This window comes from Rhodanobacter lindaniclasticus, assembly GCF_004799035.1.
Taxonomy (GTDB): domain Bacteria; phylum Pseudomonadota; class Gammaproteobacteria; order Xanthomonadales; family Rhodanobacteraceae; genus Rhodanobacter; species Rhodanobacter lindaniclasticus.
Genome location: NZ_MWIO01000004.1, coordinates 57672 through 114572 on the forward strand (window position 1 = coordinate 57672; position 56901 = coordinate 114572).

52 protein-coding genes (2 of these 52 running past the window's edge) are annotated in these 56901 nt (G+C 68.1%); 28 read left to right on the forward strand and 24 right to left on the reverse strand.

Translation table 11 applies throughout. From position 1 onward, the window contains the following. From B1991_RS01390 to gshB, 7 genes are all read right to left on the reverse strand, one after another. Positions 1–46, reverse strand: partial view of a BON domain-containing protein gene (locus B1991_RS01390; protein WP_136256918.1) — the 5' portion only. It extends 338 nt beyond the left edge of the window; 46 of the gene's 384 nt are visible here — the first part of the coding sequence; its start codon is at positions 44–46; its stop codon lies beyond the left edge, outside the window. A gap of 241 nt (positions 47–287) precedes the next feature. Beyond that, positions 288–2072 carry a hypothetical protein gene (locus B1991_RS01395; protein WP_136256919.1) on the reverse strand — a complete coding sequence of 595 codons (1785 nt, stop codon included), beginning with the start codon at positions 2070–2072 and terminating at the stop codon, positions 288–290. Between the two features lie 250 nt (positions 2073–2322). Continuing rightward, positions 2323–3249 (reverse strand): aspartate carbamoyltransferase catalytic subunit, encoded by a 927-nt coding sequence (locus B1991_RS01400; RefSeq protein ID WP_136256920.1) that lies wholly within the window; start codon positions 3247–3249, stop codon positions 2323–2325. A gap of 32 nt (positions 3250–3281) precedes the next feature. Then, the gene (gene ruvX / locus B1991_RS01405; RefSeq protein ID WP_136256921.1) at positions 3282–3731 is read right to left on the reverse strand and encodes a Holliday junction resolvase RuvX; all 450 of its coding nucleotides are present in this window, start codon (positions 3729–3731) and stop codon (positions 3282–3284) included. Continuing rightward, positions 3728–4297, reverse strand: coding sequence for a YqgE/AlgH family protein (locus B1991_RS01410; protein WP_136256922.1), 570 nt, complete (start codon positions 4295–4297; stop codon positions 3728–3730). The genes ruvX and B1991_RS01410 overlap by 4 nt, the downstream gene beginning before the upstream one ends. A gap of 97 nt (positions 4298–4394) precedes the next feature. Beyond that, positions 4395–5264 (reverse strand): energy transducer TonB, encoded by an 870-nt coding sequence (locus B1991_RS01415; RefSeq protein ID WP_136256923.1) that lies wholly within the window; start codon positions 5262–5264, stop codon positions 4395–4397. Beyond that, a complete protein-coding gene (gene gshB, locus B1991_RS01420; protein ID WP_136256924.1) occupies positions 5261–6238 on the reverse strand; it encodes a glutathione synthase in 978 nt (325 codons plus the stop codon). Before gshB ends, B1991_RS01415 begins: the two co-directional genes overlap by 4 nt. A 387-nt stretch (positions 6239–6625) precedes the next feature. On the opposite strand from gshB, the gene pilG reads away from it, so the two are divergent. The 8 genes from pilG to B1991_RS01460 all read left to right on the forward strand — a co-directional run bounded on the left by pilG (position 6626) and on the right by B1991_RS01460 (position 21596). Further along, on the forward strand, positions 6626–6991 hold the full coding sequence (pilG, locus tag B1991_RS01425) for a twitching motility response regulator PilG (protein ID WP_210772073.1): 366 nt from the start codon (positions 6626–6628) through the stop codon (positions 6989–6991). Between the two features lie 22 nt (positions 6992–7013). Next, on the forward strand, positions 7014–7385 hold the full coding sequence (locus B1991_RS01430) for a response regulator (RefSeq protein ID WP_136256925.1): 372 nt from the start codon (positions 7014–7016) through the stop codon (positions 7383–7385). Continuing rightward, positions 7382–7921 carry a chemotaxis protein CheW gene (locus B1991_RS01435; RefSeq protein WP_136256926.1) on the forward strand — a complete coding sequence of 180 codons (540 nt, stop codon included), beginning with the start codon at positions 7382–7384 and terminating at the stop codon, positions 7919–7921. Before B1991_RS01430 ends, B1991_RS01435 begins: the two co-directional genes overlap by 4 nt. Positions 7922–8060: 139 nt before the next feature. Beyond that, positions 8061–10091 carry a methyl-accepting chemotaxis protein gene (locus B1991_RS01440; RefSeq protein ID WP_136256927.1) on the forward strand — a complete coding sequence of 677 codons (2031 nt, stop codon included), beginning with the start codon at positions 8061–8063 and terminating at the stop codon, positions 10089–10091. Between the two features lie 103 nt (positions 10092–10194). Then, positions 10195–16104, forward strand: coding sequence for an Hpt domain-containing protein (locus B1991_RS01445; RefSeq protein WP_136256928.1), 5910 nt, complete (start codon positions 10195–10197; stop codon positions 16102–16104). Next, a complete protein-coding gene (locus B1991_RS01450; RefSeq protein WP_136256929.1) occupies positions 16097–17986 on the forward strand; it encodes a chemotaxis protein CheB in 1890 nt (629 codons plus the stop codon). The genes B1991_RS01445 and B1991_RS01450 overlap by 8 nt, the downstream gene beginning before the upstream one ends. Then, a complete protein-coding gene (locus B1991_RS01455; protein WP_136256930.1) occupies positions 17983–18516 on the forward strand; it encodes a chemotaxis protein CheW in 534 nt (177 codons plus the stop codon). Before B1991_RS01450 ends, B1991_RS01455 begins: the two co-directional genes overlap by 4 nt. Before the next feature lie 182 nt (positions 18517–18698). Then, a complete protein-coding gene (locus B1991_RS01460) occupies positions 18699–21596 on the forward strand; it encodes a TonB-dependent receptor (protein WP_136256931.1) in 2898 nt (965 codons plus the stop codon). 6 nt (positions 21597–21602) lie between these two features. Here B1991_RS01460 and B1991_RS01465 read toward each other — a convergent pair whose 3' ends face one another. Together B1991_RS01465 and B1991_RS01470 are read right to left on the reverse strand one after the other, a co-directional pair. Further along, positions 21603–22352 carry a 16S rRNA (uracil(1498)-N(3))-methyltransferase gene (locus tag B1991_RS01465; RefSeq protein ID WP_136256932.1) on the reverse strand — a complete coding sequence of 250 codons (750 nt, stop codon included), beginning with the start codon at positions 22350–22352 and terminating at the stop codon, positions 21603–21605. A gap of 52 nt (positions 22353–22404) precedes the next feature. After that, positions 22405–23775, reverse strand: coding sequence for an adenosylmethionine--8-amino-7-oxononanoate transaminase (locus tag B1991_RS01470; RefSeq protein WP_136256933.1), 1371 nt, complete (start codon positions 23773–23775; stop codon positions 22405–22407). A gap of 95 nt (positions 23776–23870) precedes the next feature. Between B1991_RS01470 and B1991_RS01475 the strand changes: the two genes are divergently transcribed. The 5 genes from B1991_RS01475 (at position 23871) to mazG (ending at position 27890) form a co-directional block, all read left to right on the forward strand. Further along, positions 23871–24638, forward strand: coding sequence for a type II secretion system protein N (locus B1991_RS01475; RefSeq protein ID WP_246031021.1), 768 nt, complete (start codon positions 23871–23873; stop codon positions 24636–24638). Next, a complete protein-coding gene (locus tag B1991_RS01480; RefSeq protein WP_136256935.1) occupies positions 24635–25411 on the forward strand; it encodes an inositol monophosphatase family protein in 777 nt (258 codons plus the stop codon). Before B1991_RS01475 ends, B1991_RS01480 begins: the two co-directional genes overlap by 4 nt. 204 nt (positions 25412–25615) lie before the next feature. Continuing rightward, positions 25616–26173, forward strand: a complete 558-nt coding sequence (gene nudE, locus B1991_RS01485) for an ADP compounds hydrolase NudE (protein ID WP_136256936.1) — start codon at positions 25616–25618, stop codon at positions 26171–26173. A gap of 2 nt (positions 26174–26175) precedes the next feature. Beyond that, complete coding sequence (gene cysQ, locus B1991_RS01490; protein WP_136256937.1) at positions 26176–26979, forward strand: 3'(2'),5'-bisphosphate nucleotidase CysQ; 804 nt, start codon at positions 26176–26178, stop codon at positions 26977–26979. Positions 26980–27086: 107 nt separating this feature from the next. Beyond that, positions 27087–27890 carry a nucleoside triphosphate pyrophosphohydrolase gene (mazG, locus tag B1991_RS01495; protein WP_136256938.1) on the forward strand — a complete coding sequence of 268 codons (804 nt, stop codon included), beginning with the start codon at positions 27087–27089 and terminating at the stop codon, positions 27888–27890. Between the two features lie 49 nt (positions 27891–27939). Here the strand turns inward: mazG and B1991_RS01500 are convergent, their stop codons facing one another. Next, positions 27940–28431, reverse strand: a complete 492-nt coding sequence (locus B1991_RS01500; protein WP_136256939.1) for a YfgM family protein — start codon at positions 28429–28431, stop codon at positions 27940–27942. 138 nt (positions 28432–28569) lie between these two features. Here B1991_RS01500 and B1991_RS01505 point away from each other — a divergent pair, with 138 nt between their 5' ends. Beyond that, positions 28570–29349 carry a DUF4097 family beta strand repeat-containing protein gene (locus B1991_RS01505; protein WP_136256940.1) on the forward strand — a complete coding sequence of 260 codons (780 nt, stop codon included), beginning with the start codon at positions 28570–28572 and terminating at the stop codon, positions 29347–29349. A gap of 36 nt (positions 29350–29385) precedes the next feature. Here the strand turns inward: B1991_RS01505 and B1991_RS01510 are convergent, their stop codons facing one another. The 3 genes from B1991_RS01510 to B1991_RS01520 are packed head-to-tail and all read right to left on the reverse strand — an operon-like array spanning position 29386 to position 33710. Further along, a complete protein-coding gene (locus tag B1991_RS01510; RefSeq protein WP_246031022.1) occupies positions 29386–30510 on the reverse strand; it encodes an SLC13 family permease in 1125 nt (374 codons plus the stop codon). An 18-nt stretch (positions 30511–30528) separates the two neighbouring features. Further along, complete coding sequence (locus tag B1991_RS01515) at positions 30529–33012, reverse strand: ABC transporter permease (RefSeq protein WP_136256941.1); 2484 nt, start codon at positions 33010–33012, stop codon at positions 30529–30531. Continuing rightward, positions 33009–33710, reverse strand: a complete 702-nt coding sequence (locus B1991_RS01520; RefSeq protein WP_136256942.1) for an ABC transporter ATP-binding protein — start codon at positions 33708–33710, stop codon at positions 33009–33011. Before B1991_RS01520 ends, B1991_RS01515 begins: the two co-directional genes overlap by 4 nt. Here B1991_RS01520 and B1991_RS01525 point away from each other — a divergent pair. The 3 genes from B1991_RS01525 (at position 33709) to B1991_RS01535 (ending at position 36187) form a co-directional block, all read left to right on the forward strand. Beyond that, positions 33709–34332 carry an arylesterase gene (locus B1991_RS01525; RefSeq protein WP_136256943.1) on the forward strand — a complete coding sequence of 208 codons (624 nt, stop codon included), beginning with the start codon at positions 33709–33711 and terminating at the stop codon, positions 34330–34332. The two genes, B1991_RS01520 and B1991_RS01525, sit on opposite strands and share 2 nt — an antisense overlap. An 87-nt stretch (positions 34333–34419) precedes the next feature. After that, positions 34420–35151 (forward strand): response regulator transcription factor, encoded by a 732-nt coding sequence (locus tag B1991_RS01530; RefSeq protein WP_136256944.1) that lies wholly within the window; start codon positions 34420–34422, stop codon positions 35149–35151. Positions 35152–35170: 19 nt separating this feature from the next. Continuing rightward, entirely contained in the window at positions 35171–36187 is a 1017-nt protein-coding gene (locus tag B1991_RS01535) for a sensor histidine kinase (protein WP_136256945.1), read from the forward strand. Positions 36188–36252: 65 nt separating this feature from the next. Here the strand turns inward: B1991_RS01535 and B1991_RS19160 are convergent, their stop codons facing one another. Then, positions 36253–37614, reverse strand: coding sequence for a 3-oxoacid CoA-transferase subunit B (locus tag B1991_RS19160; RefSeq protein ID WP_136256946.1), 1362 nt, complete (start codon positions 37612–37614; stop codon positions 36253–36255). 154 nt (positions 37615–37768) lie between these two features. Between B1991_RS19160 and B1991_RS01545 the strand changes: the two genes are divergently transcribed. The 3 genes from B1991_RS01545 to B1991_RS01555 all read left to right on the forward strand — a co-directional run bounded on the left by B1991_RS01545 (position 37769) and on the right by B1991_RS01555 (position 40556). Further along, on the forward strand, positions 37769–38140 hold the full coding sequence (locus B1991_RS01545) for a BlaI/MecI/CopY family transcriptional regulator (RefSeq protein ID WP_136256947.1): 372 nt from the start codon (positions 37769–37771) through the stop codon (positions 38138–38140). Next, positions 38127–39443 carry a M56 family metallopeptidase gene (locus B1991_RS01550; RefSeq protein WP_136256948.1) on the forward strand — a complete coding sequence of 439 codons (1317 nt, stop codon included), beginning with the start codon at positions 38127–38129 and terminating at the stop codon, positions 39441–39443. The genes B1991_RS01545 and B1991_RS01550 overlap by 14 nt, the downstream gene beginning before the upstream one ends. Positions 39444–39554: 111 nt before the next feature. Further along, the gene (locus tag B1991_RS01555) at positions 39555–40556 is read left to right on the forward strand and encodes an isoaspartyl peptidase/L-asparaginase family protein (RefSeq protein ID WP_136256949.1); all 1002 of its coding nucleotides are present in this window, start codon (positions 39555–39557) and stop codon (positions 40554–40556) included. Positions 40557–40702: 146 nt separating this feature from the next. On the opposite strand, the gene B1991_RS01560 is transcribed toward B1991_RS01555, so the two are convergent. The 6 genes from B1991_RS01560 to B1991_RS01585 form a co-directional block, all read right to left on the reverse strand. Next, on the reverse strand, positions 40703–41161 hold the full coding sequence (locus B1991_RS01560; protein WP_136256950.1) for a thioredoxin domain-containing protein: 459 nt from the start codon (positions 41159–41161) through the stop codon (positions 40703–40705). Continuing rightward, positions 41158–42324, reverse strand: a complete 1167-nt coding sequence (locus tag B1991_RS01565; RefSeq protein WP_136256951.1) for a sialidase family protein — start codon at positions 42322–42324, stop codon at positions 41158–41160. The genes B1991_RS01560 and B1991_RS01565 overlap by 4 nt, the downstream gene beginning before the upstream one ends. After that, the gene (locus tag B1991_RS01570; protein WP_136256952.1) at positions 42324–44576 is read right to left on the reverse strand and encodes a TonB-dependent receptor; all 2253 of its coding nucleotides are present in this window, start codon (positions 44574–44576) and stop codon (positions 42324–42326) included. Before B1991_RS01570 ends, B1991_RS01565 begins: the two co-directional genes overlap by 1 nt. Before the next feature lie 128 nt (positions 44577–44704). Next, on the reverse strand, positions 44705–45289 hold the full coding sequence (locus tag B1991_RS01575; protein ID WP_136256953.1) for a response regulator transcription factor: 585 nt from the start codon (positions 45287–45289) through the stop codon (positions 44705–44707). 76 nt (positions 45290–45365) lie between these two features. Then, positions 45366–46658, reverse strand: coding sequence for an ATP-binding protein (locus tag B1991_RS01580; protein WP_136256954.1), 1293 nt, complete (start codon positions 46656–46658; stop codon positions 45366–45368). A 64-nt stretch (positions 46659–46722) separates the two neighbouring features. Continuing rightward, positions 46723–48258 carry a peptide MFS transporter gene (locus B1991_RS01585; protein WP_136256955.1) on the reverse strand — a complete coding sequence of 512 codons (1536 nt, stop codon included), beginning with the start codon at positions 48256–48258 and terminating at the stop codon, positions 46723–46725. Positions 48259–48600: 342 nt separating this feature from the next. Here B1991_RS01585 and B1991_RS01590 point away from each other — a divergent pair, with 342 nt between their 5' ends. The 5 genes from B1991_RS01590 (at position 48601) to lgt (ending at position 52119) form a co-directional block, all read left to right on the forward strand. Continuing rightward, entirely contained in the window at positions 48601–48972 is a 372-nt protein-coding gene (locus tag B1991_RS01590) for a diacylglycerol kinase (RefSeq protein WP_136256956.1), read from the forward strand. A gap of 74 nt (positions 48973–49046) precedes the next feature. Beyond that, entirely contained in the window at positions 49047–49667 is a 621-nt protein-coding gene (locus B1991_RS01595) for a LemA family protein (protein ID WP_136256957.1), read from the forward strand. Between the two features lie 4 nt (positions 49668–49671). After that, positions 49672–50538, forward strand: coding sequence for a TPM domain-containing protein (locus B1991_RS01600; RefSeq protein ID WP_246031026.1), 867 nt, complete (start codon positions 49672–49674; stop codon positions 50536–50538). Position 50539: 1 nt separating this feature from the next. After that, complete coding sequence (locus tag B1991_RS01605) at positions 50540–51043, forward strand: TPM domain-containing protein (protein ID WP_136256958.1); 504 nt, start codon at positions 50540–50542, stop codon at positions 51041–51043. 191 nt (positions 51044–51234) lie between these two features. Continuing rightward, positions 51235–52119: a prolipoprotein diacylglyceryl transferase gene (lgt, locus tag B1991_RS01610; protein ID WP_136256959.1), complete on the forward strand. Its 885-nt coding sequence runs from the start codon at positions 51235–51237 to the stop codon at positions 52117–52119. 68 nt (positions 52120–52187) lie between these two features. Here lgt and B1991_RS01615 read toward each other — a convergent pair whose 3' ends face one another. Then, a complete protein-coding gene (locus B1991_RS01615; protein ID WP_136256960.1) occupies positions 52188–53198 on the reverse strand; it encodes a TIGR00266 family protein in 1011 nt (336 codons plus the stop codon). 112 nt (positions 53199–53310) lie between these two features. Between B1991_RS01615 and B1991_RS01620 the strand changes: the two genes are divergently transcribed. The 3 genes from B1991_RS01620 to B1991_RS01630 all read left to right on the forward strand — a co-directional run bounded on the left by B1991_RS01620 (position 53311) and on the right by B1991_RS01630 (position 55088). Beyond that, entirely contained in the window at positions 53311–54105 is a 795-nt protein-coding gene (locus tag B1991_RS01620; RefSeq protein WP_136256961.1) for a thymidylate synthase, read from the forward strand. Positions 54106–54198: 93 nt separating this feature from the next. Then, the gene (locus tag B1991_RS01625) at positions 54199–54687 is read left to right on the forward strand and encodes a dihydrofolate reductase (RefSeq protein ID WP_136256962.1); all 489 of its coding nucleotides are present in this window, start codon (positions 54199–54201) and stop codon (positions 54685–54687) included. Continuing rightward, positions 54687–55088, forward strand: a complete 402-nt coding sequence (locus B1991_RS01630; protein WP_246031023.1) for a (deoxy)nucleoside triphosphate pyrophosphohydrolase — start codon at positions 54687–54689, stop codon at positions 55086–55088. Before B1991_RS01625 ends, B1991_RS01630 begins: the two co-directional genes overlap by 1 nt. Before the next feature lie 53 nt (positions 55089–55141). On the opposite strand, the gene B1991_RS01635 is transcribed toward B1991_RS01630, so the two are convergent. The 3 genes from B1991_RS01635 to B1991_RS01645 all read right to left on the reverse strand — a co-directional run. After that, on the reverse strand, positions 55142–55669 hold the full coding sequence (locus B1991_RS01635) for an REP-associated tyrosine transposase (RefSeq protein ID WP_136256963.1): 528 nt from the start codon (positions 55667–55669) through the stop codon (positions 55142–55144). A 93-nt stretch (positions 55670–55762) separates the two neighbouring features. After that, complete coding sequence (gene coaE / locus B1991_RS01640) at positions 55763–56374, reverse strand: dephospho-CoA kinase (protein WP_136256964.1); 612 nt, start codon at positions 56372–56374, stop codon at positions 55763–55765. After that, on the reverse strand, positions 56371–56901 hold the 3' portion of the coding sequence (locus B1991_RS01645; protein WP_136256965.1) for a prepilin peptidase. It continues 327 nt past the right edge of the window; only the last 531 of its 858 coding nucleotides appear in the window; its start codon lies beyond the right edge, outside the window; its stop codon occupies positions 56371–56373. Before B1991_RS01645 ends, coaE begins: the two co-directional genes overlap by 4 nt.

Sequence of the window (56901 nt, forward strand, 5' to 3'; positions counted from 1 at the left end):
GGGCGGCGGCGGTCATGCTGCGGCGAATCAGGGAATGGTTTTGCATGGCGATCTCCTGGGGGACGAGGGGCTGTCGGGGAGACAACGGGGAATCGCAGGATGGGATTCCGTGACGACATGACAGCAGCGCCGGAGTGAATGGCGTGTGGGAATGGGCCGTCCCGATTCAGGTGCCGCCAGGCTTTGCGAAGACGAGGTCACCAGCATGTTTGCCGCGCGTTGCGCGCACAAAAAAACCGGGGCGCGCAACGCACCCCGGTTTGGCTGGAAAGCAGTCTGAGCGCCGTCTACTTCAGCGTGGTCTGGCTGGTGATCACCATGCCGCTGGTGTCGACGTGCATCTCCGCGCGAATGCTCTCCACGCGCTGCGCCTGCTGTTTCATCGCCTCGAACTGCGCCTTGGCGCGCGCCGCCGCTTCCGCGGCCTGGGCCGCACTGTCGTCGGCCTTGTTCGTCGATGCATTGCCGTTGGCGTCCATCGCGCTGGCCGCGGCGGTGAGTGCGTCGACCTTGTCCTGCATCAGTTGCACCCAGGACAGGTACATCGCGCCGCTCAGGTTCATCCGCGCCATCTGGCCCGCGCTGCCACCGGCTTCCTTGAGGGTGTCGGCCAGCTTGGCGTCCTCGCCGGTACCCACGCCCAGCGCCAGTGCCTTGTCGCCCATCGCCACCCAGCCTGGCTGGCCGAGCATGCCGGCCATCTGCTGCGGCAGCGCCACCGGCTTGCCGTCATTGCTCACCTTCAACTGTGCCAGTGCAGGGACCATCATCTGGCCCATCGCCAGCAGACCGGTCGGATTGCTGGTGGCCAGCACCAGCCGGCCACTGAAGGTGGGCAGGCTGGAGGTGGGGTTGTCAGTAAGCGTATCCAGCGCCAGGCGCACGCCGAGCAGGTCGCCGAACGGCGGGATCGCGGCTTTCTGCGTGGCCGGACCGAGCTTGGCGAAGCCCTCGTTGAGGTCGCTCAGCGCCGGGCAGGTGAACGGCTTGGCAGCCACCGCTTCGGCCTGCGCCATCCAGAATGTGCGCAGGTCGGCGATCGGCAGGGCGAGGCTCACGTCGAACGGCGCCGTGCCGTCCTGGCCCAGCCCGGGCAGCTCGACCTTGAGACCGGAGAAGGCCTTGCTGATGTCGTCGGCCAGCGCGATGTCGAGGCGGCCATCCTGGTGGTTGGCGTCGAGCCGGGTGTAGCCGAAGCTGACCGTCGGCACCCGCGCGGCGATGCGTGCCGCATCGGTGCTGCATTCCGGCGGGATCTGCAGCTGGTTCGCCACCGGCTCGCCGGTCTTGGCCGATTCGGCCACCGCACGGGCCTTGCGCATCGCATTGGCCAGTGCGTCCTTGCCGCCGAGCGCCAGCGGCAGCGCGCGGGTCAGGTCGAATTCGCCGACCACCCACTTCTTGTAGCCCTTGGCCTTGGCCAGGTCGGCCAGGCGGCCATCGTCCTGCAGGCTCTTCTGCGGGCGGTCCAGCCCCAGCGCCTCACGCAACATGGTCTTCGGTGCGTCGAGCGGCAGCAGTGCGGCCACCGCCTGCTTGTCGACCGTGGCCAGGATCACCTCGGTACCCGATTCGGCGGAAACGTAGCGGCGGTAGCTCTGCTTACCCTCGCTGACCACCTCGAACTTCTTGCCGTAGGCGGTCTCCAGGCGACCAACGAAGGCATCGAAGGCGGCCGGGTCGGCGAGCTGGAAGCGCAGCACCGGGGCCAGGCCCAGGCCGTAGAAGGCGGAATAGCCCTTCATGTCCAGGCCGGCGGATTGGGCAAAGCCTTCCACCGTCTTGCCGTTGAATTCGGCACGCAGCGCGCGCAACAGGCGTGCGCCGTCGGGATCCTTTTCGGCGAGCCGGTCCGCTGCGGCATCCATCTGCGCCAGCTGGGACGGCAGTTGCGCGTCGGCCTGGGCCATCAGCACCTTGCGGGTGGCGTCGTCGAGCACGTCCAGATTGGCCACGACGTACGGCGTATCGGCCGGCACGAAGGCCAGCGGTGCATCCTTGTCCTTGTGCGAACAGGCAGCCAGCAGGACGCTGGCCAGTCCCATCGCGAGATAGCGGGTTGTCGCGCGCATGTTGATCCCCGTGGTGAGCAGCAGCGACCATTATGCCCGCAAGGAGCGTGGGCGACAGAAATCTTCCGGGCTGCAAAAGCGGCTGCGCGGTCCGCATTTCCGCCGTTTCTTGACCCATGGAACCACCATGGGTCGGCGAACCGTCGAAAATCCGTCCTCGCGCAGCCACTTTTTCGCCTCGGAAGTTTCTGTCGCCCACGCTCCTGGGTTGCGTCCGTGGCGGGCGCGGCGCCGGCGCTGCAGCGGGCATTCAGCGCGCGAGCACCTCGTTCAGCACTGCCATGCGCACGAACACGCCGTTGCCGACCTGTTCCAGGATGCGCGACTGGGCGCCGTCCGCCACGTCCGAGGCGATCTCGATGCCGCGGTTGATCGGCCCCGGATGCATGACCAGGCAGCCCTTGGCGGCGCGCGCCAGCCGGCGCCGGTCCAGTCCGTAGTGGGCAAAATAGGCGGCTTCGTCGGGCAGCTCGATGCGGGCCATGCGTTCCTTCTGCAAACGCAGCATCACGACCGCGTCGGCCCCCTCGATGGCCTCGTCGAAGTCAGTGAAGCGCTGGCCCTCAGGTACTTCGTCGCCGGCCGGCATCAGCTCGGGCGGGGCGCACAGGCGGATCTCCTTCACGCCCAGCGTGGTGAACGCGTTGATGTCCGAGCGGGCCACCCGCGAATGACTGATGTCGCCGCAGATGACCACCCTGAGGTTCTCGAAGTCGGGTCGGTGCTGACGGATCGTCAGTGCGTCCAGCAGGCCCTGGGTGGGGTGTGCGTGGTTGCCGTCGCCGGCGTTGATCACCGACACGCCGCTCATCGCGTGGCGCACCAGTTCGTCCGGCGTACCGGATTCCTTGTGGCGCACGATGATCGCATCCAGATGCATCGCCTCAAGCGTGTGCAGGGTGTCGAACAGTTCCTCGCCCTTGCTGGTGGAGGACAGCGCGATATTGAAGTTCACCACGTCCGCGCCCAGGCGGCGGGCGGCCAGCTCGAACGAGGTGCGGGTGCGCGTGGAGGGTTCGAAGAACAGGTTGAGCACGGTGCGCCCGGCCAGTACGTCGAGCTTGCGGGTGCCGTGGGCGCAGGCATCGCGCAGGGTCTCGGCGCGGTCGAGCAGGCGCTCGATCGTCTCGCGCGGCAGGTTTTCCAGGGTGGTCAGGTGGCGCAGGCGAGGGCTCATGGGATTTCGCAGAGGTGGGTGGGGCGTGCGCGTCAGCGCGTAGTGTCGTCGAGGGGAACGACCGCGGCGTCGGCCAGCCAGCGTTCGAGAATCACCGCCGCCGCTTCGGCGTCGATGCCGGCCGCGTCGCGTCGCCGCCGCAGGCCGGCTGCCCGCCCGGCGGCGAACCGTTGCGCGGCCTCGCGCGAGCTGTGGCGTTCGTCGACCAGCTGCACCGGCAGGCCGTAACGCTGGCCCAGCTGGCTGGCGAAGGCCCGCGCCCGCCGACTGGCCGGCTGTTCGGTGCCTTCGAGCGTCAGCGGCAGGCCGACCACCACGGTGTCGGGTTGCCATTCGCGCTGCAGGGCGTCGAGCCGATTCCAGTCCGGCTGACCGTCATGCATGGCCACCACGTCGAGTGCGCGGGCGGTGGCGGTGAGGCGGTTGCCGATGGCCACGCCGGTCAGGCGGCTGCCGACATCGAAACCGAGCACGCAGCTCATGCGTGGCCCGCGTAGCCGGACAGCTGGCGCGGATCCACCCCGACCAGGCCGGCGGCGGCGCTCCAGCGCTCTTCCAGCGGCGTGTCGAAGACGACCCGGCTGCTGGCCTCGGCGGTGAGCCAGGCGTTGGCCATCAGTTCCTGTTCGAGCTGGCCGGCATCCCAGCCGGCGTAGCCGAGCACCATGATCGCCTGGCGCGGGCCTTCGCCGGCGGCCATCGCCACCAGGATGTCGCGCGAGGTGGTCACCGACCAGTCGGCGTTGATGCGGTAACTCGATTCCCAGTCGCCGGGTTCGCGATGGAGCACGAAGCCGCGCTCCTGCTGCACCGGGCCGCCGATCAGCACCGGCGCGTCAGCCAGTTCCGCATCCGCGCACTCGAGCTTCATCTGGTTCAGCACGTCCCCGAAGCGGTATTCGGACAGCTGGTTCACCAGCAGGCCCACCGCGCCATCCTCGTCGTGCTGGCACAGCAACGCCACGCCACGCGAGAACGGCGGCTCGGCCAGGCCGGGCATGGCGATCAGGAAGTGGCCGGTGAGGGTTTGGGGTTGCATGGCAGCCATGCGGCCATTGTAGTCGCAGCGCAATCCCGGCGCAGGGCGCAGAGTGCTGATCCGTTCGCCGAGGTCGCGCTGTCCGCGCCGGACGGTCAAGGTGCCGCTAGCGCGTCTGCAGCACGTTGTTGGGCTGGAACTGCCAGGTGCGGGTGATGTTCAGCTCGTCGATGTGGTCGCCGATCCGCGGCGCCGGCGGAAACGGCCCGGCCAGGCGCACGATGCGCTCGGCTGCGGCGTCGAGCACCGGCTGGCCCGAACTCTGGATCACGTCGATGCTCTTGATGCTGCCGTCGAGGTTGAGCACCACGGTGAGCAGCACGTTGCCGTGCAGGCCGCGGCGGCGCGCCTCCTCGGGATAGTTCAGGTTGCCGACGCGCTCGACCCGGTCCGACCAGCCACGCATGTAGGCAGCGTAGGCATACTCGCGGGTGCTCGCGGTGAGGTATTTCACCTTCGGACGCTTGGCGTAGTCCACCTTCTTGCGGCGCAGCTCGGCGGCGAGCTGGGCGATCGCCTGCTGGCGCTTCAGTTCGGCAGCGGTGGGCGTGGCGTGCTGCGGGTCGACCTCGGTCTGCGCGGTGTCGCTGCTGACGCTGAAATCGCTGCGTCCACTGGTGGTGACCATGCGCGTGGGAGTGGCTGGCCGCGGCAGTGGCGTGGACTCTTCCACCGGTTGCGCGGCCACGCCGGGATCGGGCCGGGGCAGCGCGCCGGAGAACAGCTGCGAAGGCCGCGCGGCACGATCGCTCTTGCCGCCGCCGCGGTTGTTGGCCTGGGCCAGGAAGTCCGCCTTGTCCGGCGCCTCCCGGTTGGCCACGTTGACCAGCGCCACGTCGAGCGTCGGCAGGCTCGGCTGCGGCTTGGCGAAATGAAAGGTGAGGCCCAGCAGCAGCACGCCGTGCAACAGCAGCGAGAACAGCATGGTGGCGCCGATCGGATCAGGTCGGGCGTTGACGGTTGCGGTTGCACTCACGCAGGACGGTTTCCACTGGCGTGCCGCTCGATGACGTCGAACAGCTGACCTGCAATGTTAAGCCCGAACTGCGCGTCGAGTTCACGCACGCAGGTCGGGGAGGTGACGTTGATCTCGGTCAGGTAGTCGCCGATCACGTCCAGGCCGGTGAACAGCAGCCCGCGGCGACGCAGTTCGGGGGCCACCTGCGCCACGATCCAGCGGTCGCGTTCGGACAGCGGCACGCCCTCGCCGCGTCCCCCGGCGGCGAGGTTGCCACGGAAATCGCTGCCCTGCGGAATGCGTGCGAGCGCGTATGGCACCGGTTCGCCATCCACGACGAGGATGCGCTTGTCGCCGGCACTGATCTCGGGCAGGTATTTCTGGGCGATCGCCAGTTGCCGGTGCGCGCCATGGTCATCGCCGCCGAGCAGGGTTTCCAGCATCGAGTTCAGGTTGCTGTCGCCGTCACGCACGCGGAAGATGCCGCGCCCGCCCATGCCGTCGAGCGGCTTGAGCACCACCTCGCCATGCTCGGCGGCGAACCGGCGCAGTTCGGCCGGGTCGCGCGCCACCAGGGTCGGCGCGATGCACTGCGGGAATGCGAGTGCGAACAGCTTCTCGTTGCAGTCACGCAGCGAGCGCGGATCGTTCACCACCAGCACGCCACCACGCTGGGCCGCTTCGAGCACCATGGTGTCGTAGACGAACTGCGCGTCGACCGGCGGATCCTTGCGCATCAGCACCACGTCCAGTTCGCGCAGGTCGTGCCAGCGGGGCTCGCCCAGCGTGAACCAGTTCCGCGGATCGTCCCGCACCTGAAGCGACGCGCTGCGCGCCCACGGCGCGCCTTCGCGCAGGGCGAGATCCCCCTGCTCGAAATAGTGCAGGTCATGGCCCCGCCGCGTGGCCTCCAGCAGCATCGCCAGGGTGGTGTCCTTGGCCACTTTGATGTCGCTGATGGGATCCATCAGGACGCCGACCGAGAGGGTCATCTTGGGTACTCCGCGAGTTGCCGGGTTTGTGCGCTGGCGCCAGCAGGGGCGCGACGGCCGCCGGCTATACTAGCCGCGTAATCCATCTCGTGCCCGGCGGCGGTACGCGTCGGCCCGAGGTGCCAATATGCGTCAACTAGTGCGACCGGCGGGCATCGCGTGGCGGCGGTCGCTTGACAGTTTCGTCGGGCAGGCAGTAAACAGCAAAGCTTCGGGAATGCCGCCACGGTGCGGGTTTGCAGCAGCCGGATCACCGGGATTTCCACATCCGTACCATTGGGCACAACAGTTGCATGTCCTGATACTTGTCCTGAGCTCGTGGCGAGCCACAGGGGGGAGTGAGTGAATTTGAACGTGAGCGTTACCGATTTGGCGGGTCTCAAGGTCATGGTGATCGATGACTCCAAGACCATCCGCCGCACCGCGGAGACCCTGCTGAAAAAAGAGGGCTGCGAGGTGCTGACCGCAGTCGACGGATTCGAGGCGCTGGCCAAGATCTCCGATCAGAAGCCGGCGATCATCTTCGTCGACATCATGATGCCGCGCCTCGACGGCTATCAGACCTGCGCCCTGATCAAGAACAACCCCGAGTTCCGCGCCACGCCAGTGATCATGCTCAGCTCCAAGGATGGACTGTTCGACAAGGCGCGCGGCCGCATCGTGGGGGCCGAACAATACCTGACCAAGCCGTTCACCCGTGACGAGCTGCTTGGCGCAATCCATCGACATGTCAGTGCTGCAGCAAGTCACTGACTGCCGATTCTGAGGGGGAACTGTGGCAAACATTCTCATCATCGACGATTCTCCGACCGACGTGCGCGTGTTCACCACGCTGCTGGAACGGGCCGGTCACCAGGTTGCAGCCGTGAGCACGGCCGAGGAGGGCATCGAGCGCGTGCGTGCCGACCTGCCCGATCTGGTCATCATGGACGTCATCATGCCCGGGATGAACGGGTTCCAGGCCACCCGCACGCTCACCCGTGACCCGAAGACCCAGCACGTGCCGGTGGTGATGATCACCACCAAGTCGATGGAAACCGATCGCGTATGGGGCATGCGCCAGGGTGCACGCGCCTTCATCACCAAGCCGGTGAACGAGAAGGAGCTGCTGGCTTGCATCAACGATCTGCTCACGAGTGGGTCATGAACCAGGCCGCCAACCGTACCCCGTTCGAGATCCTGGCCCGCTACGAGCGGCTGTCGCTGGCGCATGCCTCCGACACCCAGGACAAGTTCGAGGCGCCGGGGCTGTGGCGCGGCATCGGTTTCCGGGTGGGGTCGCGGCTGCTGGTCAGCGGCATTGACGAGATCAACGAGTTGCTCGCCGTGCCCCTGCTGACCCCGGTGCCCGGTACCCAACCCTGGCTGCTGGGCGTGGCCAACGTGCGCGGCAACCTGGTGCCGGTGGTCGACATCGGCCGTTTCCTGTTCGGCGAGCGCACCCAGCATTCCGAGCGCTCGCGCCTGCTGGTAGTGCGCCAGGGCGGTGGCAGCGTGGCGTTGCTGGTGGACGAGGTGCTCGGCCAGCGCACGGTCGACGCGGCACAGCGGCAGCAAACGTGGGAAGAGGACGATCCGCGACTGGCTCGCTTCGTGGACAACCGGGTCGGCGAGCAGCAATTGGCGATTTTCAGCATGGCCCGGCTGGTGCGTGCACCGGATTTCCGTCAGGCGGCTGCCTGATGGTGGGGTGATTCCGGCAGGGGATGCCGTGCGGCGGGGCGGGGCGGGAAGCTTGCCGGAGGCAAGTGCCCGCCTCGGAACGTTGCGGCAGGGCCGGTGCGTATTGGCGGCACATATCAGTTGAAGCTATGAGGTGAACATGAGTACTACAGGGGGCGTCAGCCGGGAACGCGGATATACCGCACTCATTGTCCTGCTGCTGATCGCGATCGGTTTCGCGGCACTCGACTTCTTCATGCTCAACCAGAAGAACGGCGAGGATCGCCAGGCGGTCGCGCTGACCACGCAGATCCAGGTGCTTTCGCAGCAGACGGCAAAGTTCGCGCTGGAATCCGCCGATGGCAACGTGGACTCCTTCAAGGAACTCGAGTCCACCCGCAATGCCATCGACTCGGCGGTCAAGCGACTGGACAAGGGCGACCCCACCAGCGGCATGCAACCCTATGCCGACGGCAACAAGTCGCCCGCTGGCCGCGCGGTGACCGCGCTCGGCGCAGCATGGGCGCAGCTCGACGGTGACATCGGCAAGATCCTGTCGAACAAGGCGGTGGTGCTCGATTCGGCCCAGCGCGCGGCGACGATTTCGCAGCAGATGCCGCTGCTCAACTCCAGCATGGAGCAGGTGGTCAACATCCTGCAGCAGCGCAACGGCAGTTCCGAGCAGATGCTCGGTACCTCGCGCCAGATGCTGTCCGCCGACCGCATCATCCGCCGCGTGCAGGAAGTGTTGCAGGGTGGTGACAACGCCCAGTCCGCCGCCGACGGCCTGTCGCGCGACGCGCAGCTGTACGGCAACGTGCTCAAGGGCCTGATCGAGGGCAACCCGGACAGCGGCGTGCGGCCGATTTCCGATTCCAACGCACGCAAGATCCTCACCGAGATGGACGCCAACTGGGCCAAGCTGGCCGATCCGGTGGCCAAGCTGTCTGCCGCCGCGGCCAACATCGCGGACGTGAAGCGCGCCGGCAACCAGGCCTCGCTGGATTCGCAGACCGTGCTGCTGCGCGCCAACGACTTGTCCGACCAGATCGGCAAGCTGCCCTTGCGCCGCTTGTTCCCGAACGTGTGGTGGGGCTTGTTCGGCGCGATCGCCGCGGTGGCCTTCGCCCTGTTGCTGGTCATCGCCCTGGTCACCGACCAGCGCAAGCGTTTCGCCCAGAGTACCGAGCTGAACCAGCGCAACCAGGAGGCGATCATGCGCCTGCTGGATGAGATGGGCTCGCTGGCCGAAGGCGACCTGACGGTGAAGACCACGGTGTCGGAGGACATCACCGGCGCGATCGCCGACTCGGTGAACTACGCCATCGACGAGCTGCGATCGCTGGTGACCACCATCAACGAGACCTCCGAGCAGGTGTCGTCCTCGGCGCAGGAAACCCAGACCACCGCCCGCCACCTGGCCAACGCTGCCGAGCAGCAGGCGCAGCAGATCACCTCGGCGACCTCGGCGATCAACCAGATCGTGAGCTCGATGGACGTGGTATCCAAGGACTCCGCCGAATCGGCCGACGTGGCCGAGCGCTCGGTGAAGATCGCCTCGCGCGGCGCCGAAGTGGTGCGCGAAACGATCTCCGGCATGGACTCCATCCGCGACCAGATCCAGGAGACTTCCAAGCGCATCAAGCGGCTGGGCGAATCCTCCCAGGAGATCGGCTCGATCGTGGAACTGATCAACGACATCGCCGAGCAGACCAACATCCTGGCCTTGAACGCGGCCATCCAGGCGGCCTCGGCCGGCGAGGCGGGCCGCGGTTTCGCGGTCGTGGCGGACGAAGTGCAGCGGCTGGCGGAACGCTCCACCAGCGCGACCAAGCGCATCGAGACCCTGGTGCAGACGATTCAGTCCGATACCAACGAAGCGGTGAATTCGATGGAGCAGACCACCGCCGAGGTGGTCGCCGGTGCGCGCCTGGCCGAGGACGCCGGCAGCGCGCTGGGCGACATCGAGCGCGTCTCGCACGATCTGTCCGCGCTGATTCAGAACATCTCCACCGCAGCGCGCGAGCAGTCTGCGGCGGCAACCGATATCTCCGTGTCGATGAACGCGATCCAGGAAATCACTTCGCAGACTTCGCAAGGCGCGAGCCAGACCGCCGACTCGATCGGCACCCTGGCACAACTGGCGAGCGATCTGCGCCGTTCGGTGGCGCACTTCAAGCTGCCGGGATGATTTCGCTCGACGTGGGCAGCAGCCGGATGAACACACGCACAGTACGGGGGGCAGTCTCGCTGGTTTCGCAATGTCCGCATGGCGCGACCGCTGAGAGAGGCGCATGAGACTTCAAGACCACATCGATTTCACCACGCTGCAGTGGGTCAAGCCGGAACTCGACGACACCTTGTCGATTGCCCGCGAAGCACTGGAGTCGTACGTCGACAATCCGGGCAAGCGCGATTTCATGCGCACCTGCACGGATCATCTGCATCAGGTGCACGGCACCCTGAAGATGGTCGAGCTGTACGGTGCGGCGGCGGTCACCGCGGAGATGGAGGCCCTGGTCGGCGCGCTGCTGAACGACCAGGTGGTCCAGCGCGAGGAGGCCTACGCCGCCCTGATGCGCGGCCTGATGCAACTGCCCGACTACCTGGAGCGGCTGTCCAGCGGTCATCGGGACGTGCCGGTGGTGCTGCTGCCGCTGCTGAACGATTTGCGCGCCACCCGCGGGCTGGAACCGCTGCCCGAATCGTCGATGTTCCACCCCAACCTCGACGCCTTCCTGCCCGAGCAGGCTCCGGCGGCGATGAGCGAGGCCTATGCCGCGGCGCATCGCGTCGAGTTGGCCGGCCTGCGCCTGCGCTTCCAGCACCAGTTGCTGGCGTGGTTCCGTGGGCAGGATGCGGCCCAGCAGCTGGTCGCCATGCGCAAGACCCTGCTGGCCATCACCGCGCGTTGCTATCACGTGCACGGCCGGCGCCTGTGGTGGATCGCCGCCGGCGTGCTGGAAGGCCTGGAACAAGGCATGCTCAAGGGGCACGCCGCCGAAGTGCGCCAGCTGATCGGCAAGGTGGATCGCAACATCCGGCTGCTGATCGAGCACGGCGAAAACGCCTTGCGCGCAAGCGACGCCGACGAGGTGGCCTGCAAGCTGCTCTACATCGTGGCCCAAGCCAAGCAGCGCAGCCCGCACATGGAGCTGTTGCGCAGCACCTACGCGCTGGACAGCCTGCTGCCCGATGCCGGCGAGCTGGAACACGCACGTGGCTCCATGGCCGGACACAACCGCGCGCTGCTCGATTCGGTGTCGCGCGCGCTGAAGGACGACCTGCTGCGCGTCAAGGAAGCGCTGGACCTGTTCCTGCGCGAGCAGGACGGCGATCCGGCACAGCTTGCCGCCCAGGGCGAAGTACTTGAACGGGTTGGCGACACCCTGGGCATGCTGGCGCTGGCCGTGCCGCGCCGGGTGGTCGGCGAGCAGCGCCGCGTGCTGGACGAGATTGCCAACCGCCTGCGTCCCGCCGACGAGGAGACGCTGCTGGATGTTGCCGGCGCGTTGCTCTACGTGGAGGCTTCGCTGGACGACCACATCGAGAGCCTCGGCTCCGAAGGCGAACCCGCGGCTGCCACTGACCCCACCCACGGACTGCCTCGCAGCGAGGCACTGGGCGTGGTCTCCACCCTGATGCAGGAAGCGATCGGCAACACCGGCAAGGTGAAAGACGCGATCGTCGCCTTCGTGGAGTCGGGCTGGCAGCACGACCGCCTGGCCGGTGCGCCGCAGCTGATGGACGAGGTGGCCGGCGCCATGCGCATGCTGTCCTCGCCGCGGCCGGCCGAACTGGCCCAGGGCGTCGGGCGGTTCATCGATTACGAATTGCTGCAGGACCGCCGCGTGCCCAGCGGCGCACAGATGGATCACCTGGCCGACGCGCTGGCGGCGCTGGAATACTACCTGGAGGCCGCGCGCGAGCATCGTGGCGGGCTCGAGCACATTCTTGACGTCGCCGAGCACAGCCTCGCGCAGCTCGGTTACTGGCCGGTGCCCGCGCAGCGCGCGGTGGTGGAGCCCGCAACACCGGCAGCCGAAACCACTGCCCCGGAACAGCCCGAGGACGAACCGCATCCCGATCTATCGGAAACGGTCAGCATGTTGCCGGGGGCGGATCTCGGCAGTTTGTTCATCGGCGACACGCAGGCGTCTGGCGAGGCCTCGCACGATCTCGGTGGCCTGCGCCTCGCGGAGACCGGAGCACCGGCGGGTCCGGACGTCGCCGCCAGCCAGGCGGGCGAGGACTGGATCGAGGTCGAGGAAGAAATCGTCGAGCAGGTACCGGTTGCCGATCCGCTGGCGGCGAACACCCGCTTCAACGCCGATGCCGAGGGCATCGACGACGACATTCGCGACATCTTCCTGGAGGAAATGCAGGAGGAGATCGACAACCTCGCGGTGGCCCAGAAGGATTGGCTGGCCGACCCGGCCCAGACGCCGGCGCTGGTCGGCATCCGCCGCTCGTTCCACACGCTGAAGGGTTCCGGCCGCCTGGTCGGCGCCGGCGTGCTGGGCGAGTTTGCGTGGAAGGTGGAGGACATGCTCAACCGCGTCCTCGACCACACCATCGGGCCGGACCAGAACGTGCAGGACGTGGTTCGCCACGCCATCGACGCGCTGCCGCAACTGCTGGCCGCGCTCAAGGGCGAGGGCGATCCGCAGGCGCCGCTCAGCGCGATCATGCAGGCCGCCGAACGACTGGCGTCGGGCCAGCCGGCACGCGTGGAAGACTTCATGTCGCGCGGTACCGAGACGGTTACCCGCACGGTGGTCCGCCGGGTGCCTCGCGCCGCCGTCGAGGCGGCCGACGTGCCACGGGCCAGCCTCACCGATGCCGATGTGGCCAGCGCATCCGCCGCGGCCGAGCCCGCGGCGACCGAGCCGGAATCGCTGGTGGACATGCCGGCGATGCCACCGATCGACCCGGTGTTGCTGGAGATCCTTCGCAGCGAGGTTGCGCAGTACCTGCAGACCATTCGTGCCGCGATCCAGCGCAGCGAAGGCGCCTTGCCGGTCAGCGAGGAGCTGCTGCGGGCCGTGCATACCCTGCACGGCGCGATCGCGATGGTCGACATCCCGTTGCTGACCCAACTGCTGTCGCCGCTGGAAGGGCTGTTCAAGCGCTTGCGCGCCTCCAGCGAGCCGCTGTCCCCGCTGGGCGTGCGCCTGCTGGGCCAGGCTGCCGACGTGGTCGACCAGGTGATGACCCAGTTCGACGCCCCGGCGTCGCAGCTGCCCAAGGTCGACGCGCTCACCGCGCAGATCACCGAGATGCGCGACGACTATCCCGAGTCGCAGGTCGCGCACGTGGTGTTCGAGCCGCAGGCGGGCGAGGACGCGGCGGACGAGGACTTCGATGACGCCGACGCGACGACTGACGGAGCGGGCATGGCCTCCATGCCGCTGGCCGCGTCGGAGCAGCCGGATGCACCTGCCGGGACCGGGCAGGACGATCACCTGCACCTGGATGCCGCTGCCGAGATGACCGCGGCGCTGCACGCGTTCGAGATCGACTCCGCCGTTGCAGCGGCCAAGGCTGCCGACGAGGCAGCCCGTCAGGCCGCCATCGAGCAGGCGGCAGCCGAACAGGCCGCCGCCGAACAAGCCGCCATGGAACGAGCGGCCGCGGAGCAGGCTGCCGCCGAGCAAGCGGCAGCGGAGCGAGCCGCCGCAGAACGGACCGCTGCCGAAAAGGCTGCGGCGGAGAAAGCTGCGGCGGAGAAAGCTGCGGCCGAGAAAGCCGCTGCCGAAAAGGCCGCGGCGGAGGCCGCCAAGGCGGCCGCCACACGCGTGGAACCGGTGTCCGCGTTCGTGCTTCCCGATGGCAGCCGCATCGACGCGGACCTGCTGGAGGTATTCATCGACGAGGCGCGCGAGATCCTCGACAGTGCCGATGGCGTGCTGGCCAAGTGGCACGCCGAGCCAGGCGAGCTTTCCTACGTCGGCGAACTGCAGCGCGACCTGCATACGCTCAAGGGTGGTGCACGCATCGCCGGGCTGGTCTCGGTGGGCGACCTCGCCCATGCGATCGAGACGGTGCTGGAAAAGCCGATTCGCGATCCCGGCAAGACGGGCACCTTGATCGGTGCACTCGAATCGAGCTTCGACCAGCTCAACGCGATGGTGCAGCGGGTATCGCAAGGGCACATGCCCGACTATCCGCAGACCGCCATCGACCACCTGCTGGAACTCGCCGGTGCCACCACCCTGGTCGGCGATACGGTGGACGCGCCCGAGGACACGCAGGCGCCGGTGGCCGAAACGTCGCAGCCTGTCGTCCACGACGACCAGCACGGCTTGCCCGAGCTGCTGCCCGAGACGGTGCGCGAGCCGCACTCGCCGCAGGAGCAGATCCGCGTTCGCGCCGACCTGCTCGACAACCTGGTCAACCATGCCGGCGAAGTGGCGATCTATCGCTCGCGGCTGGAACAGCAGGTGGCCGGCTACCGCTTCAACCTGGTCGAGCTGGAACAGACCGTGGCACGCCTGCGCAGCCAGCTGCGCATGCTGGAAATCGAAACCGAGGCGCAGATCATCGCGCGCTTCCAGCGCGAGCATCGCGAGGCGGGTTTGACCGCGTTCGATCCGCTCGAGCTCGACCGCTACTCGCAGTTGCAGCAGTACTCGCGTGCGCTGGCCGAGTCGGTATCCGACCTGGTGTCGATCCAGAACATGCTGGACGAGCTGACCCGCCAGGCCGAAACCCTGCTGATCCAGCAGTCGCGCGTCAGTACCGAACTGCAGGACGGCTTGCTGCGCACGCGCATGCTGCCGTTCGACACGATGGTGCCCAACCTGCGCCGCACCCTGCGCCAGGCCGCGCAGGAAGAGCACAAGCAGGCCCAGCTGTACGTCGACGGCGCGCACGGCGAAATGGACCGCAACCTGCTCGATCGCATCAAGGCGCCGTTCGAACACATGCTGCGCAACGCCATCGCGCACGGTATCGAGAGCCCGGCCGAACGGCGCAAGCTGGGCAAGCCCGCCGAGGGCGCGGTACGCATCAAGGTGGCCCGCGAGGCGACCGAGGTGGTGGTGCGGGTGAGCGACGACGGCCGCGGCCTCAACCGCGAGGCGATCCGCAAGCGCGGCATCGATCGCGGCATGCTGCGCCCCGAGACGCGGCCTACCGACAACCAGCTGCTGTCGCTGATTACCCAGCCCGGCTTCTCCACTGCCAGCCAGGTCACCCAGCTGGCCGGTCGCGGCGTCGGCATGGACGTGGTTGCGAACGAGATCAAGCAGCTCGGCGGCTCGCTGTCGATCGAGTCGGAGGAAGGCCAGGGCACCACCTTCGTGCTGCGCCTGCCGTTCACCCTCGCGGTCACGCAGGCCATCCTGGTGCGCATCGGCGAGGCGACCTTCGCCATCCCGATGACCTCGGTGCAGGGCGTGGCGCGGGTCAATCCGGAAGAACTGGCCGCGTTGCTGGCCACCGACGAGCCCTCGTTCCAGCACGGCAACGAGGACTACGGTATCCACGACTTGGCCGAACTGCTCGGGCTGCCACCCGGCCTTGCCGCCGAGGACGAGCAGCAGCCGCTGCTGCTGACCCGCGCCGGCGACCTGCGTGCGGCGATCCGTATCGACGCCGTGCTCGGCTCGCGCGAGATCGTGGTCAAGTCGGTTGGTCCGCAGATCAGCTCGGTACCGGGTCTGCTCGGCGCCACCATCATGGGCGACGGTTCGGTGCTGATCATTCTCGACCTGGCGCCGCTGGTGCGCCACGGCATGATCCGTCGCGAGCAGCGTCTTGCCGAAGGCCTCAGCGCAGTGGAAGCGCCGGTCATCGAGGAAGTGCAGGTGCGTCCGCTGGTGATGGTGGTCGACGATTCGATCACCATGCGCAAGGTCACCGGCCGCGTGCTGGAGCGCCACGAGTACGAGGTCAGCACGGCCAAGGACGGTGTCGATGCACTGGAGAAACTGCACGAGCGCGTGCCCGACCTGATGCTGCTGGACATCGAGATGCCGCGCATGGACGGCTACGAGTTGGCGACCCACATGAAGGCCGACCCGCGGTTGCGCGACGTGCCGATCATCATGATCACCTCGCGCAGCGGCGACAAGCACCGCCAGCGCGCGTTCGACATCGGCGTGGACCGCTACCTCGGCAAGCCGTACCAGGAGGCGGAACTGCTGCTGCAGATTGCCGAGGTGCTGGAGCAACGTGCCGCGGAGCCGATTCATGACTGATACGCCACCCGCGGTCGCCCTGCTGTTCGACGACAGCGAACTTGGTGGGCAGTTGCGTGATGCGTTGCACGAGCGTGGTGCTCGCATCGTCCACGAAGGCGGCGTGGCCGGACTGAGCCGCGAACTGCTGCAACAGGTGGGTGCGGACGTGCTGGTGATCAACCTGGACGACGGCGCCGACGATGCGCTCGACCAGTTGTACGACATCATCGACGGCGACCGGCCGCGCGTGGTGTTCAACGATGCCCAGGCCAGCCGTGCGCTGGATGGCTGGGACCGTGCGCGCTGGGCGCGCCATCTGGCGGTGAAGGTGCTGGCGGTGGGCGACATCGATCCGCCCCGCCCGGAGCACGCGCGCGAGATCCAGGTTGCCCCCGCGGCCGCCGCGCCGGTGCCGGCCGAGGCCGTTGGCCGCGCCGCGATCGACGAGTCCGCAGCCGTCCCCTCTCCGGATGAGGACGATATTGACGCGCCGAGCACGGAGGATGCGCTGACGCCTGCCGTGTCAATCGAGTCGCCGCCTGCCGATGAGTCGCTGCACGCCGTGGCCGCCGACGAGGACGTTTTCGACGCCGGTCTCGGCATGGATGATGCCCCCGCCCCGCTGGTCGATGACATCGATGCGACAGCGGACGCAAGCCTGAGCGCGGAATCGGACGAGCTGGCTGCCGAACTCGAGATCGAGATGGCGACGGACGCCGGCGCAACCGCGGAACCGGACGATCTGGCTGCCGACATCGAGGTCGAGGTGGAGGCAGGTGCCGGCTTGCCCGCAGAGTCGGATGACCTGGCTGCCGAACTCGAGGCGTTGCTCGCCTCCGGCGAGTTGCCGGGCGGAGAGGACGATGAACCAGTGGGTTCGGGTTTGCGCTTCACTGGCGACGAGGATCTGCCGGCGCTGCACGATGGTGATTTCGGCCCGCTGGAGCCGGATGACCTCGATGGCGATGTCCCGCCGGGCGTGGGTGAAGCCGCGCCTGCCGCCCCCGAGGATCCGCACCTGTCGGCGCTGGCCGACTCGGACTTGACCCTCGAGCCGGCCGCCGCTGCCGAGCCTGTTCCGCCTGCGGCATCGACGCCGGTGCGTGCGCCGGACAGCTGGGCCCTGCTGGACGACGAGGCGCCGCAGGATGCCGGCGAGAAGCCCGATGCGGCGGCGTTCGGCATCGAGAAGCTCAGCGCGGCGGAGTTCCTGGCGCCAGATGTCGAGCAGGTCGCCCCCGACCTGGAGCCGACGATGAGCCTGGAACTGGTGTCGATGGAAGAGGCGGTGGCACCGCAGGCTTTCGTGCCGGATCACGAGATGGTGCTGGACGAGCTCGGCTCCGCGCTCAGCCGGATCGTGATGCTCGGCGCCTCGGTCGATGGCGTCGAATCGGTCCGCGAGTTCCTGGGCGCGCTGCCCGCCACTACCCGCCTGACCTTCCTGCTTACCCAACACCTGGGTGGCCAGTCGGACCGGGACGTGCTCGAGCGTTTTGCCGGGCATGGCCCGCTGCCGGTGCGTCTGGCCGAGCCCGGGCGCCGGGTCGGCATGGGCGAGGTGTTGATGGTGCCCGCCGGCCAGCAGGTCCGGCTGCGCCGCGATGGGAGCGTGGAGCTGCTGGCGGACGCCGCGGAGGAACCGTCGATCGACGCCAGCCTGAGCATGGCGGCGAACGGTTTCGGCCGCGATGCCGTGGCGATCGTCTTTGCCGGGCGTGGCAACGATGCGATCGCCGGTTCGCAGGCGATCCATGATCGGGGTGGCCAGGTCTGGGTCGAAGCGTCGTCCGGGGAACATTTCGCCGACATGGTCAGCGGGATCTTCGCCGAGCGGCTGGTCAGTTTCTCCGGTACGCCGTCCGAATTGGCGGCGCACCTGATCGAGGTGTTTCCATGAGTGATCCGTTGCCGCGTGAAATCCGCTGCGTGCTGGTGCCGGTCGGCGAAGCGCGCATGCTGCTGCCCAATGCCACGATCGCGGAGGTGGTCACGCACAGTGCGCCCGAGCCGATCGAAGGCGCACCGCACTGGCTACTGGGCCGCATCGCCTGGCGCGGCTGGCGGGTGCCGCTGGTTTCGTTCACGCGGCTGGCCGGTACCGAGGACGGCGACAGCGAACTGGTCGTGCGCGTGGCCGTGCTCAAGGCCCTGGGTGGCGATCCGCGATTGCCGTTCATCGCGGTGCAGACCCAGGGGTTCCCCCGCCTGACCACGCTGAATTCCGAGCTGATCATTCCAACGCACGATGGCAAGGGCCTGCCCGACGGCGTTCGCGCGCACGTGCTGGTGCGCGACGACGTGGCGATGATCCCTGACCTGGAATGGATCGAGGCGAACCTGCTCGACCTGCTCGACGCCGGCCACGCCGATCCCGGTGCCGACGAGGTGGGCATCGGCTCGCCGGATGTGTCCGGCACGCTGCACTGATCGGGCCCGCGGGCGCCACTTTGCGCCCGCGGTGCGGCCTTCGAACCTTTGCCGCCAGGTTCCCGCCGCAGAAAATTGACGCGTTGTGCACCTGGTTCTGAGCATCGTTCGCTGCGGCGAACTCGCTCCCGGCGCCGGGCAGGGGACTCGCCTGCCAAGTCTGTCGCCGAGGAGACATCGCCATGCCGGGTTCGTGCCTGCCGTTCTCTGCCGTTTCGCGTTTCGTCCATGGCCGGTCGTCCGGCCTGTTCCTGGCAGTCGCGATGTTCGTGCTGGCGCCGCTGGCTGCCGGCGCATCGACGTTGCAGGACACCGCCGCGCCGGCCAGCCCGTCGAGTACGCCGCCGCCGGCAAGCGCATCGAACCCGCGCCTGCCGGTGAAGAACCTGCAGCGCGTCGTCGTCACCGGCATTCGCGGCAGCATCGAGAAATCGCTGCAGGTCAAGCGGCAGTCCAACGAGATCGTGGAGGTCGTCTCTGCCGAGGACATCGGCAAGCTGCCCGACCCGAGCATCGCCGACAGCCTGTCGCGCCTGTCCGGCCTGGCCACCCAGCGCGGGCTGGACGGGCAGGCCAACCAGATCTCCATCCGCGGCCTGTCGCCGGATTTCACCGCCACGCTGTTGAACGGCCATGAACAGGCCTCGACCGGCGAGAACCGCGGCGTGGAATTCAACCAGTATCCGGCCGAGCTGATCAACCAGGTGGTGGTCTACAAGACACCCGACGCCAGCCTGCTCGGCCAGGGCCTGGCCGGCACCGTCGACATGCATACCATCAAGCCGCTGGATTTCGATGGCATGAAGCTGGCCGCGAACCTGCGCGGGCAGCGCAGCAGCAACGGCTCGCTCAACCCCGGCTCCGGCGTGGGCGACTGGGGGCACCGCTTCAGCCTGTCCTGGATCGACCAGTTCTTCGACCACACGCTGGGCATCGCGCTCGGCGCGGCGCGCGAGGATGCGCCGATCCAGCAGCGGCAGTACCAGGCCTGGTGGTGGAGCGTGGACAACGGCACCGCCGGCATCGACCAGAACTGGGGCGGGCCGCATACGCCGGGCATGCCCGACAACGTGATCTCGCAGGAAGGCATGCAGTTGCGCGCGCTCTCGCAGGACCAGGTGCGCGATGGCGTGATGGGCGTGCTGGAGTGGGCGCCCAACGACACCTACTACTCCACGCTGAACCTGTTCTACTCCCGCTTCGACAAGCGCTCGTACAAGAACGGCCTGCAGTGGTCCAGCAGCCCGTACGACAACGTGTCCTACGACAATGTCGGCACCGTGCCGCTGCAGCCCTATCCGCTGGTGACCTCGGGCACGCTCATGGGCATCGCGCCGATCCTGCAGAACGGCTACAACCGCGAGCGCGACTACCTGTTCTCGGCGGACTGGAGCAACCAGATCCATTTCGGCGACGGCTGGGTCGTCAGCGGCGACGTGGCCTATTCGTCGGCGCGGGTGAAGCTGCTCGATGCCTACACTTTCACCGGCCTGCCCGGCGGCGCGCTCGGCGACGTGCAGTTCACCACCCCGCGCGATTTCGGTTTTCCCGATTTCCGCACCTCGTTCAACCCCGGCGATCCGGCCAGCCTGGTGTTCACCGACCCGGACAACTACAGCTACAACGGCCGCCAGGAATTCGACCGGCAGAAGGATCACCTGAAATCCGCGCGACTGGCGATCTCCCATCCGCTGGGCTGGATCTTCTCCAGCGTCGATGCCGGCATCGCCTGGTCCGATCGCGAGAAGACCAAGCAGGCCGACGTGTTCTTCGCCTACCTCAACGGCAACGGTTCCGACCCCGGCACCTACGATCACGCCTTCGGCGTGCCGATCAATCCCTCGCTGCTGCGCGGCAACACCTCGCTGGGCTACGGCGGCATCGGCCCGATCGTGGACTACGACGTGCTGGCCGCGCTGGAGCAGCAGTTCTACCTCACCCAGCGCAACGGCGCGGGCGATTACGACCGCAACTACTCGGTGCGCGAGAAAGTGCCGGTGGCCTACCTGAAGTTCAATCTCGACACCACGCTGGGCAGCATTCCCCTGCGCGGCAACGCCGGCGTGCAGGTGGTGCGCACCGAGCAATCCTCGCAGGCATTCCAGACCACCGGCAACGACAAGGTCGGCACGCTCACCGGCGGCGCCACGTACACCAAGGTGCTGCCCAGCCTCAACCTGGTGGCCGAGCTGGGCGACCAGCAGTACCTGCGCTTCGGCTTCGCCAAGACGCTGACCCGCGGGCGCATCGACGACGAAAAGGTGGCTTCGTCCGCCGCGGTCTCCGAAGTCCAGAACGGTCCCGGTGCCGGCCAGGTGCTTTGGTCGGGCAGCGGCGGCAATCCGAAGTTGCGCCCGTACATCGCCGTCGGCACCGACCTGGCGTGGGAGAAGTATTTCGACGACGCCACCTATGTCGGCGTCGACGTGTTCAACAAGAACATTCTCAACTACATCTACACCCGCACCGTGACGGATTACGACTTCAGCGGCTACACCAACAACAACCCGCTGCTGACGCCGAGCAGCAACATCGGCACGTTCTCCACCCCGCAGAACGGCACCGGCGGCCGCATGCAGGGCGTCGAGCTGGAAGGGGCGCTGTCCGGGGCGCGGCTGTCGCCGGCGCTGGCCGGATTCGGCGTCCAGGCCAATTTCGCGCTGACCAACAGCACCATCCCCGACAGCACCATCTCGAACATTCCGGGTGGGCCGAAATCGCTGCCGGGCCTGTCGCGCAAGACCGCCAACCTGCAGGTCTACTACGAGGCCCACGGCTTGGCGTTGCGGATCGCCGAGCGCTACCGTTCCAGTTTCACCGGCGAGGCCGTGGCGCTGTTCGATCAGATCGGCTACACGCGCATCCGCGCCAACAAGGAAACCGACCTGCAGGCCAGCTACGAGTTTCCGGACGGGCGGCTGAAGGGCTTGTCGCTGCTGCTGCAGGTGTCCAACCTGACCAACGAGCCGTTCGAGTCGGAGCAGGTCAGCGGCTTGCCGAACAGCGTGGAGGTAGCGCGTCCGCTGGAGTACGACACCTGGGGGCGCACCGTGCTGCTCGGCGTCAACTACGCCTTGTAGCGCGGCTCATCCGCCGGCGGTCGCGAGGTCACCGTGGCAGGCCTGCAAGGCGCTGAGTGCTGCCAGGCCGGCCGTCTCGGTGCGCAGGATGCGCGGCCCCAGGCGCAGGCCGTGGAAGCCGTGCTGCGCCAGCGCGCGGGTGTCGGTCTCGCCGAGGCCACCCTCCGGGCCGATCACCAGCACGCCGCCGGCGGCGCAGAAGCGCAGCGCGCCGATGGTTTTTTCAGCTTGCGGCAGCAGGGCCAGTCGCAGCGCGCCGTCATCAGCCAACCCGCCCAGCCATGCCGCCAGCGGCTGGATCGGCGCGATGCGCGGGATGCGTGCGCGGCCGCTCTGTTCGCAGGCGCTGATCGCCACCGACTGCCAGTGCGCCAGCCGCTTGGCGGCCCGCTCCGCGTCCAGGCGCACTTCCGAGCGTTCGGTCAGCAACGGCACGATGCCGGCCACGCCCAGCTCGGTGGCCTTCTGCACGATCAGGTCCATCTTGTCGCCGCGCGCGATGCCCTGGGCGAGCAGCAGCGGCAGGGGCGACTCGTTGTGCACGGGCTCGCGGGCAGCCACCTGCACCCGCACCGTGCGCTTGTCGATTGCGGCGATGGTGGCCGCATAGTCGCAGCCGTCACCATTGAACAACACCAGTGGCGCACCCGCAGGCAGCCGCAGCACCCGCGTGGCGTGTTCGGCCGCATCCGGTGGCAGCACGAATTCGGCGCCCACGGCAAAGGGGAGGTCGGCGTGAAGTCGGATGGTGCGCATGCGTCAGGGCCGCAAAAGTCCAAGCATAACGGAGCGTGCGCGCAGCGTTCGGTCAGTCAGCGATCGCGCGTTCGATGCCCTGGATGGCCGTGTCCACCAGCAGGTCGAGCTCCTGCCCGGTGACCACGTAGGGTGGCATGAAATACACCACGTTGCCGAGCGGACGCAGCAGCACGCCGTGTTGCAGGCCGTGCAGGTAGACGCGCAGGCCGCGGCGCTCGTCCGCAGGGTACGGGCGCCGGCTGACCTTGTCGGCGACCAGTTCGACTGCCGCGATCATGCCGGCCTGGCGCACGTCGGCGACCTGTGGATGCTCGCGCAGCGGTGCCAGTCGACGCGCCAGATGCGCGGCCAGCTGCCGGTTGCGCTCGAGCACCGGCTCGTCACGGAAGATCGCCAGCGTCTCCAGCGCCACCCGACAAGCCAGCGGATTGCCGGTGTAGCTGTGCGAATGCAGGAACGCCTTGCCGGCGTTGTATTCGGCATAGAACGCCTCGTAGACCTCGTCGGTGGTGAGCACCGCCGACAGCGGCATGAAGCCGGCGGTGAGTCCCTTCGACAGGCACATGAAGTCCGGGCTGACCGCCGCCTGCTCGCAGGCGAACAGCGTGCCGGTGCGGCCGAAGCCGACCGCGATTTCGTCGGCGATGAAGTGCACCGCGAACTCGTCGCACAAGGCGCGCAGCCCGACCAGGTAATCGGGGTGGTACATCCGCATGCCGCCGGCGCACTGCACCAGCGGCTCGACGATCACCGCGCAGGTCTCGTGCGCATGGCGTTCGAGCAGGGTGCGCAATTCGCCGAGCCGGCGCGCCGCGGTTTGTGCGGGAGTCTCGCCCGGCTCGCCCTCGTAGGCATCCGGCGAAGGCGCCAGCAGCGGGGTCAGCAGCAGCGGCGCGTAGGTCTTGCGGTACAAGGCCACGTCGCTGACCGACAGCGCGCCCAGCGTCTCGCCGTGGTAACTGCCGCTGAGCGCGATGAAGCGGGTCTTCTCGCCATGGCCGCGGTTGAGCCAGTAGTGGAAGCTCATCTTCAGCGCCACTTCGATCGCGGACGAGCCGTTGTCGGCGAAGAACACCCGCTGCAGTGGCGCGGGCGTGACGCGCACCAGTTCCTCGGCCAGCCGGATCGCCGGCTCATGGGTGAAGCCGGCGAAGATCACCTGTTCCAGCGTGCCGGCCTGGTCGGCCAGCGCGGCGGCGATGCGCAGGTTGGCGTGGCCGAACAGGTTGACCCACCACGAGCTGACCCCGTCGAGGTAGCGCCGGCCTTCGGCATCGACCAGCCACGCGCCTTCGCCGCGCACGATCGGCACCATCGGCACGGTGCCCTCGCCGTGGTCGTGCATCTGCGTGCAGGGATGCCAGACATGCCTGAGATCGCGCTCGGCGAGCGTGGCGTTGCTGTTTGCGGGAATAGTCATCCGGTTATGATCGACGCTGCGCCCGGGATGCTCAAGCGGCGCGCGGAACATTCGGAACCGGACGCTTGATTCGACTGCGGAAAATTCTCCTCGCCGTGGCCTTGCTCGCAGCGGTCGTGCTGGCACTGGCGTGGTTTCTGCCGATGCGCTGGGTGATGCCGTGGGTCGAGCCGCAGTTGCACGGCCTGCGCCTGCAGCAGGTGCACGGCACGGTGTGGAACGGCGCGGCCGACGACGTGCTCGGTGTCGACGGACGACGACTGGGGCGGCTGCAATGGCAACTGTCGCGGCGCGCGCTGCTCGGCCAGTTGCAGATGAAGCTGGCCTTCGACGGACCGCAGGCGGATTTCTCCGGCACCGTGCGGCGCACGCCGCAGGGCCGCATCGAGGCCGAAGGCTGGCGGCTGCACGCCGATCTCGCCGCAACGGATGTTCCGCTTCCCGCCGGTTGGGGCAAGCCGCTGGGCGAGCTGCAACTGGCGGTCGACCATGTGCTGCTGCAAGGCGGTTGGCCGCTGCAGTTGCAGGCACAGGGCCGGTGGCAGCGGGCCGCCGTGCGCACGGCCGAAGGCGAGCTGGCGCTGGGCGAATTGCAGGGAAGCGCGCAGGCGCAGGGTGGCGTGATCCAGGCGCAATGGCATGATCAGGGCGACGGGCCGCTGCAAGTGCGCGGCCAGCTGCAGTTGAGCCCGCTGGGCTGGCGCCTGGACAGCACGCTGCGCGCACGCCATCGCGATCCGGCGTTGCTGCGCTGGCTGGCGCGGCTCGGGTCGGTCGCGTCCGACGGCAGCGTGCACATCCGGCAGGCCGGTGGCCTCGCCGCCACCTCTCCACCGAACCGCCAGGACGACACGCTGCCATGAACCCCCAGACTTCCGCCGTCGCGCTGGCCGCGGCACGCGAGGCCGCCACTGCCGCCGCCGGGATCATCACGCACTACTGGCGCCACGGCGTCGAGGTGGAGCTGAAGGCCGATGCCACCCCGGTGACGGTGGCCGATCGCGAGGCCGAGCAGGCGGTCCGCCGCGTGCTGCAGGCCGCGCTGCCGCAGGCGGCGATCTACGGCGAGGAGTTCGGCCTGCAGGGCGAGCGCGACGCTTTGCTGTGGCTGGTCGATCCGCTCGACGGCACCAAGAGCTTCGTGCGCCGCACGCCGTTCTTCTCGACCCAGATCGCGCTGATGGACCGCCACGAACTGGTGCTCGGCGTGTCCAGCGCGCCGGTCTACGGCGAGACGATGTGGGCCAGCGCAGGCGGTGGCGCCTGGTTCGAGGGCGAGCGCGTGCGCGTGGCGGACACGACAGACATAGCGCAGGCGGCGATCTCGATCGGCAACGTCAGGACGCTCGCCGGCGACGACCGCTGGGCAGCGCTGGGCGCGCTGATCCGCGACAGCAACCGCATCCGCGGCTACGGCGATTTCTGCCACTACCACCTGCTGGCGCGCGGCAGCCTGGATCTGGTGATCGAGTCGGACGTGAACATCCTCGACATCGCCGCGCTGGCGGTGATCGTGCGCGAGGCCGGCGGCGTGTTCACCGATCTCGACGGCGCACCGCCGACGCTGGAGACGACCAGCGTGCTGGCCGGCACGCCGGCGATCCACGCGCAGGCCTTGCAGCGTCTGCGGCGCTGAACCGCGCGAGCTGGAGCATGGGCGGTGGAGACTTTCGAGGCGAGAAAGTGGCTGCGCGAGGACGGACTACGACGGTTCGCCGACCCACGGTGGTTCCACGGGTCAAGAATCGGCGAAGCGCTAGCGAAGCTGGTCAAATACGGACCACGCAGCCGCTTTTGCAGCCTGGAAGATTTCTGTCGCTCACGCTCCTAGAATGTCCGGATGGCCACCTTGCCGATCATCCACGCCATCCGCGACGTCACCGACAGTCGATTCCTGCAGGTCGAGCAGCTCGACCTGGAGTTTTCCAACGGCGTGCGGCGCACCTACGAACGACTCAAGGGCAGCGGCCTGGGCGCGGTGATCATCGTGCCCATGCTGGATGACGAGACCGTGCTGCTGGTGCGCGAATACGGCGGCGGCGTCGGCCGCTACGAGCTGGGCCTGCCCAAGGGACGGCTCGACCAGGACGAAACCGCCGAGCAGGGCGCCGAGCGCGAGATGAAGGAAGAAATCGGCTACGGCGCGCGCAAGCTGAAGATCCTGCACAACCTGTCGCTGTCGCCGTCGTACATGACGCACATGGCGCATGTGGTGCTGGCGCAGGATCTGTATCCGGAGAAGCTCGCCGGCGACGAACCGGAAGAGCTCGAAGTGGTGCCGTGGAAGATGGCCGAGCTGCACACCCTGCTCGGCCGCGACGACGTCACCGAGGGGCGCTCGATCGCCGCGTTGTTCATGGCCCGCGAATACCTCGCCGGGCGCTTCCACAGATCATGAGCATGCCGCCCGAACCGGCGCGGCAGATCGGCGCGATCGCGCGCGCCGCGGCGGAAGCGATCCTGCAGGTGTACCACGGCGACTTCGCCGTGCAGACCAAGGGCGACAACTCGCCGCTGACCGCCGCCGATCTCGCCGCGCAGCGGGTGATCGTGGCCGGCCTGGCCACGCTGCAGGAGCAGTTGCCGGTGCTGTCGGAAGAGGCGAAGGCGTTGCCCTGGTCTGAACGCCGGCACTGGGCGCGCTACTGGCTGGTCGATCCGCTCGACGGCACCCGCGAGTTCGTCAAGCGCAATGGCGAGTTCACCGTCAACATCGCGCTCATCGACGACCACCGCAGCGTGCTGGGCGTGGTGCTGGCGCCGGTCACCGGCGAGCTGTACGTGGCCGCCGAAGGCCAGGGTGCCTGGTTGCAGGAACGCGACGGGGGGCCGTGGCGGCGCATCCGCACGCGGCCGCTGGGCGATCCGCCGCGGGTGGTCGGCAGCCGTTCGCACGGCGGCACGCAGGGTGGCCTGCTCGAACAATTGACCGGCGGCGACTACGAACATGTGCCGCTCGGCTCCTCGCTGAAGTTCTGCCTGATCGCGCGTGGCGAGGCGGACATCTATCTGCGCCTGGGCCTCACCAGCGAGTGGGACACCGCTGCCGCGCAATGCGTGCTGGACGAAGCCGGCGGCGCGGTGCTCGATCTCGCCGGCCAACCGTTCCGCTACAACCGCGGCGAGTCGCTGTTGAATCCCGAGTTTGTCGCCATCGGCGACCTCTCGATCGACTGGGCGGCGCGCCTGACGAGAGGCGAGTAGTGAGTGGAGAGGAGTGAGGAGCAAGGGGCTCACGCTCTGCCCTGTCTCACTCGCGCACGCTCCTGCTTTCTCTCATTTCTCACTCCTCTCCACTCACTTCTCATCCCATGACCCGACACTCCATCGACGATCTCCTCGCCATCATGGCGCGCCTGCGCGATCCGCAGAACGGTTGCCCGTGGGACGTGCGACAGGATTTCTCCTCGATCGCCGCCTACACGATCGAGGAGGCGTACGAAGTCGCCGATGCGATCGACCGGCGCGACTGGACCGATCTTTGCGACGAACTCGGCGACCTGTTGCTGCAGGTGGTGTTCCATGCGCAGATGGCCGCCGAGCAGGGCCTGTTCGAATTCGCCGACGTCGCCCACGCGATCAGCGCCAAGATGCTGCGCCGCCACCCGCACGTGTTCGGCGATGCGCGTTACGCCGACCTGGCCGAACAGATGCAGGCATGGGAGCAGATCAAGTCGGACGAACGTGCGGCCAAGGGCCGAACCGACGACGCCAGTGCGCTGGCCGGGGTATCGAGCGGTTTGCCGGAATGGAAACGCGCCCACAAGCTGCAGCAGCGTGCTGCTGCCACCGGCTTCGAATGGCCCGGTCCGCAACCGGTGCTGGAGAAGCTGGCCGAGGAAGTGGAGGAGGTGCGCGTCGAGTTCGCCAACGGCGCCGACCCGGCGCGCCTGGAGGACGAGATCGGCGACGTGCTGTTCGTGATGGTGAACCTGGCGCGCCACGCCGGGGTGGATTTCTCGCAGGCGTTGCGGCATGCCAATGCGAAATTCGAACGGCGCTTCCGCCGCATGGAGCAGCTGGCCGCGACCGAGGGCGCGGCGTTTTCCCGGCGCTCGCTGGAGGAGCAGGAGCAGTTGTGGCGACGGGCCAAGCAGGACGAGGGCGGCCACTGAAAGACGCGGCGGCCATAGCCGCCGCGTCGTCACCGCTTGCGTGATGCGATTACTTTGCCGGGGGCGTCCCGCCGGCGCGCTGTTGCCAGGCCGCGCGCATCTTCTCGCGCTCGGCGCGCATCTTCGCCTCATTGGCCAGGTTCTCGTCCAGCCCCTTGCGCAGCGTGGCGATCGCCTGGTCGACGTTGGCCGGCTGCGCCTGCAGGCGGGCCAAGCGCTGGTAGACGTAGTCACGCACGCGCGGGTCCTGCGACTTGGCCAGCACGTCGTTGTAGACCGCGGTCATCTCCTTGCCGCGGCCGGCCTGCTGGTACAGCCGCTCCATGGCGCGCAGGTCGCCGATCACGCCGCTGCGCTGTTGGTGGTGCATGCGATGGCCGGCCATGCCGTGATCACGGTCGCCGGGGAGGATGCGTGCCTGCTTGGTGATGACCGCGTGCGGAGTGGCAGGCGGCGCGGGCGCGTCCTGGGCCATCGCAAACGTGGCCGAGCCGGCCAGCAGGGCGACGAGGGCGGAAGCGAGGAGGGTCTTGCGTTGCATGGGCTGTCTCCGTGGGTAGTGGGATGATCAACGCGCCGGCCGCGCAGGAGTTGACTGCGGCGTTCAGACTGCTGTCATGCTTGCAACCCTTTTGCGGTCCGTTGCATCCAAGCCGGGTCGACCACCGAGGAGAGTCCCATGCGCCGTCTTGTCATCGCCGCCATGCTGTTTGCCCCATTCACCGCGTTCGCCGCCGGATCGTGCAAGTTCGAGGCCCCGCGCAACCTGCAACTGGACCTGGCGGGCGTCCGCAGCGTGCAGATCGACGTCAACAGCCACGACTTGCACCTGATCGGCGGTGCCGACAGCAAGGGTCTGACCCTGGTCGGGCGCGCCTGTGCGTCGGAGAAAGCCGCGCTGGACAAGCTCACGGTCACCCAGCGGCGCGATGGCGACCAGCTGCTGATCGACATCGGCGGCGACCACCGCAGTTTCAATTTCAGCCTGTTCGGCAGCAACGTCAGCACGAGCCTCGACGTCACCGTGAACCTGCCGGCGAACGTGCCGGTCACCGTGCGCGTGGGTTCCGGCGACGCCGACGTCCGCGGCGTGCAGGATCTGCGCAGCACGGTCGGTTCCGGCGACCTGCACGTGCACCAGGTGGCCGGCAAATTCGCCACCAGCGTGGGCTCCGGCGACGTCGACGCCAGCGACATCGGCAGCCTGCAGCTGGGTTCGGTGGGTTCGGGTGATTTCGAGGCCGATGGCGTCAAGGGCGACGCCAGCATCGGCAGCATCGGCTCGGGCGATGTCACGCTGCGCAACGTCGGCGGCAGCGTGCACGCCGACACGCTGGGCTCGGGCGACCTCACCGTGCGCGACGTCGGCGGCGATCTCACGCTCGGCGCCAAGGGCAGCGGCGACGTCGATCACTCCGGCGTCAAGGGCAAGGTGAGCGTGCCGCACGACGACGATTGATGCGCGTCCCCCTGCAAGAGCGCACCCTGTGCGCGCCTACAGACAGCGTGAAACCAGATACACCAGTGGCGCGCATACCAGCAGGAACGGAATCGACACCCGGTGCAACTGCCGCAGGCCGTGCGGCTGTCGGGCCAGACGCAGGGCGATCAGGTTGGCCAGTGAACCGATCGCCACGCCGAAGCCGCCCACATTGACCGCCACCGCCAGTGCGACGGCATCGGGCGAGCGGTCGAGCAGGAGTACGGTCGCCGGCACGTTGCTGATCAGTTGCGAGGCAACGATGCCGCCGGCGAACAGCACCGGTGGCTGGTCGAGATGGAGTCCGTCGAGCATGCGCTGCATCAGCGGCAGTTCGGCGAAGTGGCCGAGGCCGAGAAAGATCGCGGCAAAGGTGAGCAGCAGCAGCCAGTCGATCCGCGCCAGGCTCGCGCGAGCCAGCGCGCCGAACAGCGCCAGCAGCGCCATGGCGCCCAGTGGTGCCAGGTCGTATTCCATCGCCACCACCATGCCGACCAACGCGGCCATCGACCACCCGCCGAGGCGGCCCGAGTGCACCGCGCCGTCGATGCGCTGCGGGCTCAATGCCACCCGATCGCGCGGCAGCCAGTACCAGGTGAGCGCCGCCACCAGCGCCAGCATCACGGCTGCAGCCGGCAGCATCGCCAGGGCGAAATCGAGGAACGACAGTCGCGAGTGCTGCCACAGCAGCAGGTTCTGCGGGTTGCCGATCGGGCTGAGCGTAGAGCCGGCGTTCACCGCCAGCGCCTCCAGCACCACCATGCGCAGCACCGGCAGGTTGGACATCGCGCCGATGGACACGGTCAGCGGCACGATCAGGAACAGGCTCACGTCGTTGGTCAGCGCCATCGAAAGCAATGCGCTGGCGACCACCAGCAGCAGGCCCAGGCTGCGCAACGAGTGCGCCCGCGCCAGCGAAGCGGCTGCCGCGTGCTGCGCCAGGCCGCTGTCGCGGATACCCTGGATCGCGATCAGCAGGCCGGTCAGGCCGGCCAGCGTGGGCAGTTGCAGCCAGCGCCGATAATCGTCGACCGGACGCGGATCGAGCAGCGCCAGCAACAGCACCAGCGCGGCGAACACCAGCAGCAGCCATTCGTGCTGCAGGCGTTTGCGCCAGCCGGTGGCGGGTGACGACGACACGAGAGGTTCCACGCGCGCTCAGCCCTCGCGCAACAGGTGCATCGGCGGCGTGCGACTGACCCGGCGCGTGCCGACCAGGCCCAGCAGCATCACCACCCCCGCGGCGGCGGCGGCGCTGGCGACCAGCGGCCATGCCGGCGGCACGAAGCCCTCGATGTGGAACACCGCCCGACCCAGCCACCATCCGGCGCCGGCCGCGCCCAGCGCGGCGGTGAGGCCGGCGACCAGGCCCAGCAGGGCGAACTCGCAGGCCGCGGCCAGGCGCAACTGCGCGCGCAGCGCACCCAGCGTGCGCAGCAGCGCCGCTTCGTGGCGACGCTCGGCCGCGCTGGCGGCCAGCGCGGCGGCCAGCACCAGGATGCCGGCCAGCAGGCTGAAGCCGAGAATCCAGCGCACTGCGCTGCCCACGCGGTCGACGATTTCGCGTACCCGATCAAGCAGCGAGTCGACGTCGACCAGACTGAGGTTGCCGTAATCCCGCGAAAGTTGCGCCAGTTCCGCCGCGTGCCCGGATGACAGGTGGAAGCTGGCCAGCCAGGTGTGCGGCAACGTATCGGCGTGGGCCGGGTCGAACAACAGGAAGAAGTTGACCCGGAACGAGCTCCAGTCGACCTTGCGGATGCTGCCCACGCGTGCCTCCAGGCTGCCCTCGCCGACGTCGAAGCGCATCGTGTCGCCGACCTTCAGGCCGAACATGTCGCGCCACATGGTGTCGATCGAAACCTCGGGGCGATCCGGCGCAGCTCCATGCCAGCGGCCGGCCACCACCTCGTTCGCCGGCGGCAGCGCCGCGGACCACGACAGCCGCAGCTGGCGATCGGTCCACTCCTTGGCGCGCGGGTCGGCGAACTGCAGCTGGTCGATGGCGCGGCCGTTGATCGCGGTGAGCTTGCCCACCGCCAGCGGCAGCATGTTGAGCTGGTCGGCGCCGATCCGCGCCAGCGACTGCGAGAAACCGGCGCGCTGGTCGCTTTGCAGGTTCAGGGCGAACCAGTTGGGCGTGTCCGCCGGCAATTCCTGGCGCCAACCCTGCAGCAGGGCCGGCGCCACCACGGCAAGCAGCAGCAGGGCGCACAGGCCCAGGCTGAGTGCGGTCGCCTGGATCACGCTCAGCGCCGGCCGTCGCGCCAGCGCCGCCAGGCCCAGTCGCAACGCCGGATGCGCGCCCGGTGCGATGCGCCGGGCCAGCCACAGCAGCGCACCGGCCAGCAGCGCCGCGAGCACGCTCACGCCGAGCAGGCTGCCGGCGAGGATGCCGGCCAGCTGCAGCGAGCCGCTCTGACCCCAGATCAGCCCCAGCGCCACCAGTGCAGGAATCAGATACAGCACATCGAAACGCCGCACGCGCCGCGACATGCTCTGCCGGAACACCGCCACCGGCGGCACTTCGGCCAGCCGTGCCAGCGGCGGCAGCGCGAAACCGACCAGCACCGCGATGCCCATCGCCGCGGCGGCGAATGCGGGTGCCAGCGGCAACACCGTGGGCACGCTGCCGAACAGCTGGCTGGCCAGCAACCACGCCAGCTGCGCCAGGCCCAGCGCCAGCGCGATGCCCAGCGCGGCCGCCGGAACGGCCAACGCGCCCAGCGTGCCCAGCAGCAGGCCCAGCACGCGTCGACGCGAGGTACCCAGCGCGCGCAGCAAGGCCACTTCGGCGGTCTTGCGGCGAGCGTAGCGCTGGGCGGAAAGGGCGATCGCGATGCCGGCGAGCAGGGCCGACAGCAGCGCGGTCAGCCGCAGGAACGAGCCGGCGCGGTCGAATGCATTGCGCATGCGTTCCTGGGTCTGCTCCGGCGTGACCAGTTGCGCGCCCGAAGGCAGTTCGGTCGCTTCGGCCCAGTCGCGCCAGGCGCGCACCGCGTCCGGCGCACCGGCCAGCAACAGCCGATGACGCGCGCGACTGCCGCGTCCGAGCAGACCGACCTGCTCGGCATCGGCCAGGCTCATCAGCGCGCGTGGTGCCAGCGCCAGCAGTTCGCCGCCGTCGGGCTGGCGCAGCAGTTCGGCGGCGATGGTGAGCGTGCGCCCGCCCAGTTGCAGGTGGTCGCCCACGGCCAGGCCCAGCGCGACCAGCGCGCGATGATCGAGATAAACCTCGCCGGCAGCGGGCGCGTGACCAGGCAGGACGTGGCCGTTGCGATCGTGCAGTTCCAGCGTGCCGCGCAGCGGATAGGCCGCATCGACCGCCTGCACGTCGAGCAGTTGGGTGCGTTCGTGGGCGAACGCCACGCTGGGGAAGCTTGCGGTGCGGGTCAGTTGCAGGCCGTCCCGACGTGCCTGATCGACAAAGGTTGCGGGCAGGGCCTGTGGCGCGGACACGCCGATGTCGCCGCCGATCAACTCCGCGGCGCTGGCCAGCATGCCGCGCTCGATCCGGCTCGCCAGCGTGGCGACCACGCCCAGCGCCACCACCGCCAGCACCAGCGACGCGACCAGCGTACGCAGTTCCGGCAGATGCCACTCGCGACGCAGGCTGCGCAACGACAAGCGCAACAGGTTCATGCCGGCACGCTCGCGGCCGTCGGCACCACGCGCCCTTCCTCCAGCTCGATCCGGCGATCGCAGCGCGCGGCCAGACCGGCGTCGTGGGTGACCAGTACCAGGGTGGTGCGGTGGTCGCGGTTGAGCGAGAACAGCAGGTCGCTGATGTGGTGGCCGGTGTGCTGGTCGAGGTTGCCGGTGGGCTCGTCGGCGAACAGCACGCGCGGGCCGTGCACGAAGGCGCGGGCGATCGCCACGCGCTGCTGTTCGCCACCGGAAAGCTGCGCGGGATAGTGACGCCGCCGCGCGCTCAGGCCCACCGCGTCGAGCGCCTCGCGCGCACGGCTGCGCGCCGCGCTGCTGCCCTCCAGTTCCAGCGGCAGCATCACGTTCTCCTCGGCGGTGAGTGCGGGCAGCAGGTGGAACGACTGGAACACGAAGCCGACCAGTCGCCGCCGCAGTTCGGCGCGCGCTTCCTCGTCCAGCTGCTGCAATGCGTGGCCGTCCAGCGCGATGTGGCCGCGGTCGGGCGTGTCCAGCCCGGCCAGCAGACCGAGCAGGGTGGTCTTGCCCGAGCCGGAGGCGCCCACGATGGCGAAGCTCTCGCCGGGCATCACGCGCAGGTCCACGCCGTCGAGGATGTCCAGCCGGCCCTCGGGGCCACTGACCGACTTGCTAACATCACGGGCTTCGAGGACGGGACGGGAAGAATCATTCATGCGGCGATGCCTGTGGTTGCTGGTTCTGCTCTGCGGTTTCGGCGTCGCCCACGCGGCGCCGAAGACCGTCCTTGTGCTGGGCGACTCGCTGTCCGCCGCGCACAACATCCCGGTCGAGGCCGGCTGGGTGCATCTGCTGGATGTCCGTCTGGGCAAGATGGTGCCGAAGTGGCGTGCGGTCAATGCCAGCATCAGTGGCGAAACCTCGCTGAGCGGCCGCCACCGCTTGCCCGCCTTGCTGCAAACCTACCAGCCGACGGTGCTGGTGATCGAACTGGGCGCCAACGACGGTCTGCGCGGGCTGCCGTTGCCGGCCTTGCGCGACAACCTGACGGCGATGATCGAGCTGGCGCAAAGGCACAAGGCGCGCGTGCTGCTGCTGGGCATCGAGCTGCCGGTGAACTACGGTCCGCAGTACCGCGACGGGTTGCGCGCGATCTACGCCGACCTGGCGCGCGAGCGGAAAGTCGCATTGCTGCCGTTCCTGCTCGAAGGCGTCGCGCTGGACCCCGACCTCATGCAGGCCGATGGTCTGCATCCGGTGGCCGCCGCCGAACCGCGCGTGCTGGAAAACGTCTGGAAGGTGCTGCAACCGCTGCTGCGCGCACCCAACGTCCACTGAACGGCGCCGCGGCCAGTTCACGCCATCGTCACCGTGGCTCCGGGTATACCTTCACAAATGTGAAACCGGACCACAGCGAGGCAACACATGACGACTCATGACGAGCAAGCGGGCCTGATCCTGTTGGTGGAAGACAACCGCCAGATCGCCGAGATGGTGGGCGAATTCCTCGAAATGCGGGGCTACTCCGTCGATTACGCCGCCGACGGCGTGAGCGGACTGCACCTGGCGGTCTCCAACAGCTACGACGTGATCGTGCTCGACCTGATGCTGCCCGGGCTGGACGGCCTGGAACTGTGCCGCAAGCTGCGCAAGGAGGCGAAGAAATCCACGCCGGTGCTGATGCTCACCGCGCGCGACACGCTGGAGGACAAGCTGGTGGGCCTGGAGGCCGGCGCCGACGACTACCTGGTCAAGCCGTTCGAGGTGCGCGAGCTGGTGGCGCGCCTGCGTGCGTTGATCCGCCGCGACCGCCGTCAGGTCTCCACCGAGGTGCTCACCGTGGGCGACATGACGCTGGACACCGCCACGCTGCGGCTCACCCGCGGCGGCCAGGACCTGGTGGTGTCGCCGATCGGCCTGAAATTGCTGGCGATCCTGATGCGCGAGTCGCCGCGGGTGGTCAGCCGGCGCGACATCGAACGCGAGATCTGGGGCGACACGCTGCCCGATTCGGACACGCTGCGCTCGCACCTGTACAACCTGCGCCGCGTCATCGACAAACCCTTCGCACGGCCTTTGCTACATACCATCCATTCCGCTGGCTACCGGCTGGCCGACCTGGAATCGGAAATGGCGTCGGCGCAGCAACCCGCGTGACGGTGAGGTGGCGAGGGCAATGAACAGCAGGGTGTCGAACGCCATCACATTCCGCACGGGGGCCTTCAAACGACGCATCGCCTGGGTGTTCGGCTTGCAGTTCGTGGCCCTGCTGATCATCGGTGCAATGGGCATTTTCAACGTCGCGCCGTGGGAAGCGGTGATCGTGCTGATCTTCATCACCACCGTGCTGGCCTGCCTGGCCGCGCAGCACGAGTGGGTGCAGATCCGCTCGCTGGCGCGATTGATGGCCGGCTGGAACGACGCCAAGCCCGACCCGGAAGCGTTCCACCCGCAACGCCTGTCGCGCCGCACGGATGCGGACGTGGCCTCGCTGGCGCGTGGCCTGCATGGCTTCGCCACGCGCATCGCCGGTTACGGCCAGCGCGAGCGCAACTTCACCCGCGACGCCAGCCATGAACTGCGCAGCCCGCTGACGGTGATCCGCATGTCGGTCGACATGCTGGCCGACGAAAAGGACCTGAGCGAATTCGGCACGCGCTCGGTGCGCCGGATCAAGCGGGCCTCGCGCGAACTGGAGATGCTGGTCGAGGCGCTGCTGGTGCTGGCGCGCGATGCCGGCACGCCGGTGGATACCGAACGCTTCGTGGTGAATGACGTGCTGCAGGGCGAACTGCAGGCCGCGCGCGAGATGCTCTGCGGCCGGCCGATCGAGTTGCGTCTGGAACAACCGGCCGCCTTTGCGCTGGACAGCTCGCCGCGGGTGTTCTCTGTGCTGTGCTGGCAGCTGCTGCGCAATGCCTGCCAGCAGGCCGAGCGCGGCAGCGTGGTGGTGCGCGTGGATCCCGGCATGGTGAGCGTGCGCAACCTCGTCCCGGCCGAGGACGCCACCGATGCCGATCCCGGCGCAGCCGGCGCCGACCGGCACGGTTTCGAACTGGCGATCGCGCGGCAGATCAGCGACCGCTTCGGCTGGCCGCTCGATCTGAAGACGCACGCGGGGCAGGAAAGCGTCGCGTGCATCCGTTTTCCCGACGCCTTGCCGGCAAGCGCCGCGGCGGAACGCGCTCCGTAGGGCGGGCACTGCCCGCCAATTTGCTCCGGAACCGAAAGAGCTGGCGGGCAGTGCCCGCCCTACCATCAACCGGCCTGCAGTGCCGGGACCACGGCGAACGCGCAGCCGGTCTTTGCCTTGACGTCGTCCAGGCTCACCCCCTCGTTGAGCTCGATCAGGGTCAGGCCCTTGCCCTTCTCCACCGAGAACACGCACAGGTCGGTGATGATGAGGTCCACGCATTCCTTGCCGGTGATCGGCAAGTCGCACTGCGGCTTGATCTTCGGGCTGCCATCCTTCGCGCAGTGCTCCATCAGCACCACCACGCGGCGCACGCCGCTGACCAGGTCCATCGCGCCGCCCGGGCCCTTGACCATCTTGCCGGGCACCATCCAGTTGGCGAGGTCGCCGGTGGCGGAGACTTCCATGCCGCCCAGGATCGACAGGTCGATGTGGCCGCCGCGGATCATCGCGAAGGAATCGGCGCTGGAGAAGAATGCCGAGCCGGGCAGGGTGGTGATGGTCTGCTTGCCGGCGTTGATCAGGTCGGGGTCGACCTGGTCCTCGGTCGGGAACGGGCCGATGCCGAGCAGGCCGTTCTCCGACTGCAGCACCACGTTCACGCCGGCCGGGATGTGGTTGGCCACCAGGGTGGGGATGCCGATGCCGAGGTTCACGTAGTAGCCGTCACGCAGTTCCTTCGCGGCGCGCTGCGCCATCGCGGTGCGCATCGGGTTTTCCTTGCCGGTGTTGGCGCCGGCGAGGGTGCGGATCTCGATGCGCTTCTCGTACTTCGCGCCCTGCACGATGCGGTCGACGTAGATGCCCGGCACGTGGATGTTGTTCGGGTCCAGCTCGCCGACCGGCACCAGGTGTTCCACCTCGGCCACGCAGACCTTGCCGCAGGTGGCGATCATCGGGTTGAAGTTGCGCGCCGTCTCGCGGAACACCAGGTTGCCCATCGCGTCGCCCTTCCACGCCTTGACGATGGAAAGGTCGGCGGTGATGGATTCCTCCAGCACGTACTCCTTGCCGTGGAACACCTTGGTTTCCTTGCCCTCGGCCAGCTTGGTGCCGAACGCGGTGCGCGTGTAGAAGCCGGGGATGCCGGCGCCACCGGCGCGCAGCTTCTCGGCCAGCGTGCCCTGCGGGGTGAGGTGCAGCTCCAGCTCGCCGGCCAGCGTCTGCCGCTCGAATTCCTTGTTCTCGCCCACGTAGGAGGCGTACACGCGCTTGACCTGGTGGGTCTTGAGCAGGGGGCCCATGCCGAAATCATCCACGCCGGCGTTGTTGCCGACGATGGTCAGGTCCTTCGTGCCGGCCTGCAGCAGGCCGCCGATCAGGTTTTCGGGGATGCCGCACAGGCCGAAACCGCCGGCGGCGATCGTCATGCCGTCGAACAGCAGGCCGTCAAGGGCTTTCGCCGCGCTCGGATAAACCTTGTCCATCGCTGTGCCTTCCTCAGGAGAGTCAGCTGCCAAGGATACGACGGAATGGCGCCGGCCGGCCTTGTACCAAGGTCGCAAAGGCGCAGGCACAGGGCTTGACGCAAGCAATTACACGTGTAAACATAAATTCACTTACACGCGTAAACGGTGATCCATGGCAATCAGCGAAGCCGAAGCGGTGGTGATGGACGTGTTGTGGCGCGAGGCGCCGCGCACGGCCGAGGAGATCCTGGCCGAGGTGGGCCCGGCACAGGGCTGGCAGGAGGGCACGGTGAAATCCCTGCTCAATCGCCTGCTGAAGAAGAAGGCCGTGCACGCCGAACGCGACGGCCGCCGCTACCTCTACACGCCGCTCTTGGCGCGCGAGCAATACGTGCAACAGGAGAGCAAGGGCCTGCTCGATCGCCTGTTCGGCGGCCGCGTGGCCCCGCTGGTGGTGCACTTCTCCGAGCAGCGCAAGCTGTCGAAGAAGGACATCGCCGAACTGCGCAAGCTGCTGAAGGAGCTTGACGATGAGCAGCATTGATGCGCTGGTGACCGCATGGACCGCCCGCGGCTGGCTGGCACTGCTGGCCTTCACCGCCGCGGTGCTGGTCGTCGCTGCCTTGCGCAAACCCTGTCGCCGCCTGTTCGGCACCGAGCGCGCCTTCCAGTTGTGGTTGCTGCCGCCGCTGGCGGTGCTGGCAAGCCAGTTGCCGCATGCGCCAGGGGCCGAGCGCACGACGCTTTCGGCCCTGGTCTACGCAATCACCTCGGCGGGCGCCGCGCTGCCGGCGGCAGACGTGAGTGGCGCAGAATTCGACTGGCGTGGCGGTCTGGCTCTGCTGTGGTTTGCGGGTGTCGCGTTGGCGATGCTGACAGGCATGCTTGCCCAGTGGCGTTACAGGCAGCGCCTTTCGGACGCGATGCCACTGCTCGTGCCGTCCTCGCGCTGGCCAGTGTTGCTGGCAGCAAGTGCCAGTGTCGGTCCGGCGGTGGTCGGTGCGTGGCGGTACCGCATCGTGCTCCCCGGCGATTTCGAACGACGCTACAACCCGGTCGAGCAGGAATTGATCATCGCCCACGAGATGGCGCATGCGCGCCGGCGTGACGGCTGCTGGTGTCTGCTCGCGCAGAGCCTCGCCGCGGCGTTCTGGTTCCATCCGCTTGCATGGTGGGCTCTTGGCGCGTTCCGTCACGACCAGGAGCTCGCCTGCGATGCCAGTGTTCTGCGCCAGCACGGCGAGCAGCGGCGCGCGTATGCGCAGGCCATGTTGAAAACCCCATTGGCGATGCTTGCCTTGCCCGTGGGCTGTGCCTGGTCGTCTCGTCATCCCCTCACGGAGCGCATCGCCATGTTGAAATTGCCTCGTCCCGATCCTCGTCGCCGAATGTCCGGCGTGGTGACCATGCTCCTGCTGGCGCTGGCCGTGAGCAGCCTGGCCTTCGCTGCCAGCCAGCCGGGCCCACAGGCATCGTCGTCCGGCCCCGCAGGCCCGGACCAGCGCTACACGCTCAAGCTGGTGCTTGGCGTGGATGGCCAGCCGGCACATCTGCATGCGACGAGCTGCCTGAAATCTGGTGAGTACTACACCGATACCCAGACGGCCATCGGCACGCTGCCGCCGTGGCATGGTCGCTATACCGTCGTGCCGGCCGAACACGGCATGCTGGAGGTCCAGGCGCACTTGAGCGGCGGCTCGCTGCCGGCCCCGGTCGATCCCGGGGTCCGTACCCATCCCGGGCAGACGGCCACCATCCAGGTGGGTCAGCAGGTAGCTGGCAAGGACGGCAAGGTGGTTGAGGATCACACCATCAAGATCGAGTTGACGCCCAGCATCGGTTGCTGAGTACCGGGTTTGGCGGGCACCACTGGCTATACTCCGCGACATGCGTTCGAGGAGTCCCATGTGAAGCCGCCACACCTGTTCCTTGCTCTTGCTGCCTTCGGAATCACCGCCATGAGCCACGCCGCCGTTTCGCCCGTGCTGGTCATCCACGGTGGCGCCGGCGTGGTCGTGCGTGACATGACGCCGGCGAAGGAACAGGCCGTGCGTGCGGCAATGACCCAGGCGCTGCAGCAGGGCCATGCCCGGCTCAAGGCCGGCGACAGCGCGCTGGATGCAGTGATCGCGGCGATCGCCGTGCTGGAGGACGATCCGCACTTCAACGCGGGCAAGGGCGCGGTGTTCACCCATGACGGGAGGAACGAGCTGGACGCGGCGATCATGGATGGCGACACCTTGCGCGCCGGCGCGGTGGCCGGGGTCGAGCACGTGAAGAATCCGATCCTGCTGGCACGCGCGGTGATGGAGCATTCGCCGCACGTGATGCTGTCCGGCGCCGGTGCCGAAGCGTTCGCGAAGGAGCAGGGCATCGCCCTGGTCGATGCCGCGTACTTCCGCACCGATGCGCGCTGGCAGCAGCTGCAGCGGGCGCTGAAGGAGGACGCGGACAAGCAACCGCATGCGGACGTCGAGACGGCCAAACATTTCGGGACGGTCGGTGCGGTGGCGCTGGACGCGCGTGGCCGCCTGGCCGCCGGCACCTCCACCGGCGGCATGACCGACAAGCGTTGGGGCCGCATCGGCGATTCGCCGATCATCGGCGCCGGTACCTACGCCAACGAGGGCTGCGCGGTTTCCGGCACCGGCTGGGGCGAGTTCTACATCCGCACCGTGGCGGCGCACCAGATCTGCATGAAGGTGACCCAGATGCGCGTGCCGCTGAAACGGGCCGCCGCCGAGGTGATCAACCAGCAGATCCCGTCGATGGGCGGCAACGGCGGCGCCATCGCGCTGGACGCGGAAGGCCACATCGCGATCCCGTTCAACACCGACGGCATGTACCGCGGCTGGATCGGCGCTGACGGCGTGCCGCACGTGGCGATCTACGGCGACGAGGACGACGGCACCACGGAAATCCCGGAGCCGGCCCCGGCCGACAGCGACGAACAACCCTGACGCGGAGCGTACCCCGTGCACGATGCCCTTCGCCATGTGACCGAAAAGTCGCGCGCACAGGATGCGCTCCTGCACCAGCGGTAGGGCGGGCACTGCCCGCCGCTCCTGGCTACGGTGCAGGAAGGAGCCGGCGGGCGTTGCCCGCCCTACCGGATCTTGTGCAACTGCGCGGGAGTGAGTTCGCCACTGATGCCCAGGCGACTGCCGTCGGCGCGGATCACCAGCACGCGAGGGGTCTCGCCGCCCCAGTTCGGGTCGAGCAGGAAGTTGAGGCGATCGGGCGTGGCTTCGGTGTAGGCCCGATTCGGAAAACCGTCCACTTTCATGTGCTGCAGGTGCGCCTCGATCGCCTGGCGACGTTCGATGCTGTCGGTGGTGACGATCACCAGCTCGATGTCGCGCGGGTGGGCCCGCTGCAGTCTGGCCAGCGCTTCCAGGTTGGGCTCGCAATAGGCGCAGTCCAGCGCCCACAGCGCGATGATCCGCTCGCCGTGCGCAGGCGGTTTCAGCAGCGCGGCGACGTCGTCGGCCGCCAGCGGTTGCAGCGTGCCGGCCATGGCCAGCACGGGGAACAACAGGGCCACGATCAGCAACAGACGCTTCATGGCGTCACCCGGATCAGACGAAAGCCATTGGCGGTGTTCCATGCGACGAAGGCGTGGCCGTTCTTCTGCAGCAATTGCGGCGAGCCGGCCGCGCCGGTGCTGTCCGCGATCGCGCGCGCCGCGTCGAAGTGTGCGCCGCTGTCGTTCGAGCTGCGCAGCATCAGGCGATAGCCGTCCGCGCCGACCTGGTTCCAGACTACCCATACAGTGTGCCCGTGCACCGCCACGTCGGCGTGGCTGGCCCCGGGCCCGGCGAGCTTCAGCAACTGCCGCGGCCGCTGGCCGGGATCGAGCTGGCCGTACCAGATCGCGGGGCCGTGGCTGGCCTCGTACCACACCGCGTGACGCGCGCCGTCGGCGGCGATCGCCAGACCCGGTCCGTGGTGCGGGCAACCGGCGATGTGCCATTCGCTGAAGGTCGCACGCTCGACCTGGGGCGCCCGGTCGTCGGTGTGCAGCACGGCAAACGCGTGGTCGCGGATGTTGTCGCCGTAGATGCCGCGGAAGAAGGCGGCGACCTCGCCGTCGGGCATGCGCGCCAGCGCGATACGGCAGCATTCGCAGCTGTGGTCGACCAGCTTGCGTTCCGGCACGAAGCTCTTGCCGCCATCATCGGACCAGCTGTAGTACACCGCGGCACCCTCGTAGGGCCGGCCCGCGGCTTTCGCGATCTCGAGGTCGCGCTTGTCGATCCAGGCGATCACGATGCGGCCGTGGCCGTCGACGGCCAGCGCATCGAAGCGATGGGTGATCTCGGCGTGGTCGTGGTGCACGGTGATCGGCGTGCTGAAGTGCTTGCCGCCATCCAGCGAACGGGCAAAACGCACGTAGCCGGTCCACGGCGCCGCGCGCGGCTGCGACCAGCTCACGTAGAGCTCGTCGTGCGGGCCAAAGGCGATCTTCGGCCGGTTCTCGCCTTCGCTGTAGATGCGTTCGGCGACCGCGTTCACCGGCATCGGCGCGCTCAGCGTGCGGCCGTCGTCGTCGGAGTGGCGCAGCCGCACGTGGCCTTCGGCTGCGTCCACGACGTACAGGTCACCACGGCTGTCGAACGCTGCACTGGCGCCCAGTGCGGGGCCTTTCGGCATCTCCATGCGCATGCCGTCGTGGGCGAAGGCGACGGACGAGAGCAGGCAGAGCAGGGCGACCAGCAGGCGACGCATCACAACTCCCAGCGCAGTTCGCCGAACCAGGTGCGGCCGGCGTAGGGATGGTAGACCCAGTAACGTGCATTGCCGATGTTGTCCACGCCCAGCGCGGCAGTCCAGGCCGGTGCGAACTTCCAGCGCAGCTTCGCGTCGGCGACGGTGAAGCGGCTCACCGCGCCGTAGCTGTCGAGGTGGTCGCTGTTGTCCAGGCTGCCGTACTGGCGGCCGGAATGGCGGATGCCAAGCGAAGCGTCCCATTGCGGCGCGAAGCGGTAATCGGCGAACACGCTGGCGCGCAGTTTCGGGATGCGCGGGAACACCTTGCCCTCGGCCAGCGGATACTGGCGATCGCGCAGCGTGCGGGCGTCGTTGAAGGCGAGGCTGGCGGACAGGTCGAGTCCATCGAGCCAGACGTCGTGAAAATCGAACGCACCCTCGATGCCGCGTCCGCGCATGCGGTCGATGTTCTGCACGCTGGTCACGCTGGGGCTGACGGTGATGTCGGTCTGCGTGTACAGCGAATCGGCGATGCGGTCCTGGTACAGCGAGACGCGCCAGTGGCCGTTGTCCGTGTGGCGGGTCAGGGTGAGATCGGTGGAGCGGTCGATTTCCGGCGCGAGCGCGGGATTGTTGTTGACGATCGCGCCATTCGAGATGCTGCCCTGGAACAGTTCGGACACGGTGGGATAGCGCACCGCCTTGCCCCAGGCCAGCCGCAGTTCCCAGCCTTGCGCCAGGTCCCAGGTCAGCGCGGTCTTGGGCGAGAAATCGGTGCGCTTGCGGTCGGCGTAGCGCAGCGTGTCGACGGTATTGGCGAGCACGCCGCGGTAGGCGCGCCATTGCTCCAGACGGCCGCCGAGGGTGAGCGTCCAGGCGTCGGTGAAGCTCCACACGTCCTGCAGGTAGGCGGCGCGCGTCTGGGTGCGGCCGGCGTAGACGCTGCGCAATGCGCCGTCCGCGTCGCCGCGCCAGTCACTGGCGTCGTGCACCCGCGTCATCAGCACGTAACGGTCGCCATGCACGCCGGCGTACAACAGGTGGCGTTCGCCGAGCGGGCCGGAGCTGCGCAGGTCGAACGTGTCCCAACCCGAACCGTCCTTGCTCGCCACGGTGCCAGGCCCGCCGCGTGGCGTGCCGGGCTCGGCCAGGCTGGCGCTGTGCAGTCGCGAATGCCGGAAATCGTAGTGGCTGGCGACGGCGGTCCAGCGCCAGTCGTTGTCCAGCGTGCCGTTCAGTTCGAGCCCGTACAGCAGGTGCGTGTCGCGTGCGTTCGACGGCGCCAGGCCGCTGGCGGGCAGGGTCCAGATCTTTCCGGCCGCATCGATCACGCCGCTGCCGACCGGCCCGCCATCGGGGTCGAGGATCAGGCTGCGGGTGCGATCCTGCGCGCGGTTGTGCCACCAGCCCACGGTGGCCAGCGCCGCGACATGCTCGCCGAGATCGAAGCCGAGCTTCAGCTTGGCCTGATCCTGCACGGTGTGCTCGATGCTGTTGGCGCCGTAGACCAGCCGTGGCGAACCGTTGGGGTTGCGATCGGCGGTGGCGCCGCTCACCGGCACCGCCAGCGCCGGATCGCCGCCAGCCTTGGCGGTGGCGTACTGCATCGGTTGGCCATGGTTGTCGAGGCGGCTGTATTCGAGCAGCCAGCTGAAGCGTCCGCGCTTGTCGCCCAGGGTGAACGCGGCCTGGTGACCGTCGTAGTGGCCGTCGGCGCCGTAATCGTCGGCATAGTCCTGGCTGAAGAACTTCGCGTCGACGCTGGCGGTGAACTGCTGCGGCAACACCGTGTGGATAAGCACCGTGGTGCCCAGCGAGTTGCCCGGATACAGCGCGGAATACGGCCCGTACAGGATGTCGACCGCACCGATCTCGCCGGGCGCGACCATACCCCAGCGCGGCGCGCCATCCCAGCCGTTGGTCATCAGGTTCGAGAGCAGCAACCCGTCGGCGTAGACCAGGCTGCGTGCGCTCTGCAGGGTGCCGGCGTTGCGGCCGCTGATGACGGCGTTCGGATCGCCGATGTAGCGCTTGCGCACCTGCATGTTCGGCACGTATTTCAGTGCGTCGGCGCTGTCGGTCACGTTCTGCTGCTGCAGTTGCGTGCGCGTGACGCGCACCTGCACTGCGGGCGTCTCGGTCACCATGGTGTCGCTGGCGTGCACCGAGACCGGCGACAGCGTCACCGGGTGGGTGGGATCGGAGGCCAGCGCGGGGCTGGCACACAACACGAGCGCAAGTGCGCAGAAGCCGGAGGGGAGGCGTTTCAAGCGAAACTCTGGATGGGGGTCCAAGGTTCAATGATAGTCCGCTGCACCTCGTGCGACAGACGGCAACTTGTCGCAGTGCGGGACGTGCATGGGATGCGCGCGGCACCAAAAGGTGCCGGCGCCGAACCTCACTCCTCGCCGGGACGCTCGCGCACCGGATGCTTGCCGAGCTTGCGCTGCAGCGTGCGGCGATGCATGCCGAGCCGGCGCGCGGTCTCGGAGATGTTGCCGTCGCATTCGGTGAGCACGCGCTGGATGTGTTCCCATTCGAGCCGGCGCAGGGCCAGCGGCTGTTCGGGGGCGTCCGGCGGGTCGTTGTCCTCGGGCGCGGCGGCGTCGCCGTCGAGCAGGGCGCGTACGACCGCATCCGCGTCGACCGGCTTGGCGAGATAGTCGTGCGCGCCACGCTTGATCGCCTCCACCGCCGTGGCGATCGAGGCATAGCCGGTCAGCAGCAGCACGCGCAGATCCGGCACCAGGGTATGCAGCTCGGGGATCAGCCGCAGGCCGTTCTCCTCGCCGAGTTTCAGGTCCAGCACGCAATAGCGCGGGCGATGACGGCGAGTCAGCGCGCGTGCCTCGTCGAAATTGCTGGCGGTTATGACCTCGAAGCCGCGCGAGCCCAGCGCCCGCGCCAGCACGCGCAGGAACGTGGCGTCGTCGTCGACCAGCAGCAAGGGACGCACTGGATCGGCAAGGGGCGACTCGGTCATGGTTCGGTTTCCTTCAACTGGGGCAGGCGCCCATTCTTGCCGGAAGTGGCTGCCGTTGCACGCCTCCGGGCCAACTCTATCGCCCGGCTTCGTCGGGTTCGGCGATCACCGCCAGCGGCAGCCGCAGGCACATTTCGGCGCCGTGTTCGACGTTGCGCGCCACCAGTTCGCCGCTCAGGCGTTCGGCGGTGGCCTCGGCCAGCGCCAGGCCGATGCCGAGCCCGCTCTGCTTGCGCGAATAGCCGAGCCGGGTCAGTTCGTCGGCGGAGTCGAAACCCGGGCCGCGGTCGGACACGCTCAGCTCCAGCCAGCGATCGTCGCGGGTGATGCGCAGCGACACCGCATTGGAGCCGTTGGCCGCCGAGGCGTCGGCGGCATTGTTGAGCAGGTTGATCAGCGCATGACGCAACCCGGCCGGCGTGCGCAGCACCAGTGCGGCCAGCGTCTCGTCGAGGCTCAGGGCAAGCTCCGCCTCCGGCCGCAACAGCTGGAAGCGTTCCAGGCAACCGTGGATGAACTTGTCCACGCGGATGCGCTCGGGGTCCTGCGACAGCTGCGCCTTGCCGAAGGCGATCATCTCGCGCAGGATCGTGCGGCAGCGATCCACCTGCTCCTCCAGCAGCGCCAGATCTTCGTCCAGCAGCGGGTTGCCGGCATGTTCGCGGCGCAACTCCGGCAACAGGGTGCGCATGGTCGACAGCGGCGTGTTCAGCTCATGCGCGGCCCCGGCCGCCTGGGTGGCGATAGCCAGGATGCCCTCGCCGCGCAACGCACGTTCGCGCACGCGCTGTACCTCTTTCTGCTGCTCGCGCAGTACCCGCGCCAGACGGCTGATGAAGAAGCTCAGCAGCAGCGCCATGATGACGAAGTTCACGCCCATCCCCGCCACGTGCAGCGAGAACCGGCCAGGCGCACTGCCATTCGGGGGCAGCGGCAACGGCACATGCGCATAGAGCAGGATCACGTAGGCCACGCCGGCCAGCGCGGACACCGCCAGCACCGAGCGCCCGGGCAATGCCGCCGCGGTGAGCGCGATCGGCACCAGCAGCAGGGTGATGAACGGGTTGCTGGCGCCGCCGGTGAAATACAGCAGATAACCCAGCACCAGCGTGTCGAACGCGATGTGACAGACCGCTTCCCACTCGCGCAGCGGCCACGGTTGCGCCAGTCGCCAGGCGGCAAACACGGCAAACACCGCCAGCACGCCGATGCCCAGCAGCAACGGCAGCAGCGGGATCTGCAGGTCCAGCCACCATGCGCACACCAGCACCGCGGTGCTCTGGCCGGCGATCGCGCACAGCCGCAGCCACGCCAGTGCGCGAGTCAATGCGTGGGGTCCTACCCGTCGGATGACGATGTGCTGTGGCATGGCGGGCAATGTATTGGGGGCTCGCGACCCGCCGGGACGGCGGGTCGCCTGATCGCCGCCGAGCTTACTGCTCCGAACCGATCGTCGGCAGCGGCGCCTGGTTGTTGTGCGCGTGATGTTGCGCCGACAGCTTGCGCATCAGCGGCAGCACGGTCAGCGCGATCACGGTGCAGGCGACGCCGGCCCAGCCCAGCTTGCTGAACAGGCTGGTGTAGATCGGCATGGTCTGCAGCGGGTCGGTGATGTTTTGCGGAATGCTGGCAAAGTTGGCCACGATGCCGCCCAGGTATTGCGACACGCCCGACGCGACGTAGTAGGCGCCCATCATGAAGCCGCCCATGCGTTCGGGCACGTAGCGCGCGATCATCGCCAGCCCCAAACCGCTGACCAGCAGCTCGCCCAGCGACGAGGCGCCGTAGCCCCACACCATCACCCACGAGCTGGTCTTGCCGTCCACCGCGAAATGCGCGGCCCAGCTGTAGATGAAGAAGCCCAGCGCCACCGCGGCGAAGCCCAGGGCGAACTTGGTGGCGATGGAAATGTCCTTGCCGCCGCGTCCGGCGGCGTTGTAGATCAACGCCAGGATCGGGCTCAGGATGAAGATCCAGATCGGGTTGAACGACTGGAACTGCGCCGGCGCCCAATTCCACAGGTGGAAGCCGAACACGTCGAAACTCGGGTTCACGTTGCGCAGCGCGAACAGGTTCAGCGAGGTCGACATCTGCTGGTAGAAGATGAAGAAGAACACTGTCTGCACGGTGAGCACCAGCGCGGCAATCAGGCCGGCGCGCTCGGAGCGCTCGCTGGTGCCGATCAGCCACACGAAGATGCCCAGCACCACCGCGGCGGCGACGTAGACGAAGATCCGCGCGACTTCCTCGTGGGCCAGCACGTAGGCCGAGGCGAACACGGTCAGCACACCCACGCCCAGCACGGCGAGCAGCTTGCCCATGTGCACGGGCTTTTCGTCCGGCGGCGAGCCGACGTGGCCCAGCGTGTGGCGCATCACCATATAGTTGGCCAAGCCCACTACCAGGCCGAACGAGCACACCGCGAACGCCGCGTGCCAGCCCAGCTCGTTGCCGTAGTGCAGGTTGACGTAGTCCTTGATCCACGGGGTGAGCAGCATCGAGAAGGTCGAGCCGATGTTCACCGCCATGTAGTAGATGGTGAAGGCGCTGTCGATCTTGGAGTCGTCGCCTTCGTAGATCTTGCGTACCAGGTTGCCGGCGTTGGGCTTGAACAGGCCGTTGCCGACCACGATCACGCCCAGCGCGAAATACAGGAACGAGACGCTTTCGGTGGGTACCGCCATCAGCGCGTAGCCGACCGCCAGGATGGCGGCGCCCAGCAGCATGGTGCGCCGCGTGCCGAGGATCTTGTCGCCCACCCAGCCGCCGATCGCCGGCGCCACGTAGATCAGCGCCGCCGCCGCGCTCCACACCAGGTTGGCCTGCTCGTCGGGGAAGCCCAGGCGCTGGACCATGTAATAGACGATGAGCGCCTGCATACCGTAGTAGCCGAAGCGCTCCCACATTTCGATCAGGAAGACGGTGCTGAAGGACTTCGTCTGCGAGACGGCTGGGTTCTGGTTGGCCATGTTTTCCCCGGGCATTGGTTCAAGATCCTGGTGACGTGCAGGCACGTACCGGCACAGATGGATCCTGAACGGATCACAACCGGGCAAGGGTAACCCATCCCCCCAAAGGTCATAGCTGCACTGCCGCATGACAATTCGTGCGCTGCGTGCTTGGGCCTTGAGCGCGCGGTGGAGCGGGAGGGTGCCTGTGGCATCATGGCGTGCCCGCGGTCCGCGGCGCGACAGGAACCCGTTCGACGATGGCCCAGGCAATCCTTTCCCGGCTGGAACGCACCCGCGTTTCGCCACGTGCAACCCGCGCCGGCGTCCCGCTGCCGGCGCTGGCCTGAGCGGGGCCGCGTCATGCCGGCCGAGGGTTTTCGGGGACCGCGCCAGGTCTGGAACGCGTTTCGCTGGTCGATGAAGGGGCTGCGTGCGGCCTGGCGCCACGAGGCCTCGTTCCGGCTGGAGGCGATGCTGGCGGTGGTGCTGGTTCCGCTCGGCCTGTGGCTGGGCGAGGGCGGCGTGGAAAAGCTGCTGCTGGTGCTGGGGCCGCTGCTGGTGCTGTCGGCGGAGCTGCTCAACTCGGCGATCGAGGCGGTGGTGGACAAGGTCAGCCCGGAGTTCAACGAGCTGGCCGGCCGCGCCAAGGACATGGGCTCGGCGGCGGTGTTCGTGCTGCTGGTGCTGGTGGCGCTGAGCTGGGGCCTGATCCTGTTGCCCCGCTGGTTTTAGCTCCCCGGCCGCGCCGATTGCGTTGACGCAGGCCGGATGCTGCAATGCAGGTCCGTCCGCTCAGGAGCGATGCCATGACTATCTTGCGTACCTTGATGATTATGCTGCTGGTCGGGCTGATGTCCGGCTGCGGCTATAACGCCATGCAGCGCCAGGACGAAGCGGTCAAGGCGGCTTGGTCCGAGGTGCTGAACCAGTACCAGCGCCGCGCCGACCTGGTGCCGAACCTGGTCAACACGGTCAAGGGCTACGCCCAGCACGAGGAGAAGGTCTTCGTGGAAGTGACCAACGCGCGCGCCAAGGTGGGCAGCCTGCAGGTCGACGCCGACACCATCAACGATCCGCAGAAGCTGCAGCAGTTCCAGGCTGCGCAGGGCGAGCTGGGCAGCGCGCTGTCGCGGCTGATGGTGGTCAGCGAAAACTATCCGCAGTTGAAGGCCGATGGCCTGTTCCAGAACCTGCAGGCGCAGCTGGAGGGCACCGAGAACCGCGTCACCGTGGCGCGCAACCGCTACGTGCAGGCGGTGCAGCAGTACAACGCGATGATCCGCACCTTCCCCAACAACATGACCGCCAAGATGTTCGGCTACAAGGTCAAGCCGAACTTCAGCGTGGACAACGAGAAGGCCATCTCCACCGCTCCTACGGTGGATTTCGGCACCAGTGCACCGGCGCCCGCGGCCTCGGCGCACTGAAGTGATCCGCCGCTGGCTGCCGCTGCTGGCGTTGCTGCTGTGCCTGCCGGCGGCAGTGCAGGCGGCGACGGCCATGCCGCAACTGGCGCGGCACGTCACTGACCTCACCGGCACGCTCAGCGCGACCCAGGTCGATCAGCTCGACGCGCAGCTGGTGGCGCTGGAGAAAGCCAAGGGCGCGCAGCTGGTGGTGTTGATGGTGGACAGCACCGGCGAGCAGCCGATCGAGGAATACTCGCTGGCGGTCGCCGAAGCCAACAAGATCGGCCGCAAGGGTACCGATGACGGCGTGCTCCTACTCGTCGCCAAGAACGACCGACGCGTGCGCATCGAGGTCGGCTACGGCCTGGAAGGCGCGATCCCCGACGCCGCCAACGCACGCATCATCCGCGAGTACATCGCGCCGAAATTCCGCACGGGCGACTATTTCGGCGGCATCCACGACGCCGTCGGCGCGCTGACCCAGCTGATCGACGGCGAGCCGTTGCCGCCGCCGGTGGAAGGAGCGCCGCGCGAGGATCGTGGGCCCGGATTGCAGGGCATGTTGATGATCGCGCTGTTCGTCGCGATCTTCCTGCGCGGCATGCTGGGTCGGGCGCATGCGCTGGTGCGGGTGCCGCTGGGTGGCGCGATCATCGGCGGCCTGCTGTGGCTGCTGGTTTCGCTCGGTGCCGGCGTGCTGGGCGCGGTGGTGGGCGGCATCGTGATGCTGCTCCCATCCGGTGGTGGCCGCTCGGCCGGCGGCGGTGGCTGGGGCGGCTTCGGCGGTTTTGGCGGCGGCGGATTTGGCGGTGGTGGTTTTGGTGGCGGCGGCGGTTTCAGCGGAGGCGGCGGCAGCTTCGGCGGCGGCGGTGCCTCGGGGAGCTGGTGACATGACACGCATGCGGCGAGTGCTGGCAAACGCGTTCGCGGGCTGGTTCCAGCTGCGGTGGCGCTTTCCCGCCAGCTTGCTGGACGAGATCACGGCCGCCATCGCCGCCGGCGAACGCGGCCACCACGGCGAAGTGCGCGTGGCCATCGAATCGCGACTCCACCCGCTTGCCGTGCTGGGCGGACTCGACGCGGCCACTCGCGCGCGCCAGCTGTTCAGCCAGCTGCGCGTGTGGGACACCGAACACAACAGCGGCGTGCTGCTGTACGTGCTGCTGGCCGAGCATCGCATCGAGATCGTGGCGGACCGCGGCATCGCCGCGCGGGTGGAGCCGGCGGCATGGACAGCCATCTGCGCCACCATGCGCACCCACTACGCCAACGGCGAATGGCGCGAAGGCAGCCTGCGCGGCATCGCCGCCATCCACGCCCTGCTGCTGCAGCACTTTCCCGCCCACGACAAAGCCAATCCAGACGAGCTGCCGGACCGGCCGGTATTGCTGTGAACGCACGCGGGCGTGTCCCGTGGCCAAACCGGCACCCGTAGGAGCCCGCTCGCGGGCGATGCTCTTGTCTCGGACCAGGGATACGCAAAAGCATCGCCCGCGAGCGGGCTCCTGCGTGTCTGCGCCCGCGGCATCTCCCCGAATCCTTGCGTGACGCTACACTTGGCCTTTGCCCGATTGGCCCCGTCCGCATGTCGCAGCCTTTTGTCGCCCAATTCGATCCGGTCGCCTTCCACGTGGGTCCGGTGCAGGTGCACTGGTACGGCCTGATGTACCTGCTGGGCTTCTTCTTCGTCGCCGTGCTGGGCGAGTACCGGCGCCGCCGCGGACGCCTGCCGGTGAGCCGCGACGCGCTGGGCGACTTGCTGTTCTACGGCATGCTGGGCGTCATCGTGGGCGGGCGCATCTGGTACATGCTGTTCTATTACGAGGGCGGCATCGGCTGGATCTGGCGCGAGCCGCTGGTGCTGTTCAAGGTGTGGGATGGCGGCATGAGCTTCCACGGCGGTCTGCTCGGCGTGCTCGCCGCGGGTTGGTGGTGGTCGCGGCGCAACGCGCTGCACTTCTTCGACACGGTGGATTTCGTGGCGCCGCTGGTGCCGCTCGGGCTGGGCCTGGGACGGCTCGGCAACTTCATCAACGGCGAACTGTGGGGCAAACCCGCGCACCATGCCTGGGCGATGATTTTTCCCGGTGCCCAGGCCGAGGACGTCGCCTGGGCTGCGGCTCACCCGGCCTGGCTGCCGCAGCTGCAGCAATTCGGCGGGCTGACCCGACACCCCTCGCAGCTCTATGAGCTGTGCCTTGAAGGTGGAGTGATGTTCGTGGTGCTGTGGCTGGTATCGCTGAAGCCGCGACCGCGTTACCTGGTGTCGGGCCTGTTCGCCCTGCTGTATGGCGTGTTCCGCTTCGCGGTGGAATTCGTGCGCGTGCCCGACGCGCAACTGGGCTATCTGTTCGGCACCGACTGGGTGACGATGGGTCAGATGCAGTCGCTGCCGCTGATCGTGGTCGGGCTGGTGTTGATCGCCATGTCGCGTCGCGCGCCCACGTTGCCATTGGCCAGTCCCTCGTAGGGCGGGCACTGCCCGCCGGCCCCTGAAGCGCGTGCGGCGGGTGGTGCCCGCCCTACGGGTGCGGACGATCAGAAATTGCGGTCGCCGCCCAGGATGTCGCCCAGGCCACCGAGGATCGAGCCTTCGCCGCGACGTTGCCCGCCGCCTTGCGGCGCCGCGGCCAGCATGCGACCGGCCAGTCGCGAGAACGGCAGCGACTGCAGCCACACCGTGCCCGGGCCGGTCAGCGTGGCCAGGAACACGCCTTCGCCGCCGAACAGCATGCTCTTGATGCCGCCGACCGCTTTCACGTCCATGTCCACCGTGTCGTGGAAAGCCACCACGCAGCCGGTGTCCACGTCCAGCCGTTCGCCGGCGGCCAGCTCGCGCTTGATCATGGTGCCGCCGGCATGCACGAATACCCAGCCGTCGCCTTCGAGTTTCTGCATGATGAAGCCTTCGCCGCCGAACAGGCCGGTGAGGATCTTGCGCTGGAAGAAGATGCCCAGTTGCACGCCGCGCGCGCCGGCCAGGAAGGCATCCTTCTGGCAGATCAGCCGGCCGCCGTGGTCGGAGAGTTTCATTGCCAGCACGGTGCCGGGGTAGGGCGCGGCGAAGGCGACCTTGGCCTTGCCCTGGCCGCGGTGGGTGAACACCGTGGTGAACAGGCTTTCGCCGGTGATCACGCGCTTGCCGGCGGAGAGCAGCTTGTCCATCAGGCCGCCGCCGCTCTGGCCGCCGCTGGAGCCGTCGCCGAAGACGGTATCCATCTGCACGCCGGCCTCCTTGTACATCAGTGCGCCGGCCTCGGCGATCGCGCTCTCGCCGGGGTCCAGTTCGATCTCGACGAACTGCATGTCGGTGCCCACGATCGTGTAGTCGATCTCGTCGGCGCGCCCGCTGCCCAGCGTCGCCGGCACCGGTGGCGGACCCATCGCCGCGCCCAGTTCGGCCACGCTGCGGATCGCCTTCCACTCGGTGAAACCTTCGCGCCAGCAATAGCCGTCCGGCTGGCGCCGGGCCTGCGCCGCGGCGGCTGCATCATCGAGCGGACCGATGCGTTCGCCGTTCTTGCCGTAGCTGAAAAACCACGCTGCCATGGGGTCGATCTCCTTCTGCGGAAGCACGAGCATAGGGCCGGACCGCGCCGTGGCGGGAGTGACGGTTGTCACGGCATCCCCGGGCAACGGCGGCTGCGGTTATCCTTGGCCGATGCGTCCATACCTCGATCTGCTCCGCCACGTCCTCGACCACGGCACCCCCAAGGCCGACCGCACCGGCACCGGCACGCGCAGCGTGTTCGGCTGGCAGATGCGGTTTGATCTTGCGCAGGGTTTCCCGCTGGTCACCACCAAGAAGCTGCACATCAAGTCGATCGTGCACGAGCTGATCTGGTTCCTGCGCGGCGACACCAATATCGCCTACCTCAAGCAGCAGGGCGTGCGCATCTGGGACGAGTGGGCCGACGCCAACGGCGATCTCGGCCCGGTCTACGGCCGGCAATGGCGCGCCTGGCCGACCATCGACGGCGGCACGATCGACCAGATCGCCTGGGTGGTGGACGAGATTCGGCGCAACCCCGATTCGCGGCGGCTGATCGTCAGCGCCTGGAACGTGGGCGAGCTGCCGAAGATGGCGCTGATGCCGTGCCACACGCTGTTCCAGTTCTACGTGGCCGACGGCAAGCTGAGCTGCCAGCTCTACCAGCGTTCGGGCGACATTTTCCTCGGCGTGCCGTTCAACATCGCCAGTTACGCACTGCTGACGCACATGATCGCGCAGGTCTGCGGTCTGGCCGTGGGCGATTTCGTGCATACCCTGGGCGACGCCCATCTGTACGACAACCACGTCGAGCAGGCGCGCTTGCAGCTGGATCGCGAGCCGCTGCCGCCGCCGCGGTTGGTGCTCAATCCGGATGTGCGCTCGGTATTCGATTTCAAGTTCGAAGACATCGCGATCGAAGGCTACCGATCGCACCCGGCGATCAAGGCCGCAGTGGCGGTCTGATTCTGCGCGCGGTGCGGCCTGCTAAGATTCCGGACGTCCGGCGGCGCCTGCGCGGCGCGCCTTTTCGATGATCACCATTGCAAGGATTTCCCCATGGCCATCTCGCTCATTGCCGCACTCGATGAAAACTTCGCGATCGGCCGCAAGGGCCACCTGCCATGGCACCTGCCGGACGACCTGCGCTGGTTCAAGCAGCTGACCGTCGGCAAGAACGTGCTGATGGGCTACAACACCGCCGTTTCGATCGGCCGTGCCCTGCCGGATCGGGTCAACCTGGTGCTCACCCGACGCCACGAGGCACCGTTCCCCGGCCAGATCACCGTGCGCTCGATCGAGGAGGCGCAGGCGCGCTGCAGCAACACCGGCCTGATGGTGATCGGCGGCGGCATGGTGTTCGCCGAGGCGCTGCCCAACGCGCGGCGGATGTACCTGACCTGGGTCAGCGCAGCCATCGACGGTGCCGATACCTTCTTCCCCGGCGTGCACTTCAGCGACTGGACCGAGGTCTCGCGCGTGCACCACAAGGCCGATGCCGAGCACGCCTACGACTTCGACATGGTCGAGTACCTGCGCAGCGCGTGATGCCTGCGCCGATGCCGGCGACGGTCATGCACGTGATGGCCGGTGTCCTGCTGGACGGAGCCGGCCGCGTGTTGCTGGCACAACGCCCGGCCGACAAACACCTGGCGGGATTCTGGGAGTTCCCCGGCGGCAAGCTCGAAGCCGGCGAAACACCGTTGGCGGCACTGGCGCGTGAGCTGCTCGAAGAACTGGGCATCCATGTGCGCGCTGCCGAACCCTTGATCCGCCTGCCGTGGCGATACGGGGAACGGGAGCTGCTGCTCGACGCCTGGTGCGTCTCGTCCTGGCGCGGAGAACCCCGCTCGCTCGAAGCCCAGCCCTTGCAATGGCTGCTGCCGGCAAGCGTCGACCCGATGATCCTGGCGCCGGCGGATCGGGTGATTCTGGCTGCGCTCGGGTAGGGCGGGCACCGCCCGCCGGTTTTTTGCGTAGCAGCCGGCGGGCAGTGCCCGCCCTACTCGCCGAAGTTGTTTCCTCCCGATTGCCGCGGTTCGACGCCGCCCCAGTCCGCGGAGTAGATGCCTTCTCGAACCGCGCGGTGGAAACTGGAGTGCGGCCAATCTTTCACCCTCGTCACAAGCCCGTGTTTGACCGGGTTGTAATGCGCGTAGTCCATGTGGGCGTGGTAATCCCGGGTGTCGCGAATCTTGTGTTCCCAGAACCTGGGTTGCCACAGCCCGCCGTCGCGACGCGGGGCGGATGCTTGCGGAAGATTCGATTTTCTGGAGAAGCCCGCCTTGATGAGGCCCCAGCGAGTGGAGAAATCCTTGTCGCCCGCGGGCAGCGTCCAGATTGCATGCATGTGGTCGGGCAGGATCACCCAGGCGTCAATGCGGAACGGCATCCGTTGAAGCGTTGCCAGTACGCTCTGGTGCAGGATGGATATCGCGTGCTCGTCAGCCAGGAAGCGCTGTCGCCGTGCGGTAATCACGGTGAAGAACCAGGTCGCCCCCTCGATCCGTGCGCGTCGATAGTTCGGCATGCATGGAGGTTAGCCGGCTGGCGTGCGTGAGCCATGTCGGCGGGCGGTGGAGATTGTTGTGGGGGTGGCGGTGACTGGCGGGCAGTGCCCGCCCTACGTCAATGCCAGGTAGCGCTGGTGCAGTTCGGCGACGGCCTGATCCAGCGCGCTTTCGTCGCCGCTGTTGTCGATCACGTCGTCGGCGAGGGCGAGGCGGTCGGCGCGGCTGGCTTGCTGCTCGATCATGCGCCGGGCCAGGGTTTCGTCGACGCCGTCGCGGGCGATCAGGCGGTCGAGCTGCACGGATTCGGGTACGTCGACCACCAGCACGCGGTCGACCCAGCGGTACTGCGCGATGTTCTCGGCCAGCAACGGGATAGCCAGCAGGCAGTATGGCGTGCTGTCGGCCAGCGCGCGCTCGCGCAGCCAGGCGCGCACGCGCGGATGGATGATGGCTTCCAGCCTGCGCCGCGCGGCGGGGTCGGCGAAGACGCGCCGGCGCATCGAGGGGCGGTCCAGCTGGCCGCGGTCGTCCAGCACCTCCGGCCCGAATGCGGCGACCACCTCGGCAAGGCCTTCGCTGCCGGGGGCGATGACCTCGCGGGCCGCCACGTCGGCGTCATGCACCGGTACGCCGAGCGCCTCGAAGCGGCGCGTCACCGCGCTCTTGCCGGCGGCCACCCCGCCGGTCAGCGCTACCACGAGGGCGGGCGGCCTGGCGCTCATCGCAGGCCGGTGAAGTGCATGTAGCCCTGCAGCAGCTGCGGGCCGGCCATGAACCACACCCAGCCGGCGGCGGCGATGAACGGGCCGAACGGCATCGGAATCTCGCGCTCGTGCTTGCGCAACGCGATCAGGCTGCCGCCGACCAGGGCGCCGATCAGCGACGACAACAGGATCACCGGCAGCAAGGCCACCGGCCCCATCCACGCCCCCAGCGCCGCCAGCAGCTTGAAATCGCCGTGGCCCATACCTTCCTTGCCGGTGAGCAGCTTGAACACCCAGTAGACGCTCCACAGGCTCAGGTAACCGATCGCCGCACCGATGATCGCCGAGGGCGCGCCAGCGAACATCGGGATCAGCGACAGCAGCATGCCCAGCCACAGCAGCGGCAAGGTCAACTGGTCAGGCAGGAGTTGCGTGCGAAAGTCGATGCCGGCCGCCGCGATCAACACCCAGGTCAACACCAGCCCCGCCAGCGCGACCCACGAAGGCCCGAATTTCCACACCACCAGTGCGCTGAGCACGCCGCT

Coding starts and splice junctions, on each gene's coding strand:
- B1991_RS01395 (WP_136256919.1), bottom strand. CDS start 2,072: ATGCGCGCGACAACCCGCTATCTCGCGATGGGACTGGCCAGCGTCCTG.
- B1991_RS01400 (WP_136256920.1), bottom strand. CDS start 3,249: ATGAGCCCTCGCCTGCGCCACCTGACCACCCTGGAAAACCTGCCGCGC.
- ruvX (WP_136256921.1), bottom strand. CDS start 3,731: ATGAGCTGCGTGCTCGGTTTCGATGTCGGCAGCCGCCTGACCGGCGTG.
- B1991_RS01410 (WP_136256922.1), bottom strand. CDS start 4,297: ATGGCTGCCATGCAACCCCAAACCCTCACCGGCCACTTCCTGATCGCC.
- gshB (WP_136256924.1), bottom strand. CDS start 6,238: ATGACCCTCTCGGTCGGCGTCCTGATGGATCCCATCAGCGACATCAAA.
- pilG (WP_210772073.1), top strand. CDS start 6,626: ATGGTGATCGATGACTCCAAGACCATCCGCCGCACCGCGGAGACCCTG.
- B1991_RS01435 (WP_136256926.1), top strand. CDS start 7,382: ATGAACCAGGCCGCCAACCGTACCCCGTTCGAGATCCTGGCCCGCTAC.
- B1991_RS01440 (WP_136256927.1), top strand. CDS start 8,061: ATGAGTACTACAGGGGGCGTCAGCCGGGAACGCGGATATACCGCACTC.
- B1991_RS01445 (WP_136256928.1), top strand. CDS start 10,195: ATGAGACTTCAAGACCACATCGATTTCACCACGCTGCAGTGGGTCAAG.
- B1991_RS01450 (WP_136256929.1), top strand. CDS start 16,097: ATGACTGATACGCCACCCGCGGTCGCCCTGCTGTTCGACGACAGCGAA.
- B1991_RS01455 (WP_136256930.1), top strand. CDS start 17,983: ATGAGTGATCCGTTGCCGCGTGAAATCCGCTGCGTGCTGGTGCCGGTC.
- B1991_RS01460 (WP_136256931.1), top strand. CDS start 18,699: ATGCCGGGTTCGTGCCTGCCGTTCTCTGCCGTTTCGCGTTTCGTCCAT.
- B1991_RS01465 (WP_136256932.1), bottom strand. CDS start 22,352: ATGCGCACCATCCGACTTCACGCCGACCTCCCCTTTGCCGTGGGCGCC.
- B1991_RS01470 (WP_136256933.1), bottom strand. CDS start 23,775: ATGACTATTCCCGCAAACAGCAACGCCACGCTCGCCGAGCGCGATCTC.
- B1991_RS01480 (WP_136256935.1), top strand. CDS start 24,635: ATGAACCCCCAGACTTCCGCCGTCGCGCTGGCCGCGGCACGCGAGGCC.
- nudE (WP_136256936.1), top strand. CDS start 25,616: ATGGCCACCTTGCCGATCATCCACGCCATCCGCGACGTCACCGACAGT.
- cysQ (WP_136256937.1), top strand. CDS start 26,176: ATGCCGCCCGAACCGGCGCGGCAGATCGGCGCGATCGCGCGCGCCGCG.
- mazG (WP_136256938.1), top strand. CDS start 27,087: ATGACCCGACACTCCATCGACGATCTCCTCGCCATCATGGCGCGCCTG.
- B1991_RS01500 (WP_136256939.1), bottom strand. CDS start 28,431: ATGCAACGCAAGACCCTCCTCGCTTCCGCCCTCGTCGCCCTGCTGGCC.
- B1991_RS01505 (WP_136256940.1), top strand. CDS start 28,570: ATGCGCCGTCTTGTCATCGCCGCCATGCTGTTTGCCCCATTCACCGCG.
- B1991_RS01515 (WP_136256941.1), bottom strand. CDS start 33,012: ATGAACCTGTTGCGCTTGTCGTTGCGCAGCCTGCGTCGCGAGTGGCAT.
- B1991_RS01525 (WP_136256943.1), top strand. CDS start 33,709: ATGCGGCGATGCCTGTGGTTGCTGGTTCTGCTCTGCGGTTTCGGCGTC.
- B1991_RS01520 (WP_136256942.1), bottom strand. CDS start 33,710: ATGAATGATTCTTCCCGTCCCGTCCTCGAAGCCCGTGATGTTAGCAAG.
- B1991_RS01530 (WP_136256944.1), top strand. CDS start 34,420: ATGACGACTCATGACGAGCAAGCGGGCCTGATCCTGTTGGTGGAAGAC.
- B1991_RS01535 (WP_136256945.1), top strand. CDS start 35,171: ATGAACAGCAGGGTGTCGAACGCCATCACATTCCGCACGGGGGCCTTC.
- B1991_RS19160 (WP_136256946.1), bottom strand. CDS start 37,614: ATGGACAAGGTTTATCCGAGCGCGGCGAAAGCCCTTGACGGCCTGCTG.
- B1991_RS01545 (WP_136256947.1), top strand. CDS start 37,769: ATGGCAATCAGCGAAGCCGAAGCGGTGGTGATGGACGTGTTGTGGCGC.
- B1991_RS01550 (WP_136256948.1), top strand. CDS start 38,127: ATGAGCAGCATTGATGCGCTGGTGACCGCATGGACCGCCCGCGGCTGG.
- B1991_RS01555 (WP_136256949.1), top strand. CDS start 39,555: ATGAGCCACGCCGCCGTTTCGCCCGTGCTGGTCATCCACGGTGGCGCC.
- B1991_RS01560 (WP_136256950.1), bottom strand. CDS start 41,161: ATGAAGCGTCTGTTGCTGATCGTGGCCCTGTTGTTCCCCGTGCTGGCC.
- B1991_RS01565 (WP_136256951.1), bottom strand. CDS start 42,324: ATGCGTCGCCTGCTGGTCGCCCTGCTCTGCCTGCTCTCGTCCGTCGCC.
- B1991_RS01575 (WP_136256953.1), bottom strand. CDS start 45,289: ATGACCGAGTCGCCCCTTGCCGATCCAGTGCGTCCCTTGCTGCTGGTC.
- B1991_RS01580 (WP_136256954.1), bottom strand. CDS start 46,658: ATGCCACAGCACATCGTCATCCGACGGGTAGGACCCCACGCATTGACT.
- B1991_RS01585 (WP_136256955.1), bottom strand. CDS start 48,258: ATGGCCAACCAGAACCCAGCCGTCTCGCAGACGAAGTCCTTCAGCACC.
- B1991_RS01590 (WP_136256956.1), top strand. CDS start 48,601: ATGCCGGCCGAGGGTTTTCGGGGACCGCGCCAGGTCTGGAACGCGTTT.
- B1991_RS01595 (WP_136256957.1), top strand. CDS start 49,047: ATGACTATCTTGCGTACCTTGATGATTATGCTGCTGGTCGGGCTGATG.
- B1991_RS01605 (WP_136256958.1), top strand. CDS start 50,540: ATGACACGCATGCGGCGAGTGCTGGCAAACGCGTTCGCGGGCTGGTTC.
- lgt (WP_136256959.1), top strand. CDS start 51,235: ATGTCGCAGCCTTTTGTCGCCCAATTCGATCCGGTCGCCTTCCACGTG.
- B1991_RS01615 (WP_136256960.1), bottom strand. CDS start 53,198: ATGGCAGCGTGGTTTTTCAGCTACGGCAAGAACGGCGAACGCATCGGT.
- B1991_RS01620 (WP_136256961.1), top strand. CDS start 53,311: ATGCGTCCATACCTCGATCTGCTCCGCCACGTCCTCGACCACGGCACC.
- B1991_RS01625 (WP_136256962.1), top strand. CDS start 54,199: ATGGCCATCTCGCTCATTGCCGCACTCGATGAAAACTTCGCGATCGGC.
- B1991_RS01630 (WP_246031023.1), top strand. CDS start 54,687: ATGCCTGCGCCGATGCCGGCGACGGTCATGCACGTGATGGCCGGTGTC.
- B1991_RS01635 (WP_136256963.1), bottom strand. CDS start 55,669: ATGCCGAACTATCGACGCGCACGGATCGAGGGGGCGACCTGGTTCTTC.
- coaE (WP_136256964.1), bottom strand. CDS start 56,374: ATGAGCGCCAGGCCGCCCGCCCTCGTGGTAGCGCTGACCGGCGGGGTG.